This window comes from Desulfatiferula olefinivorans (assembly GCF_054657895.1).
In genome coordinates, this window is the sequence record NZ_BAAHXV010000035.1 from 1 (window position 1) to 45,025 (window position 45,025).

At 59.5% G+C, this 45,025-nt stretch carries 39 protein-coding genes; 15 read left to right on the forward strand and 24 right to left on the reverse strand.

The window, feature by feature from the left end:
• Positions 1-225: 225 nt before the first annotated feature.
• From ACYQ11_RS18145 to ACYQ11_RS18170, 6 genes are all read right to left on the reverse strand, one after another.
• Complete coding sequence (locus ACYQ11_RS18145) at positions 226-936, reverse strand: ABC transporter ATP-binding protein (protein ID WP_459925232.1); 711 nt, start codon at positions 934-936, stop codon at positions 226-228.
• Complete coding sequence (locus ACYQ11_RS18150) at positions 933-1,727, reverse strand: ABC transporter ATP-binding protein (protein ID WP_459925233.1); 795 nt, start codon at positions 1,725-1,727, stop codon at positions 933-935. Before ACYQ11_RS18150 ends, ACYQ11_RS18145 begins: the two co-directional genes overlap by 4 nt.
• Positions 1,724-2,692, reverse strand: a complete 969-nt coding sequence (locus tag ACYQ11_RS18155) for a branched-chain amino acid ABC transporter permease (RefSeq protein ID WP_459925234.1) — start codon at positions 2,690-2,692, stop codon at positions 1,724-1,726. Before ACYQ11_RS18155 ends, ACYQ11_RS18150 begins: the two co-directional genes overlap by 4 nt.
• A complete protein-coding gene (locus ACYQ11_RS18160; protein WP_459925235.1) occupies positions 2,689-3,594 on the reverse strand; it encodes a branched-chain amino acid ABC transporter permease in 906 nt (301 codons plus the stop codon). Before ACYQ11_RS18160 ends, ACYQ11_RS18155 begins: the two co-directional genes overlap by 4 nt.
• Positions 3,595-3,673: 79 nt before the next feature.
• The gene (locus ACYQ11_RS18165) at positions 3,674-4,792 is read right to left on the reverse strand and encodes a branched-chain amino acid ABC transporter substrate-binding protein (protein WP_459925236.1); all 1,119 of its coding nucleotides are present in this window, start codon (positions 4,790-4,792) and stop codon (positions 3,674-3,676) included.
• Positions 4,793-4,901: 109 nt separating this feature from the next.
• Positions 4,902-5,411: a GNAT family N-acetyltransferase gene (locus tag ACYQ11_RS18170; protein WP_459925237.1), complete on the reverse strand. Its 510-nt coding sequence runs from the start codon at positions 5,409-5,411 to the stop codon at positions 4,902-4,904.
• A 312-nt stretch (positions 5,412-5,723) separates the two neighbouring features.
• Between ACYQ11_RS18170 and ACYQ11_RS18175 the strand changes: the two genes are divergently transcribed.
• From ACYQ11_RS18175 to ACYQ11_RS18185, 3 genes are read left to right on the forward strand one after another with little or no spacing between them, the layout of a single operon-like run.
• Complete coding sequence (locus ACYQ11_RS18175; protein WP_459925238.1) at positions 5,724-6,539, forward strand: MipA/OmpV family protein; 816 nt, start codon at positions 5,724-5,726, stop codon at positions 6,537-6,539.
• Positions 6,540-6,569: 30 nt separating this feature from the next.
• A complete protein-coding gene (locus ACYQ11_RS18180; RefSeq protein WP_459925239.1) occupies positions 6,570-7,196 on the forward strand; it encodes a TetR/AcrR family transcriptional regulator in 627 nt (208 codons plus the stop codon).
• Positions 7,197-7,221: 25 nt separating this feature from the next.
• Positions 7,222-8,124, forward strand: coding sequence for a CPBP family intramembrane glutamic endopeptidase (locus ACYQ11_RS18185; RefSeq protein ID WP_459925240.1), 903 nt, complete (start codon positions 7,222-7,224; stop codon positions 8,122-8,124).
• A gap of 242 nt (positions 8,125-8,366) precedes the next feature.
• On the opposite strand, the gene ACYQ11_RS18190 is transcribed toward ACYQ11_RS18185, so the two are convergent.
• From ACYQ11_RS18190 to ACYQ11_RS18225, 8 genes are all read right to left on the reverse strand, one after another.
• Positions 8,367-9,317 (reverse strand): hypothetical protein, encoded by a 951-nt coding sequence (locus ACYQ11_RS18190; protein ID WP_459925241.1) that lies wholly within the window; start codon positions 9,315-9,317, stop codon positions 8,367-8,369.
• A gap of 185 nt (positions 9,318-9,502) precedes the next feature.
• Positions 9,503-11,854 (reverse strand): hypothetical protein, encoded by a 2,352-nt coding sequence (locus tag ACYQ11_RS18195; RefSeq protein WP_459925242.1) that lies wholly within the window; start codon positions 11,852-11,854, stop codon positions 9,503-9,505.
• An 11-nt stretch (positions 11,855-11,865) separates the two neighbouring features.
• Positions 11,866-12,717 carry a hypothetical protein gene (locus tag ACYQ11_RS18200; protein WP_459925243.1) on the reverse strand — a complete coding sequence of 284 codons (852 nt, stop codon included), beginning with the start codon at positions 12,715-12,717 and terminating at the stop codon, positions 11,866-11,868.
• A gap of 529 nt (positions 12,718-13,246) precedes the next feature.
• Positions 13,247-13,693: an HIT family protein gene (locus ACYQ11_RS18205; protein WP_459925244.1), complete on the reverse strand. Its 447-nt coding sequence runs from the start codon at positions 13,691-13,693 to the stop codon at positions 13,247-13,249.
• Positions 13,690-15,840: a caspase family protein gene (locus ACYQ11_RS18210; RefSeq protein WP_459925245.1), complete on the reverse strand. Its 2,151-nt coding sequence runs from the start codon at positions 15,838-15,840 to the stop codon at positions 13,690-13,692. The genes ACYQ11_RS18205 and ACYQ11_RS18210 overlap by 4 nt, the downstream gene beginning before the upstream one ends.
• A 6-nt stretch (positions 15,841-15,846) precedes the next feature.
• The gene (ppnP, locus tag ACYQ11_RS18215; RefSeq protein WP_459925246.1) at positions 15,847-16,182 is read right to left on the reverse strand and encodes a pyrimidine/purine nucleoside phosphorylase; all 336 of its coding nucleotides are present in this window, start codon (positions 16,180-16,182) and stop codon (positions 15,847-15,849) included.
• Between the two features lie 154 nt (positions 16,183-16,336).
• Entirely contained in the window at positions 16,337-17,455 is a 1,119-nt protein-coding gene (locus tag ACYQ11_RS18220; protein ID WP_459925247.1) for a PorV/PorQ family protein, read from the reverse strand.
• A 25-nt stretch (positions 17,456-17,480) separates the two neighbouring features.
• Complete coding sequence (locus ACYQ11_RS18225; protein WP_459925248.1) at positions 17,481-18,296, reverse strand: outer membrane protein assembly factor BamD; 816 nt, start codon at positions 18,294-18,296, stop codon at positions 17,481-17,483.
• A 355-nt stretch (positions 18,297-18,651) separates the two neighbouring features.
• On the opposite strand from ACYQ11_RS18225, the gene ACYQ11_RS18230 reads away from it, so the two are divergent.
• Both ACYQ11_RS18230 and ACYQ11_RS18235 read left to right on the forward strand, forming a co-directional pair.
• Positions 18,652-19,488 carry a hypothetical protein gene (locus ACYQ11_RS18230; protein WP_459925249.1) on the forward strand — a complete coding sequence of 279 codons (837 nt, stop codon included), beginning with the start codon at positions 18,652-18,654 and terminating at the stop codon, positions 19,486-19,488.
• A 119-nt stretch (positions 19,489-19,607) separates the two neighbouring features.
• Positions 19,608-22,922, forward strand: a complete 3,315-nt coding sequence (locus ACYQ11_RS18235; protein ID WP_459925250.1) for a Cache 3/Cache 2 fusion domain-containing protein — start codon at positions 19,608-19,610, stop codon at positions 22,920-22,922.
• Positions 22,923-22,936: 14 nt separating this feature from the next.
• On the opposite strand, the gene ACYQ11_RS18240 is transcribed toward ACYQ11_RS18235, so the two are convergent.
• The 4 genes from ACYQ11_RS18240 to ACYQ11_RS18255 form a co-directional block, all read right to left on the reverse strand.
• Positions 22,937-23,218, reverse strand: a complete 282-nt coding sequence (locus tag ACYQ11_RS18240) for a PilZ domain-containing protein (RefSeq protein ID WP_459925251.1) — start codon at positions 23,216-23,218, stop codon at positions 22,937-22,939.
• 207 nt (positions 23,219-23,425) lie between these two features.
• Positions 23,426-23,992 carry a response regulator gene (locus ACYQ11_RS18245; RefSeq protein ID WP_459925252.1) on the reverse strand — a complete coding sequence of 189 codons (567 nt, stop codon included), beginning with the start codon at positions 23,990-23,992 and terminating at the stop codon, positions 23,426-23,428.
• 228 nt (positions 23,993-24,220) lie between these two features.
• Complete coding sequence (locus tag ACYQ11_RS18250) at positions 24,221-25,366, reverse strand: clostripain-related cysteine peptidase (protein ID WP_459925253.1); 1,146 nt, start codon at positions 25,364-25,366, stop codon at positions 24,221-24,223.
• Positions 25,366-26,481, reverse strand: a complete 1,116-nt coding sequence (locus tag ACYQ11_RS18255) for a hypothetical protein (protein WP_459925254.1) — start codon at positions 26,479-26,481, stop codon at positions 25,366-25,368. Before ACYQ11_RS18255 ends, ACYQ11_RS18250 begins: the two co-directional genes overlap by 1 nt.
• A 637-nt stretch (positions 26,482-27,118) precedes the next feature.
• On the opposite strand from ACYQ11_RS18255, the gene ACYQ11_RS18260 reads away from it, so the two are divergent.
• The 5 genes from ACYQ11_RS18260 to ACYQ11_RS18280 are packed head-to-tail and all read left to right on the forward strand — an operon-like array spanning position 27,119 to position 31,073.
• Entirely contained in the window at positions 27,119-27,859 is a 741-nt protein-coding gene (locus ACYQ11_RS18260; RefSeq protein WP_459925255.1) for a (Fe-S)-binding protein, read from the forward strand.
• A complete protein-coding gene (locus ACYQ11_RS18265) occupies positions 27,849-29,288 on the forward strand; it encodes an LUD domain-containing protein (protein WP_459925256.1) in 1,440 nt (479 codons plus the stop codon). The genes ACYQ11_RS18260 and ACYQ11_RS18265 overlap by 11 nt, the downstream gene beginning before the upstream one ends.
• A 53-nt stretch (positions 29,289-29,341) precedes the next feature.
• A complete protein-coding gene (locus ACYQ11_RS18270; protein ID WP_459925257.1) occupies positions 29,342-29,968 on the forward strand; it encodes a LutC/YkgG family protein in 627 nt (208 codons plus the stop codon).
• Positions 29,965-30,621 (forward strand): class I SAM-dependent methyltransferase, encoded by a 657-nt coding sequence (locus ACYQ11_RS18275; protein ID WP_459925258.1) that lies wholly within the window; start codon positions 29,965-29,967, stop codon positions 30,619-30,621. Before ACYQ11_RS18270 ends, ACYQ11_RS18275 begins: the two co-directional genes overlap by 4 nt.
• The gene (locus ACYQ11_RS18280) at positions 30,618-31,073 is read left to right on the forward strand and encodes a DMT family transporter (RefSeq protein WP_459925259.1); all 456 of its coding nucleotides are present in this window, start codon (positions 30,618-30,620) and stop codon (positions 31,071-31,073) included. The genes ACYQ11_RS18275 and ACYQ11_RS18280 overlap by 4 nt, the downstream gene beginning before the upstream one ends.
• Before the next feature lie 14 nt (positions 31,074-31,087).
• Here the strand turns inward: ACYQ11_RS18280 and purN are convergent, their stop codons facing one another.
• Positions 31,088-31,852, reverse strand: coding sequence for a phosphoribosylglycinamide formyltransferase (purN, locus tag ACYQ11_RS18285; RefSeq protein WP_459925260.1), 765 nt, complete (start codon positions 31,850-31,852; stop codon positions 31,088-31,090).
• Positions 31,853-32,578: 726 nt separating this feature from the next.
• Between purN and trxA the strand changes: the two genes are divergently transcribed.
• From trxA to rpmB, 4 genes are all read left to right on the forward strand, one after another.
• Entirely contained in the window at positions 32,579-32,905 is a 327-nt protein-coding gene (gene trxA / locus ACYQ11_RS18290; protein ID WP_459925261.1) for a thioredoxin, read from the forward strand.
• Positions 32,906-32,917: 12 nt separating this feature from the next.
• Entirely contained in the window at positions 32,918-33,844 is a 927-nt protein-coding gene (gene trxB / locus ACYQ11_RS18295) for a thioredoxin-disulfide reductase (protein WP_459925262.1), read from the forward strand.
• Positions 33,841-34,536, forward strand: a complete 696-nt coding sequence (locus ACYQ11_RS18300) for an outer membrane protein assembly factor BamD (protein ID WP_459925263.1) — start codon at positions 33,841-33,843, stop codon at positions 34,534-34,536. Before trxB ends, ACYQ11_RS18300 begins: the two co-directional genes overlap by 4 nt.
• Before the next feature lie 94 nt (positions 34,537-34,630).
• The gene (rpmB, locus tag ACYQ11_RS18305; protein ID WP_459925264.1) at positions 34,631-34,822 is read left to right on the forward strand and encodes a 50S ribosomal protein L28; all 192 of its coding nucleotides are present in this window, start codon (positions 34,631-34,633) and stop codon (positions 34,820-34,822) included.
• A 156-nt stretch (positions 34,823-34,978) separates the two neighbouring features.
• On the opposite strand, the gene ACYQ11_RS18310 is transcribed toward rpmB, so the two are convergent.
• The 3 genes from ACYQ11_RS18310 to ispG form a co-directional block, all read right to left on the reverse strand.
• Positions 34,979-37,120: a RelA/SpoT family protein gene (locus ACYQ11_RS18310; protein WP_459925265.1), complete on the reverse strand. Its 2,142-nt coding sequence runs from the start codon at positions 37,118-37,120 to the stop codon at positions 34,979-34,981.
• Between the two features lie 92 nt (positions 37,121-37,212).
• Positions 37,213-38,748, reverse strand: a complete 1,536-nt coding sequence (proS, locus tag ACYQ11_RS18315; protein ID WP_459925266.1) for a proline--tRNA ligase — start codon at positions 38,746-38,748, stop codon at positions 37,213-37,215.
• Between the two features lie 12 nt (positions 38,749-38,760).
• Entirely contained in the window at positions 38,761-39,834 is a 1,074-nt protein-coding gene (gene ispG / locus ACYQ11_RS18320) for a flavodoxin-dependent (E)-4-hydroxy-3-methylbut-2-enyl-diphosphate synthase (RefSeq protein WP_459925267.1), read from the reverse strand.
• A 157-nt stretch (positions 39,835-39,991) separates the two neighbouring features.
• Between ispG and ACYQ11_RS18325 the strand changes: the two genes are divergently transcribed.
• Positions 39,992-40,414, forward strand: coding sequence for a hypothetical protein (locus ACYQ11_RS18325; protein ID WP_459925268.1), 423 nt, complete (start codon positions 39,992-39,994; stop codon positions 40,412-40,414).
• Positions 40,415-40,474: 60 nt separating this feature from the next.
• Here the strand turns inward: ACYQ11_RS18325 and ACYQ11_RS18330 are convergent, their stop codons facing one another.
• Both ACYQ11_RS18330 and ACYQ11_RS18335 read right to left on the reverse strand, forming a co-directional pair.
• Positions 40,475-41,749: a right-handed parallel beta-helix repeat-containing protein gene (locus ACYQ11_RS18330; protein WP_459925269.1), complete on the reverse strand. Its 1,275-nt coding sequence runs from the start codon at positions 41,747-41,749 to the stop codon at positions 40,475-40,477.
• 192 nt (positions 41,750-41,941) lie between these two features.
• A partial coding sequence (locus tag ACYQ11_RS18335) for a choice-of-anchor U domain-containing protein (protein ID WP_459925270.1) occupies positions 41,942-45,025 on the reverse strand: 3,084 nt, incomplete at its 5' end.

The following is a 45,025-nucleotide window of genomic DNA, read 5'->3' on the forward strand; positions in this document are numbered from 1 at the left end:
GAAGAACACGAAGGATCACGAAGAAAAGCCCACTATTTACGTACTTCTTCGTGCTCTTCGCGCCCTTCAGTGAGCAACGCGAACGGGTGGTTTAACAATTGAAAAATCACCTCCAACTTGAGGGAAGTGCATAACCAGAAAAAGGAATTTCATGCATTGGCAGAATAGGGAACGTGGAGACTTCATCTGAAACACGGCTTCGGATCACACCCGATCGCTATCGCCTCACCCGCCCAGATAGGCGTTGCGGACGTGGGGGTTGGTGAGGAGGGCGGAGGCGCTGTCTTCGAGGACGATGCGTCCGACTTCCATGACGTAGCCCCTGTGGGAAAGCTTGAGGGCGGCCCGGGCGTTCTGCTCGACGAGGATCACCGTGACGCCGGTCTCGTTGATGGCCCGGATCGTGTCGAAAATCGTGCGGATGATCAGGGGGGCCAGGCCCAGACTGGGTTCGTCGAGCAAAAGGATCTCCGGCCGGCTCATCAGGGCCCGGCCGATGGCCAGCATCTGCTGCTCGCCGCCGGAAAGGGTGCCCGCCAGCTGGCCGCTGCGCTGTTTGAGAATGGGAAAGAGCCGGTAAATCCAGGCCAGGGTCTCGGCGTTCCGGTCCCTGTCCGTGACGGTATAGGCGCCGAGTTTCAGGTTTTCGAGGACGGTCAGGGTGCCGAAGACCCGGCGGCCTTCGGGAACCTGGGAAATGCCCCGGGCCACGATGGTGTGGGCCGGTTTTTTGTGGATCGGCTCGCCCTTGTGCAGAATGCTCCCGCCGGAAATGGGCGCAAGGCCGCTGACGGCCATGAGGGTCGAGGATTTACCCGCACCGTTGGCGCCCAGAACGCAGACGATTTCCCCCTTGGCCACCTGAAGGTCGATGCCGTGCAGGGCCTCCACGTTGCCGTAGGCCAGATGAACCTTCTCGAGTGCCAGCACCGTCATGGCGAGTCTCCTTCCATTCCGTCCGGATCATCCTCGTCCGCACCCAAATAGGCCGCGATGACCCGGGGATTTTTCCGGATGTCCTCGGGCAGACCCTCGGCAATCTTTGTGCCGTATTCGAGGACGATCAGCCGTTCGCAGACGCGCATCACGAGGTTCATGTCGTGTTCGATGAGCAGCACCGTGATTCCCCGCTCCCTGATCTTGCGGATCAGGTCCACCAGCTCGGCGGTTTCCTGATCGTTCATGCCGCCTGCGGGTTCGTCGAGAATCACAAGCTGCGGCCGGGTGGCCAGCGCCCGAGCGATTTCAAGAAGCCGCTGTCTGCCGTAGGACAGACTGCCTGCCGCTTGTCCCGCCTGGTCGGCCAGACCGACAAAAGAAAGTTCGGACAGGGCCGCAGACAGGGCCTGTTTTTCTTCCCGTCTCTGGGAGGGCAGGCGCAACATGGCGGCCAGGATACCGGCCCGCATCCGACAGTGGCAGCCGGCCAGCACGTTCTCCACGGCGGACAGGGCCGGAAAAAGCCGGATGGACTGAAAGGTCCGGGCAATGCCCAGGGTGACGATGCGGTGGGGTGCAAGACCGGTGACGGGCGCTCCGTTGAAGGTAACCGCGCCTTTATCCGGGGTGTAGTTGCCGGTGATCAGGTTGAACACCGTGGTCTTGCCCGCCCCGTTGGGGCCGATGAGGCCGACGATGGAACCCGGCTCAACCGAAAAGGACACGCGGTTCACGGCCATCAGACCGCCGAAGCTCTTGGTCACCCGATCGAGGGTCAGAAGACTCATGCCGCCTCCTTGTCAGGCGGCGGCACCGCGTCGCCGGCCAGATCGTAGACCACGGGCTTGGGCGGCAGAAGGCCCTCGTTCCGGAAGATCATCATCAGGACCATGGCCGCGCCGAAGAACAGCATGCGGGCGCTTGACAGATCCCGGAAGATTTCCGGAAGGCCGACGATCAGAAAGGCCCCGAGGATGACGCCGGCTATATTGCCCGATCCGCCCAGAATCACGATGGAAAACAAAATCACCGATTCCCAGAAATTGAAGGATTCCGGGGCGATGATGGTCATTTTGGCGGCGAACACCGTACCGGCCATGCCCGCCCACACGGCGCCGAGCACAAAGGCGGCAAGTTTGTAAGCCCCGGTGTTGATGCCGCTGCCTTCGGCGGCCACCTCGTCGGCCTTGATGAATTTCAGGGCCCGACCGAAACGGGAACGCTCGATGCGAACGAACAGAAAAACCGTCACCGCCAGAAAAAACCAGATCAGGAAGAAAAAATCGCTGGGTCGCCGGATCACGTAGCCGAACAGGGTGGGGCGGCTGATGCCGAAAATGCCGTTGGATCCGCCGGTCAGGCCGAAGATGTCGTTGACCAGGGTGATGCGGACGATTTCCACCACCCCGATGGTGACGATCAGGAGGTAGTCCCCCCGGAGTCGGATGATGGGCCGGGCCACGATCAAAGCGAAAAGCCCGGCAAAAAGGCCGCTGACCGGCATCAGCCAGAGCACGGGAATCCCGTAGCGGGTGTTGAGGATGGCGGTGGTGTAGGCCCCCACGGCGTAGAAGGCCGCATGGCCCATATGGAACAGCCCGGCATAGCCGAGTATCAGGTTCAGGCTCAGAGCCAGAATGGCGTAAAGGCCGATGTTGTTGAGTACATCGACCCAGTAGGCGTCGAGAAAAAAAGGTGACACCGCCATGACCGCCGCCGCCGCGGCGAGGGCTATGTTGCGTCTGCCGGTCATAGTTTTTCCGCCACCCGTTCACCCAGAAGCCCGGTGGGTCGAACCAGAAGAATCAGGATCAGCACGGCGAAGGCGATGGCGTCTTTCCAGGAGGTCGGAAGGTAGGCCGCGCCCATGGCTTCGACCACCCCCAGCAGAAGGCCGCCGACCATGGCGCCGGGAATGTTGCCGATCCCGCCCAGAATGGCCGCGGTAAAGGCCTTGAGTCCATAAATCCAGCCCATGGTGAAATTGATCTGACCGTAGTAGAGCCCCACCATCAGCCCGGCGGCCCCGCCCAGGGCCGGACCGATCAGAAAGACCAGCATGATCACCCGGTCCACGTTGATGCCCATCATCCGGGCCGCCCCCTGGTCGATGGCCGCCGCCCGGATGGCCGTGCCGGTTTTCGAGCGCTGGATGAACAGATAAAGCGCAATCATCAGCACCAGTGAGGTGACAAGCACGATAATCCGCACCACGGGAATATTGATGCCCAGGATGCTGACGGCCTCGGTGGGCAGAAGGTTGTGGGGATAGACCCGGGTCCGGGCGCCGTAGATCAGCATGATGCCGTTCTGCATGAAGATCGAGGCCCCCAGGGCCGAGACCACCGCCGACAGACGCGGCGAATGGCGCAGGGGTTTGTAGGCGACCCGCTCGAGGACCACACCCACCACGGCCACCAGCCCCACGACCAGAAGAGCCAGCACGGCGATCCCCCCCACCGGGCCGATTTTATCGACCAACCCGAAGGCGGCCAGAAGGGTCAGCCCCAGGTAGGCGCCGATGGTAAACAGGTCCCCGTGGGCGAAGTTGATCAGCTTGAGCACCCCGTAGACCATGGTGTAGCCCAGGGCGATAAGGGCGTAGATGCTGCCCACGGTCAGGCCGTTCGTCAGTTGTTGAAAAAAAAGTTCCATGGCGTCATGTCGGGCTTATAAAGATAAATCGGCCCCGGCTTTCGAATGCGTTTCGAAGGGCCCGGGCCGGCGCTTTCGATCAGGGCTGGAGAACGAAACGCCCTTCGGCGTCCACGATGTACATGCGGTACACGTCCCCGATGCGGTCGCCCTTGGCGTTGAAGGCGATCTTGCCGGTCAGGCCCTCCACGTCCTTGAGTTTCGTGTGCATGTAGTCGGCCAGGACATCCGGATCCGTGGACCCGGTGGCGGCGATGGCGGCGGTGATGACCTTGAAGCCGTCCCCGGCCAGCACGGACCAGATCGATCCGGGAATACGCTGATATTTGGCGGTAAAGGCGGCCATGAACGCCTTGGCGGCGGGATCCGTCAGATCCTGGGGCAGGGGCGGGCTGATGCAGGTGAATCCTTTGGCCGCGTCCTTCCCGGCGATTTTCACCAGATCCTGATTGTTGGTGGCGTCACCGCCCACAAAGGGCACGTCCCAGCCCATTTCTTTTTTCTGACGCAGCAGAAGTCCGGCCTCACCGTAGTAGCCGGTAAAAAACACCACCTCGGGGGCGGTGGCTTTCATTTTCGTCAGAATGGCGGTGTAGTCGTTTTCCTTGGGCGTCAGGGCGTCGAAAAACACGATGTCGGCGCCGGCGTTTTTCAGATGGGCCAGGGTTTCGTCGGCCAGACCTTTGGCGTAGCTGGTGTTGTCATGAAGAATGGCGATTTTCTTGTAGCCGAGTTTGACGAGGGTTTTGAAGGCCACCTCGCCCTGACTGTCGTCCCGGGGGCAGGTGCGGAAGAAGTATTTCAGGCCCTTTTCGGAGAGCCGCACGCTGGTCGATCCGTTGGCGATCTGGATGATCTTCGACTCGTCGTAGATCATCTGGGTCACCTCGGTATTGGCCGAACCGTAGGTGCCGATGGAGGCGATGACCCCCTGGGTGGACAGGCGCTGGGCCGCCATGGAGGCGTTTCTGGCGTCGCTGCCGTCATCGCCCACGAGGATCTCGATCTGTTTTCCGAGAAGCCCGCCCTTGGCGTTCATCTCATCGGCCAGCAGGGTGACGATGTCCTTCATGTCCTGCCCTTCGCTGGCGTAGGAGCCGGTCAGAGGCCCCATGACCCCGATTTTAATGGTTTTGGCGGCCAGAGCCGGCGCGGCGATCAGACACAGTGCCAGGACACACAAAAGTTGTTTTTTCATTGGTTCCCCCCACGTAACGTTGATGTCATGTCCGAAAATAAGGAGAGGTACCAGACAAACGCCTCGCTGTCAACCTTCCAGCGTCGTATTTTACCATTTTTCCTGATGGTTATGAGGATTGGTCGCCCGGTTTCCCAAGGGCCTTGAACATCACCAGCGCATCCACAAACCCTGCACTCGGACTATGAAAGGCCCCGGGCAGAATGCCGACCACCCGGTAGTCCATTTTCTTCCACAAATCCACGGCCCCCGTATTGGTGGACACCACCAGATTGAACTGCATGGCCCGGAACCCCATGGCCGAGGCCGTCTGCTGGGAATGGGCGCACAGCGCCGTCGCCACCCCCTGCCGCCGGGCACGGTCGGCCGTGATGTAGCCGCAGTTGCAGACATGACTGCCCGGCCCGGGCTGGTTGGGCTTGATGTAGTAAGTCCCCATAATCGACCGGTCGTCCCCCACGGCCACAAAGGTCTCTCGCGGCAGGTCCACCCAGAGCCGCTTCGCCTCCGCTTCAGTGATTAAAGGATCACAGGCGTAGGTTTCCCCGGCCCGAAACACCCCCTCGATCATGGGCCAGAGTCCCGCCCAGTCCCCCTCTCGATACGGCCTGATCATCATGACGGCAGCCTCCTTTAAAGGTCAAATAACCAATTCGGTCGTGATGTGTACCATGAAAAAACCCGCGGGGAAAGCGTGACGGTTTCGCAAGTCCTGATCTCGACCCTTTCCCGAAATTTTTTCGGTTTGAACCCCATTTTTTTATTGACCGACCGTCGGTCGGTAATGTAATATCCCTTCCGTCGGATGAAAAAAACCGGCGCACAGAACGCCTGGTTCATCCGGACCAGAAAATGATTTTAAAAAAGTGAGGTACGACCCATGAACGAACGATTGAAACGGATCAGGAATGATCGAATGCTGAGGAGGGCGATGGTCGCCCTTACCCTTATGATGATTCTGCCCTTCGCCCCGTCCCGGGCCGTCGGACAGACGGAACACTGGGAAAGCTGTCTGGGTGGCGGGGTCTATGTCTCTCCGGTCTATCCGGGATCGGATACCACCTATGCCGTCGCCATGCCCTATGCCAGGGTCGGCTATACCCGGAATCGGATCTCCTACGCCGCTTCCCTGCTCGACGGGCTTGGCATAACCTATACCAATGAAGACAACGGTCTCATCACCGCCGTTTCGATGAACACCGGCGATGAACGGGACAGCCGGACCTACACGGTCCTGGGCGGAACACGTCGCCACAGTGAAAAGGTCCGCCGACTGCTCGACGGGACACCGACCGTCTCGACCGGCCTCCGGACAGAAATCATGCTCGGCCTGGTCAGCCGATTCGGTGTGGTCGGATGGTCACTCGACTATCACCCCACCCGTCAGAGTGGAGACGATCATCGTCTTTACCATGGATTTCTTTCATCATTTCGCTATAGTATTCCCGTTAATCTGACCCGGAAACTGACAATGACGGGAAGTCTTTCCCTTGATCTGATGGATCGAAGGTACGCCGAGGCCTGGTATTCGATCAGGGTGCCGACCCGCAGCCTGGACCGGTTCAACGCACGGGAAGGTCTTAAAGATATTCAACTGGTTGTACAGGTGGACTACATGGTTACCGGGCACATCGGGGCAACGTTTCTTGCAGGCGGCACACGCTATCTGAACGATGCACAGGACAGCCCCTACACCACATCGTCATACACTGTCACGTCGTGCCTGTATGGTTTTTACAGGTTCTGATGCGATTCATCATGATCAAGGAGAGCCGTTATGCCCCGAATCGTCAAGAAAGCCGAAGACAGAAAAAAAGAGATCGTCAAAGCCGCCCGGCAACTGTTTCTGGAAAAGGGCCAGAAAAACCTCACCATGCAGGGACTGATGACCGAACTGAACATCGCCAAGGGGACCATTTACCATCATTTTTCATCGAAAGAGGAAATTCTCGAAGCCATCGTTGAAGACCTTGTCGATGAAGAGCTCGAAAAAAAACAAGCCCTTTTGTCCAGTCCTCAGGTCCGGGGCCTCGATGCCCTTGAAAAATTAAAACGTCTGGTCACCGACGATACGCTGGCCGAGGACAATGAGGCCATCCTTGAAGCCCTTCACCACCATGAAAACGCCCATATGCATGCAAAGCAGCTGGGACGCTATCTGATCAAGCTCGCCCCCGTGTTCGCCTCCGTGATCGAAGAGGGCTGCAAGCAGGGGCTTTTTTCCACCCCCTGCCCCCTGGAGTGTGCCGAGTTGATGCTCGCGGGGGTCCAGTTTCTCACGGATCAGGGGTTCTACCCCTGGGAGGCCTCAGACCTCGAGCGGCGGATGAACGCCTTTCCATCCCTGCTAGAGTCCCTGCTGAACGCACCCTGCGGGGCCTTTGATTTTTTAAAGGAACGATAAACAACCCATTAAGGGAGACCCTGACATGACCCTCGATAAATACAGACATCCATTTGTTTTTTATGGACTTTCAACCGCCATTCCCTGGCTGTTCTGGATGACGGCCGCCTACCTGAGCCACCTCGAACCCGGCCCGGGATCCACCGGAACGTTGATACTCGGGAACGACCTGCGTGTGGTTTTCATGTCAGGATTCATGATCATCGGGCTTGCCGCCCCCATGGTCATCGCCGTTGTCATGATGGTCGTCGATAAGGATCTGAAGCGGGATCTTTTCCTAAGACTCAACGGATTTCATGCCGTCAAACCCTTTTATCTGTGCCTGACCTGTCTTCTCATGCCGGCAAGCATCCTCGCTGCCCAGGCCGTCTCACTTCTTTTCGGACACAGCGTCAGCCAGTTCGGTTTTTCACGCTGTTTCTCTTTTTCAGCCGGTCTGTTTCCGGCATGGTTCCTGATTTTTCTCGCACCGGTTCTTGAAGAGCTGGCCTGGCATACCTACGGCACGGACTGCCTTCGCCGAAGATTCAATCTGTTCACCACGTCCATCATCTTTGCGGTGTTCTGGGCGCTTTGGCATGCCCCCCTTTCGTTTATCAAGGACTATTACCACAGCAACCTCACCGAAACCGGCTGGCTCTATTCCCTGAATTTTTCCGTGAGCCTGATCCCCTATGTCCTGTTGATGAACTGGCTGTATTACAAGACCAATCGGAACATTCTGGTCGCCATTGTCTTTCACATCACGGCGGGCCTTTTCAATGAAATTTTCCAGACCCATCCCGACAGCAAGGTCATTCAAACGGTTTTGCTTCTGGCCTTGTCCCTGTACCTGATCCACAGGGATCGGGCGTTCTTTTTCACTTCCGGAGACAATCCGGCCACAGGAGCATCCGTGCGTCGGGACCAGATCATCGCTGCGCAATAAATATTGATGGCTTCGTAAAAAGTCCGATTTCTTCGTTGCGCTTCATCCCTCGTCACTGCGGCGTACCCTAAGTACGCATCATTCCTCGGGATTCGCGACGCCTTGAACTCGAACTTTTTTCTTTGCCGTCCTTTGATGACTTTTTACGAGTTCATCACTATTAGGTCCACGGCAAAAAAAAACCAGGACCGGGGTCACCCCGGTCCTGGTTGATCGGATGGGTTGCGGCGTCAAAAGACGGATCAGAAGGGTTTGGAGGCGCTGAAACCGAAGGAGACGCTGCGCTCCGGATCATCGGCGGGATCGGTACCCTTGTCGGTGTTCCAGGACTGGGAGAGCGGGATGGTGGCCGACACGGTCATCTCCACGTTGTATTTCTTGTACAGCCAGGAGAAACCGGGAATCAGATCCAGACTGTTGATGCCGGCGTGGTAGGAGGTCGACCCGATGCTGCCCAGATCCGCTTCGTCTTCGGCCCTGGATTTGTAAAGCAGAAGGCCGCCGGCTTTCATGGTGTCGTTGATGATGTAGTCCGCTCCGGCTGAAATCAGGTATTCATCGCCGTAAGCAACTTCGTCCTGTCCCTGTTCGTAGTCGCCGTTGTAGGCATAGCCGAGCCCTGCTTTCAAAATCACGGCGTCCATGTACCAGGTTCCGTTGAAATAAACGCCCACGTCGGTGGAACCGGTGCCCAGGGGCACGTCTGCATCTTCGAATTCACCGGTGGGGGCCTTGATGATCAGCTTGGAATCCATCAGGAACCGGGGAAAGCGGATCAGGTAGTTGGTGGTCAGGGAGATATCACCGAGGCCGCTGTCGCTGACCGTTCCCACTTCGCGCCGTGTGTAAGGCAGGATCAGCTTGAAGTTCAGCATTTCCTTGTTGCCGGTCAAAGACAGAGGAAACCCGTAGGAAAGCGGAATGTTGTAGGTCTGGACGTTATCGGTAAAAATCGCTTCGATGCTCAGGGCCTTGACCGGCGTTTCCGAAACCTGGCCGTCCATGGTGACGATGGCGGTGGATGGAGCGGTGGTGGCTCCGGTGGACACACGGTTGTCTTCCCAGACGTTGTCCTGATCGGTGGTGTCGCCCATCATGTGGCCTTCGTAAAAGGTTTCGAAAATATCAGCCGCCAGAGCCGAACCTGCGGCCGTCAGCAGCACCATTAAGGCCAAGCATACAATTTTTCTCATGATACCTCCTTGTTCAAACAGAGCCTTTCGGCCATTTCATTATCCGTGTCGTTTTCGTAAGACGATGATGGGCACGCTGCGCTTTGCCCATCCTGCGGTGGTTTGCATGCAGGGTGGTCAATGCGACGCGTGCCCGAACGGTAACGGACCCCGGCGGGTGCCGGGGTCCGTTGGGGTTCTCTCGTTTAATCCACGGTAAAGCCCACCACCGTGGGATCATCCACGATGGTGTCGCCGTCCTGGGTCACGGCGTCGATGATATCGAGGCCTTCGTCGATGATGCCGTTCTGGTTCACGTCGACGATCACGTAGTAGCGTCCCGCCGTCATCGGTGCCGGCCAGATGTTCATCATACCCGCTCCGTTGTAGCAGGAGGGCTGGACGGTCAGGGTCGAATGGCGTCCGGTGACGTCGATGGCGTCCGTGAGGGCCCCCGCCGCCTGACCGTAGTCCGCCAGGTCGAAGGTGGCGGCGTTGACGATGTAGACATCCACGGAACGGCCGTAATAGAGACCGTCCTGGGGATTCTCCGCCGGGTACCCGAACCAGGTGAAGTAGGGATTGAACACGGCCTTGACCCCGTAGCCGGCGCCGTAGGGATTGGTATCAAGCCCGTTGGCGGTAAAATTGTCACGGTAGTCGCAGTACTGGGAATACAAGGTCCAGTGCTGGGCCCAGGTGTTGCCGAAGGAACCGCCCGAGGCGATGTTCACATAGCTGACCCGCGGATAGGCGTTGGTGATGGTGTTGAGAATCACGATGGTCAGCTTGTCGTCGGTACCGTCGAAAATCCCGTCGCCGTCGTTATCGACCACCAGGTAATAGGTGTTGTTGTCGTATTTCGGGTTGATGACCTTGTGGGCGCCGTTCAGGTCCCAGATTTCCGATGTGACGGTACCGGCGGGATCGCCGGTGACATCGGCCACGGAGAACATGGCGCGGGCCGCCAGGGCATCATTGACGGCAAGGGCGCCGCCCTGGACGGTGTTCAATACATAAACATCAAAGGATTCCGGCGCGTTTTCCGCCTTCAGGTAGACCACGGTGTTGCCGGGATCGTTGCTTTCGTTGAAATACGGGGTTTCCGTGTTACCGGCCGAATCGGAACAGGTGGCGTAGTCGCCGGAAGGCACATCGAGGACCGTCACGGCGTTCTCGATGAAGTAGTCGGTGCCTTCGGTGAAGACGCCGTCATTGTCCAGATCCACCACCAGGTCGAGGGCCACGTTGGCAACAAGGGTTCCGGCGGGCGGATAATGCGTATCTACAACGCCCCGCGTCGTGAGAAGAGCCCGATCTTCAATGTAGGGCAGGAACCTGAGCTGTGCGTCGGGAATCGTTGCGGGCACGGTCGGGACCACACCGACATCTTCAGCGCCCAAACGGACATCGGCCGGAATCGCGGCTCCGTCCGCACCGGAAAAGGAATCGACCAGATAAATCGTCACACTGGCCGTGGGTACGTTGTCGATGCTGACGGTCAAATCCTGGGCGGCGACAGCGCCGCTTTCCGGGATGGCGTTGACGATGTTGCCGGCCGCGTCCTTGATGGTCACGAACATGTCGTTGGCCGGGGTGTTCTGGACGATGAAGCTGGGCAGGCCGTTACTTTCCACGCCGTCGACGAAGTAGTCGGAAACGCCGTCGCTGTCGGTGTCCACGCCGGCGTCAAACACGCCGTTACGATTCACGTCCATGACGATGGTGTAGGCCATGGTATCTTCATCGGGGTTGATGAGGGTGGGGGCCACGTTCAGGTCCCAGAGCAGAGTGGCGCCAACGGCTCCGGCATTCACGGCCGCCGTGACCGGTTCGAACGCTTTCTGATCGGACAGGGCCAGAGCGTCTCCATCCTGAAAAATACCGCCGGTGAAGTGAAGCACATAAAAATCCACCTGGGTCACCGGAGCGCCGTCAGCCATGGTGGGTACCCGGTCCGCTTTCACATACACCTTGGTTTTCGGGTCAACCGCGCCGGCCGCGTCGAGGGTGCCCGTTTCACGGAAGGCGTTTTCAGGGTAGTAATTCACGTCGTCTTCGGTGTAGCAGGCATAAAAGACCGGTTTGGGATTGTTATCGGTGGCCGCCTTACCGTAGACAAGGAACATGTCTTGGGTGAAATCGGTGGAATCGCCGCCGTCATACAGGCTTTTCACGTTGACCTTGAAACCGACCGGCGTCAAATCGCCGTAACTGTCGACGACCAGGTTGCCCGAGGCATCGCCTTTAACGCCCACATCGTACCAGAGGGCCACGGGACCGATAACGCCGTCGGCATCGGTCTGGGCTTCGATCGTCGATATGGTTTCATTGTCGGCGTCCAGGGCCTTGATCTGATAATAGCTGTGGGCCCGCATGCCCGCCACCTTGACGTAGAGGGTGTCCATGGGTGAGAACTGCCGGGTGGCTTCCATTTCCGAGTTATAGGTACTCAGGATCAGATCGCCGGGGATGGGCCGGGTGTCGCAGGCGGCCAGGGAGAAGATCGCCAGGGCGGCCGCAAACCATGTGATCAATGCGTTTTGTTTTATCTTCACGGGTCACCTCTCTAGTTGTCTTTTTTGGAAAACATCGTGCCAAGGGGGAGTTCAACTGCCGCGTAGGCCCGAAGGTCCGTGGAGTCGTTGGAGAAGCCGGGGTCGCCGGTGCTCACGTCTTCCTGAACCACGTTGTATCCGGCCAGGCCCAGGCTGAACCAGCCGAGTTTCACCTTGGCGCCCACGTTGACCACGTAGTCGTCCTGGTCCTTGCCGATGCCCTGGGCCTCGGCCATCAGGTAGATCATGTCGAACAGCACCAGGTCGGCACCGCAACTGAAGAACAGGTCGCTGGTTTCACCCTCGTTATAAATGGATTCGGCCACGCCCGTGGCGGAGAGCACGGCTTTTTCCGTGAACAGGGGCACCCTTATGGTCACGGCCAGGTAGGGATTGAACAGGATGTCTTCCTCGTCGTCGAATTCATTGTTATCGAGGGAGATCGCGTTGAGACCCAGGGCCGCCTGGGGAATCAGGCTGTCGGTCATGTGGAAGACCCGGGCCTTGAAGCTGAAGGTGTCCATGGCCAGATCGGTCTTGTCCAGGTCGTCCCAGATATACTGGCGCCTTGTGTATCCGAACTCCACGTCATCGGAGGTGCCGATCATAACCGTGGCCGAGGTAAGAAACAGCCGGTCGTCGTTGATGGTGCCCGCGTCTTGGGCACTGCCCGCCGCGTAGATATTCCATTTTCCGGCGGGAATCGCCTTGGGGATGGTGATGACCCCGTTTTCGCCCCATTTGTAATCGGGGGTGATGCATCGTTTGAACAAGGCAAATTCCGACTGCTTGGACGCCGCCGAGGCCGTCTGGCACATCCAGAACAGCACGATCGCGGTTAACGCCGTTTTTTTCCAATTCATCAAGGCACCTCCTGTTAAATGTGCAAGATTCGTGATTCCTACGGGCAAAACGCAGGGACGGCCTGACAGCAGAGGCTCGTCCCCGCGGTCGTGACGGTTACAGTCTGTTGATCGTGTGAATGGTTTTCCTGGTTCTGTGCGATGCCGGCGGGGCTGCGGCCGACTTTAAACCCTCGTCGGCACGGATCGGATGTTCCGAAAACAGTGTCTGATCGGTCGTGGTCGCGCCGTCCCCCATCGTCACTCCCCCTCTCCTCGTCGGGTTATGGTTTGGTCAACCCGGCATAAATCACTGCGATAATACCAAAGAGAATCCATGAAAATCAAGGCTTATGACCGTTTGGACCCCGGCGCCCCGGGGGAGTCCAGGAAACTCTTTCCCTAATCACCTGGAATCATATGCTATTTATAAAGGCCGTCCGACGCCGGTGCGTCCGGGAAAAACCGGTCGGGAGCAGGTCCTCGCCTGAACCGTGCGGTTTCGGCGTGTTAATCCCCTGCTCAAGCCCTGTTAAGCGGCCTTTGACGGTCAGAACGGCAGGCCGGTCCAGGGTGAGGGCTGGAGTCGATCCGGGGACAGGCCCTCCGTGATCCGCCGGATCACACGGTCCCGCCCGGACGGGTCGTAGGGCTCGGTTTGTCCCGACCCCCAGACCACCCCGGGCCAGCAAGGATCGGTCGTCGAGCGGCCGATCACATGGATATGCAGCTGGGACACCACGTTGCCGATGGCCGCCACATTGAGTTTGTCCACGGGAAAGGCGGATTTGAGCAGACGGGAGATCCGGTTGATGTCGGCCACAAGAAGGGTCAGCACGACCTCGTCCAGTTCATACAATTCGGTCTTTTCGGTTTCCGGGACCAGAATCAGCCAGGGAAACAGGCGGTTGTTCATCAAAAGCAGATGGCCGGCCGAAAGCCGGCCCAACACGAAGCAGTCGGCCCGGAGACGGGGGTCAAGGCTGATATCGGTCATGGGGCCTCCGTCACGTCGAGATCGTCAAAGGCCACCTGCTGGCGGTTTTCCACGAACAGACCCACACGCAGGGCATGGTGGGGCAAAGGCAAAAAGACCTGTCCCACCCGGGTATCGTTGACGAAAAAATCACACCGTGATCCCCGGACCCGGACGAGGAGGTCGTTTCGGGTTTCACCGTTTCCGGGAGTCACGTGGCCGAAGGTCCAGGCCATGGGTTCGGGATCGACCGTCTGATTGTTCGCGTGGGCGCTCACATAGCTCCAGCCGTTGGCGCTGATGCCGAAATTGTATCGGTTCGGAGGGTCGGTACCCAGGGCCAGCCCGTAGGCGTAATTGTTGACGCCTTTTTTCCAGGTGGTGGTCACCCGGACATCAAAGCTGTCGGGAAGATCGAGGGGCAGGTCTGCAAATTCCACGGAATTCAGGGTATTTTTCGTTTCCATCAGGTAGACGCCGTCGCTCAGGGCTGTGTTGTAAAATTCTCCGTCCGGCCAGAGTTTCCAGCGACTCTCGTCAATGGAAAAGGCCTCGTGAAAAAGGGTTCGGCGGCCGCCTGCGGGCACGGTGACGGTCAGATCGTCGAACCGGATCATTTGCATGTTTTCCACGAAAAACCCCAGGCGAAGGCGCTGAGGGTCAACGGGAAGGGTCACGGACCCGATCCGGTTGCCGTTGACCTCGTAGGTGCAGGATTTTCCACGGACCTTGATTTTCAGGAGGTTGGCCGTCCGGCCGTCTCCGATCCGCGCCGTGCCTTCGGCCCAGGCAAGGGGAATCGGCTCAATCACCGTGTTGTCGGTGTATCCGGTGACGTTGGTCCAGCCGTTGCCGCTGACGGCGAAATTCAGACGGTTTTCGGGATCCGAACCCAGGGCCAGGCCGAAGGGCCGGTTGTCGACACCGTCCAGCCATGTGGCACGGACCTCGACGTCGAACCTCTCGGGCAGGGAAAGGGGATGTCCCATGAACTCCACCGAATTGAGAGCGTTTTTTGTCTGCATGAAAAAGCCGCCGTCCCGGATGGCCGTGGTGTAGTGCTGCCCGTTGGGCCAGAGCGTCCAGCCGTGGGTATTGGCATCGAAGGTGTCGGACAAGAGACGGGTGTCGGATGTTTTTTCCGGGGGTGGGGCTACCCGCTCGGGCACGGTTTCCGAGCGGGCGGAGGTCAGCTGTCGAATCCTGACGGCGGCGATGGAGCTGAACCGCCCCTTGGGATACAACGCCAGATAGTCCTTGAAATCCTGAGCCGCGTTGGATTGCTTGATGGCCAGCCAGAACTCCTCCTCCGCGTCGAGGCGGACTCCGGGGTAGGAGGCCTGATCGATACCGGTGTTGCTCTCCTGTTTGTCGGACGTGGGCCGGACAAAGAAAAAATCGCCGGTGATCGACGAGGACACCCAGGGGACCTGCATCCGTTTTGTTTCCGTCTGAACTCCCCGGCCCACCTGTTTCATCATCTGGCTGAGTTCCAGGTGTCCGTAACGGTCCAGGGCGTCGAGCAGGTGTTTGGTGAACACCCCGTTGCGACCGTCCCCGTCCATGGCCGTCTGCCCCGGAGCGGTGGCATAGGAAATCATGCTGCCCGCAGGGGCGTCCATCTGGGCCAGCCCCCGGTCGGCACTGCGGAAGCTCCGGGCGAAGGGATTGTTGCGGCAGGCATCGAGCAGCACAATGTTCAGGCGGTTTTCCGCACTCTGCATTTTTCTGAGCACCATGCCCGCATCCACGGCGTAATCCTGGACTTCATCCTCGTGCCGGATGTCGGCCCCCACGGGGATCAGGTAGTTCCGTCCCTGGACCTGCATGCCGTGACCGGCAAAATAAAACAGACCCACGCCCCCCTTTTTCAGTCGGCTCCCGAAATCACGGATGGCCCGGCGCATGCTTCTCTGGTCGGCATCGATGAGCCGGATGACTTCAAACCCCATGGCCTCAAGCTTTTTCGCCATGTCCGCGGCATCGTTCACCGGGTTTTTGAGGGGGCTTGCGGCGTAATTCCCGTTACCGATGACCAGGGCCACCCGCTGCTCGGAAAAGGCCGCTTCCCGGGAGACCGTGATGGCCCGGTCGGCACGGCTTTCAGCGATGAAGGTAAAAAAGACCGACAGGACCACAACAAGAACGGCGGTGATGCGTACGTTCATGATCGATTACCCTTTGGCGGGGCCGGCTGTGTCGATGTAGGAACAGCAATAATCGGTGACCTCGTGAACCTTCATACTGAAAGACGCACGGGCCGGAACCTCGAAGGTCTGTCCCGCCGTTACAGGTGTAAAGGTGTCGCTGCCGGGCAGAAGGACGTCCAGCCGGCCGCTCTGAATGTCCATGATTTCCTTTTGTTCCGTGTTGAAGGTGTAGTCGCCCGGAAGCATGATGCCCAGGGTCTTGCGTGATCCGGCGGGAAAAAAAACGGTCCGGCTGGTCACGGCCCCGTTTGCGTAGATATTGGCGTGTTTGACGATACTGACGTGGTCGAACCGGCTCATGGTCGTAGTCCTTTCATTCATCGGGCGTAAAGGTGAAACCGGCCCGGGAGAAAGGTCTTTCCTCCGGGCCGAAGGCATCGTGATGCCGATGATATAATTGACCCCGACAAAAATGGCAAGGGTCTGACGGGTCGGGATTCCGATGAACCGGATTCTACCAGAGCCATCCCATGGAAATCTGGGCCACGTAGCGCCGGTCTTCCTTCTGGCCGCCGACCACGCCCTGTTCTTCGCCGTAGGTGGCCAGGTCGAGTTTGATGATCTCGAAATCCAGGGTGGCGCCGGCGGTGAAATAGCCCTGGTTCAGACCGGCCCGGGCGCTGAGGATATAGGGCAGGGCCACTTCCACACCCATATGGAGTTTCTTTTCGTTGGAGTCGTCGCCGGCCGCGTTGTCCGTGACGTCATGGATGTCCAGGGCCTCGGTGATGGTCAGACCCAGAACCTTCTGGGTCAGGGCCACACCGGCGTTGATCTGGGTTTTGCTGTCCACCGCGTCCCCGAATTCCATGTCGGGCACGTTCTGGGCCACCAGGGCCAGGTTGAGCCCGGTGACTTTCAGGGCGTCGGTGGTGTACAAAAGGCCCAGGTCCGCCGACACGGAACTGCCGTCCACGGTGTCGTCTTCCATGATGTCCTCGAAGTTGTCATCGGCGATGATTTCCGGGGTGTAGACCTCGTCCAGGGAGTTCCGGGTAATGGCCTTGACCGTGGCGCCGAGTTTCAGGCCCTTGACCCAGGGCAGGTCCATGCCCGCCCCCGCCATCAGACCGTAGTCCACGATGGCCTGGATGTGGGCTTCGGGCCAGACGGGGTTTCGGACCTGCATGTTGCTGGTGGCCTGGCCGATGGCGCTGACCATCACCCCGGCACTGCCCAGCCGGAAGCCGGTGTAGATGTCGGCGGCCACCTTGAGGTGGTTGTTTTCGCCGACATATTTGCGAAGCAGGTCGGCCACGGCGGCACTGTCGTCGGAGTCGATGTCATTGAAATCGTTGTACAGATCCACGCTGTTTTCCGAGGCTTCGATGTGGGGGTTCAAAATCCCCAGGCCGAAGCCCTTGAGCCGGGACAGACCCGCCGGGTTGTAGAAGATGGCGTTCTGGTCGTCGGCCACGGCGGTGAAAGCCCCGCCCATGCCCAGAGGCCGGGCGCCCCGGTGAAAGCCCTGATACTCGGCGGCCGGCGCCGATCCGGCCCAGGCCGTGAGTATGAAAACAAGTACAAGACCCACACGGGGGACGTTGATTTTTTTTGTCTTGAGCATCATCATCGATCGGTCTCCTTGCATGGGTGGGTTACATGTTTTCCAGGTAGGTGTTGAGTTCCAGCGCCGTGATCTGACCGTCCCGGTTGGCGTCCAGTTCACTCAGGAATTCCTCGAAATCGTCTTTCATGTCGTTGGTGTCGGCGAACGCGTCGATGGCTGTTGCGATAAACAGAAGATCAGCCTCGATGCGGTCGATTTCCTCCTGGGTGGGGTTGACCGGCCGAAAATCATCCCGATTGTCCCGGACCCACTGCTCGGTCATGGTCACGGGAAGTCCGCCCAGTTCGCGGCAGATCATCCGGGCCAGATTCAGTACCGTCCGGGTGATGCCCAGGAGGCCCAGCTGCATTTTCTGGTCGTTGGTCAGGTAGGGAATGTCGTCGATGGACTTGGTGGCGGCGTCCTTGCGCAGGGCGGCGATATCCAGGAACAGCTCGATGGCCTCGTCGGCGTCTAACAGTTTCTCCTCGATTTCGGTTTCGGTCAGTACGCCGTCATCCCCGGCGATGACCCGGCCCACCATGTCGATGCTGCCTTCGTCGCCCTGTTCATCCAGGTCTTCCAGGGTTGTGATGATGTTGAAGGTGTCGATGCCGATGCCCCCGGCGACGGCATTGCTTTTGTACTGCATCACTTCTTCGGTCTGGGGCAGGGAATCCAGGATGGATCGGGCCAGGGCGTAATTGCCGTCGTCCAAGGCCATGCGGGCCTCTTCGAGCCGGGCGTCGTAGGAATCGCCGTCATCGCAGCCGGTGAGGGCCAGGCCGGTCAGTCCCATGATCAGAACGACCATCAGGTTAACCATGAGGGTTCGTGTTTTCATGCACATGACGTTCGCTTTCATAAGTCATCTCTCTTTGTTTGGGTTGTTTTTGGTTTGGGTGGATCACACCGAAAAGGCCCCTGCTGCGGGCCTTCCGGTAAATCGTTCTCCTTGATCGGTCACGGGGTGGATTCAACAAACAGACAATGCCGTAATAATAACAGAAATCATCGGATAACTGAATACTTTCCATGAAAAAAAAGGCCGTCGCACGGATCGGATTTGAAAAAACCATACGATGATGACATCGGTCCGACCCGGACACGGGTTTAGCGAAAAATGGGGCGCTGAATGAAAAAAGCTGGAATCCGGTTGAAATAAAAGGGTATAAATCGTCAGTCGCATCATGATCCCCACCGATAGAAAGGAGACGGCCATGACCTATGAGGAGCGAAAAAAACAGGAAACCATTCAGCGCTACCGGCTGGCCCGGTGGCCGGTGTTGATCAGCACCCTGTACTGGATCGTCTACATCGTCGGAGCCCAGCTGGGATACGAGGCGCGGTTTCCCCTGGGGCCGGAGATCATTCGTCTGGAGAACCGGGAGAAGGCCGAATTTCTGGAGCCGTCGGTTCCCCCCGCCGTTTCCGCGTCCACACCCATTTACGATCCCCGGAAGCAAAAACGATTTCCCATCGAGGAACAGCCGCGAACCTTCGCCTTTGCCGTCAGCCTTTCCGGTCCCTGGGCCCTGGGCCTCGATCCTGATTTCGCCCTGTCGGTCAACCCCAGGGTGGAACTGCTGGACGCGGACGGGCGCCTGCTGGCCAACAACAGCGCCTCGCCGTATTACTGGAAACCGTTTCCCGGCGCCCGGCACTACCGTTCGGAATCGGACGAGGATCGGCGAAAACAAAACAGCCACGGCGCCGGTCTGACACACGATCTTGACGCAGGCACGACCTACCTGCTCCGGGTCAGCCCCGAAGCCAATCAGGACTATTATCATTCCGCCTATTCCGGCGACGGCATGAAACGGGAACGGAACACCTATGATCTGATTATCCGTCCCTACCGACCGGCGGACCCCTACCCCCTGATTCCATTGGTGCTGCTCATCGGCGTTCCCATCGTCTATTTCTTTTTTCTGTTCCGCCTGAGCTTTCGCCTGGCCAAAGAAGAAGGCCAAACAGCGGCGGGCCTCAAGACGGGCGAACGGTTTTCGGATTTCAAAACGCGGGTGGAGCAGGCGCGGAAACAAAACAAACCCTGAGCCGTCTTTTTAATCGATGGCAACCGGGCCCGGGACGTGGTATAAAAAACAATCTTCACGATTAAGGTCAACCGCCGCCTCATCAACCGAACCCAGGCATGTTTCGACAAGGAGAATCCATGGTCCCTGAGCCTGTCACGACGGACCTCCATGGGTCGCAAAGGCCGCCTTTTCTCAGTCGTCTGGACGTCAAAATCGCCCTGATGGGGGCGCTCTGCGTGTTTCTGACGGCCCTGGCCCTGGTGCTTCTGGCCGTGCGGCAGAGCGGTCATTACAACGCCCTGGCCCAGCGAGAGGTCGACCAGCTGATCACGGCGGATCTCGATCATATCACCCAGGGGGTTTACAACCTGGTCCGCACCGAAAACGAGGCGGTTCAGCTCCAGGTCGACTACAATCTCAACGTGGCGCGCCATCTGCTGGCCGGACTTGGACCGGTGGTCCTTACCGATGAGCTGGTGGACTGGACCGTGATCAACCAGTTTACCCGGGCGTCCCAAACCGTCCGGCTTCCCCGGTTTTCCATCGGCGCGGTCCTTGTCGGGCAGAACGCCGATCCGGACACCCCCTCGCTTCTGGTCGATCAGGTGACCCGGCTTGTCGGTGAAACGGCCACCTTGTTTCAGCGCCTCAACGAGGCGGGGGACATGCTGCGGGTGGCCACCACGGTAAGGACCGAGAGGGGCGACCGGGCCATCGGCACCTATGTCCCCGCCGTCGATCCCGACGGAGCTCCCAACCCGGTGATTTCCGCCGTCCTTCGCGGCGAGACCTATCACGGCCGGGCCTATGTGGTCAACGCCTGGCACCTGACGGCCTACGCACCGGTGTACGACCCGTCAAAACGCCTGGTGGGCATGATTTACGTGGGGGTCAAACAATCGGTCGTCGAATCCCGGATCCGTCATGCCATTCTTCAGACCCAGGTCGGCAAAACCGGTTACGTTTATGTTCTCGGCGGTGCGGGCAAAGACCGGGGCCGCTACATTATCTCCGACAAGGGCCTGCGCGACGGCGAGGATATCTGGCTGAACCAGGACAGTGACGGGCATTTCGTCATTCAGGATATCATCGCCCGGGCCACGGCCCTTTCTCCGGGGCAGATGACCACCGTCCGGTACCGCTGGCAGAATCCGGGGGAAACCGAACCCCGCTGGAAAATTGCACGGATCGCCTACTACCCGCCCTGGGACTGGGTCATCGGAACCAGCGTCTACGAGGATGAACTGACCACCTACAGCGATCTGCTGCGGGAAGGGCGGCAACGGATGATCCGGTTCATGGGGATTGCCGGGGTGATGATCACCCTTTTGGTCGGTCTGATCGGCATCGCCATTATCTGGTCGATCACCCGGTCGGTGAGGCAGATGACCGTGGCGGCGGAAAAAATCATTGGCGGCGATCTGAGCCAGACGGTTTCGGTGGCGTCCCGGGATGAAATCGGCGTTCTGGCCCGAACCTTCAACCTGATGACCGGCAAGCTCAACCAGTCCATGGAACGTCTCCGGCGAAGCGAGGAAAAATACCGGGGCATGATCGAAAACGCCTTTGAGGGTCTGTTCCAGAACACCTTAGACGGACGGATCATCAGCGCCAATCCGGCCATGGCCGCCATTCTTGGCTACGATTCCCCCGATCAGCTGATCGCCACGGTCACCGATATCAAAACCCAGCTTTACGTGAATCCGTCCGATCGCGATCTTCTGGTCGAGACCGCCCTTGACCGGGGCAGGGCCGCCATGTTCGACGTTCCCCTTTACCGCAGGGACGGAGCGCAGATCTGGGCGTCGATCAACGCCCGGATGGTCTATGACAAAACGGGGGCTCCGTATTGTCTCGAAGGGTTTCTCACCGACATCACCGACCGGAAACGGGCGGAAGAGGCCCTGGCCGAGTCGCGGAACTATCTGGACGAAATCATCAACGCCGTGGCCGATCCCCTGTTTGTCAAAGACAGCGACCATCGGTGGGTCTTGGTCAACGACGCCCTGTGCTCGTTTATGGGGTACGACCGGGAAGCCATTCTCGGAAAAGGCGATCATGACTATTTCCCCAAAGCCGAGGCCGATGTTTTCCTGGCCAAGGACCAGCGGGTTCTGGAGACCGGCGAGGCGAACATCAACGAGGAAACCCTGACCGACGCCCGGGGAGAGGTCCATACCATCGTGACCAAAAAAACCCTGTACGTCGACAAAGCCGGGCGGCGGTTTATCGTGGGAATCATCCGGGACATTACCGATCAGAAACGGGCCCAGGAGGAACGCAAGCAGTTGGAATCCCGTCTGACCCAGGCTCAGAAAATGGAGGCCGTGGGCACCCTGGCCGGAGGGATCGCCCACGATTTCAACAATATCCTTTCAGCCATTATCGGATTCACCGAGCTGGCCCTGCTCGAAACCGATCCCGGTGAGAAGGTGACCGACAAACTCCGGCAGGTGCTTACAGCCGGAAACCGGGCCCGGGAGCTGGTCCGTCAGATCCTGACCTTCAGCCGCATGACCGAAACGGCTTACGCGCCCCTGTCCCTGAGAATCGCCGTCAAGGAGTTTCTCAAGATGCTCCGGTCGGTCATTCCGTCGACGGTGGCCATCGAATCCCGCCTTTCCGTTTCAGGGCTGGTGATGTCCGATCCCACCCAGATTCATCAGATTCTGATGAATCTCTGCACCAACGCCGTTCACGCCATGGACGACCGGGGCGGAACCCTGACCGTTTCCCTTGACGACATCGTGATCGATCGGCCGGAAACATCGCCTGATCCGAGTCTTCAACCCGGCGCCTATGTGGTGGTGGGTATAAGTGATACCGGGCGGGGGATTCCCGGATCGCTGATGGACAAGATTTTTGAACCCTTTTTCACCACCAAGGAGCGGGGCCGGGGCACCGGGCTGGGGCTTTCTGTCATTCACGGCATCGTGAAAAATCATCGCGGCGCCGTTACCTGCCGAAGCGTGGAGGGTGAAGGCAGTACCTTTTCCGTTTATCTGCCCAGACTCGAAGCAGCACAGGTGGAACAGCCTGCCCCCTCACCCCCTCGCCTGCTTGCGGGACATGAGCGGATTCTTTTCATCGACGACGAGGTCATTCTGGTGAATCTGGTGCAGGACATGCTGACCGGCATCGGCTACGACGTGGTGGCCCTGGCAAGCAGTTCCGAGGCCCTTGCGCTTTTTCGCCGTGATCCGTCGGCCTTCGATCTGGTCATCACCGACATGACCATGCCCGGCCTGACCGGCGACCGCCTGGCCGCGGAGATGCTGGCCCTGCGTTCCGATCTGCCCGTGATTCTCTGCACGGGGTATCATGAACATATGACCGGCGCCCGGGCGCGGTCCCTGGGTATCCGGGAGTTCATCATGAAACCCGTGGACATGAAAACCCTGACCGAGGCCATCCGCAGGGTGCTGGACACCCCCCCGACCCTATCGGATTGATGTGTTCCGGTTTTTCAGACCTCGCACTGCAGGCCGATGCCGAAGGCCTCGCTTTCCCGGTCGGACAGACGGGCGCACCAGCAGACCCGGTAGGTGTTCGCCGATCGGTAATGCTCGGTTTTGACGCAGACCGTGGATCCCGGCCGTAAATATTCCGGTGAGGTGACATACAGCCCCTCGTCGGAAAAATTCTGCATCCGGGCCCGGTGGAATCGGGCTGCACCCTCGCCGGAAAACAGCACGGGCGTGTCGAAATCCGTTCGTTCGTGCTCCCTGAGTTCTGTGAAATCCTTCATAAGACGACCTCCTTTCCCGAAACGGGATAACGGGAATGACATGACGGCCCGCCGGGGCGGGCCGGGATTGTGCGCCGGCGATCCCGGCCGGGGGCGTCCGCGGGAGAAAGAGACGAAGACAACGGTTCAGGCATCAGGGAGAGAAGAACATCAGCATCAACACATCTTAACGATGGGTTCCATGGATCCGGCCGTGGGGACGTCCGGTTACAGGCCCAGAATCCGGGCCACTTCCTGTTTGAACCGGGGCAAAGGCAGGGGCTTGCTGAAACACAGATCGGCCCCGTTTTCCAGCATCCGGTCAAATCGGTCCTGATCCAGAAAGGCAGACAGGACGAACACTTTGGTGTGTCGGGTTTCAGGGCGGATCTTGATCTGACGGCAGACCTCATCCCCTTTGATTCCGGGCATCATGATATCGAGAATCACCAGATCGGGCTTGAATCCGGGAATTTTCAGGCCGGCGTCGAATCCGTCCATGGCCGAATCCACCTCATAGCCGTGGGGATCTTCTTTCAGCCCCATCACCAGGGTTTCCACGATAATCGGATCGTCGTCGACCACCAGAATTCGTTTGGGCAACGGGCCCTGCCGTCCGGGCAGGGGAATGCCCTGTCGGGCCATGAAGGCTTCCAGGTCGTTCCGTGCGATCCGACGATGTCCCCCGACGGTCTTGTAGCAGGCGATGTGTCCTGCGTCGATCCAGTTGATGATGGTTCTCGGTGTCACCCGGCAGTACCGAGCGGCGGTATGGACTGTAAAGATATCGTTCATGGCAGGGGTCCGCCCGGGGTTATAAGAATTTTAGCTATTATACTAATTTTATTTTTGAGGGCTGTCAAGGGACAAGATTGATGATCTCGTAAAAAGTAAGTTTTTGGACGGCTTCGTAACATGTTCGACATCAAGGCTTGCGAATCCGTAAGGAAGGAGGCTTACTTAGGGTACGCCGCAGTGACGAGGGATGACGCGTAAGGCAGATATCGGACTTCTAAGGAAGCGTCATGGAGAGGGGGTCAGGCGGGACTCGATGAGTGTCAGCAGGCGGCCCCCGGAGTCGCGGGTAACATCGAGCGCACGGTACGCGTCCCGCAGGGGGGCGTGCCGGGCTTCACTGGTCGGCCAATAGACCGACAGGCCCGAAAAGCGGGGATGGGTGCTGAAGACCTTCAAAACAAAGGCGCCTTGACTCAGGCGCTCCTGTTTCAATGCCGAAACGGCGGCCAAGACCCCGCCCAGATCGACCATCTGACGCGCCGTCCCTCCCCAGTCCGGCAGACGGAAAGCCTCGGCGTCAAAGGATGTCAGAGCCGTATTGACCGGATCCTCCTGCAGTTGTTCACCCAGTTCGAAGACAAAGGCCTCGAGGAAGGGGCCGGTTTGGATCAGGGATACGGCCCCGCTCAATCGGCTTTCCTTGAGGGCGCCGGATGACGCGGCATGGATCAGGTCCGCCATCTGCCGGGGCGTTCGGGGGGGCGTCTCGCCCAGGCGTTTCAGCAGAATCCGGTAATCCTGTGCCCGGGAGGGCAGCATTCCCTGACTGACCACCAGGTAATCGGCGCTGTGTCTCAACTGATACACCGATTCCAAATCGCCCATCAGGCAGAGATCCAGGCCGAGCACGTCGGCTTTCAAGCCCCTGAGGCTTTCAGCTATTTCAGTGGCGTTATACCCCGAAGGGTCCTGATCGCCGGGCTCAAGGGGCGCCCACCCTTGACCGTGCCCCACGATGATAAAGGCCGTACGTGTCGCTCCGTAACGATGATGAACCAGATCGAAAAAGGCACGCATCCGCCCGGTGCGGCTCCCGTCCGTATTGAGATTGCCCGGGGGTTCGCCCCGGGAGAGGGTGTCCGTGAATGAACCGTTGATGTCAAACACCCTGGGCCCCGTCCATCCCCCGGGCATGGGCACCCGGGGCGACGGGCCGCGATCCAGGCAGACCACCACCCGTCCGTCCGGAAACGCCGGTCGGCCCTCGATGAGTTCGATAAAATTTCTCTGCTGTTCGAGCAGGAGGGTGTCGGATCCGTCGAGGTAAACGGCCAGGGTCCAGTCCGGAAGCCGCCCGTCTCCGGAAAAAAGAACGATGGCCGCCAGAACGGCGGCCATGGTCAGAATCTTTGGGGATATACCCGGTTTCATCAGGGCGCGAAACCCAGGTCGCTTGCGGCCTCGGGATAACCGAAGGACTGGGCCGCGGCAAGAGAGGCATGCAGGCAGTCGGCGCCGCCGAAGGAAATGCAGCCGGCCGCCGAGGCGGTTTCGCCGCCAAGATTGACCGCCGTGGCCGCCTTGGGATAACCGTTTCCGTTGAACGTGTTGTCTTTCATCTGGCCGAAGGTCAGGACCACATAGGTGGTGTCGGCGCTGTCGTCGGTGATGCCGGTGCCGTTGTTGGCGTAAGTCGCGCTGTCGGCCATATCGGTGCCGCGGACCGCGATGACGCCGTCGTCGGAGGCGATGGTTCCGCCGCCCCAGAACGCCCAGCCCTGGGCCGCATCGGTTTTCAGCCGGAACCGGAAGGTCTGGGCCTCTGTGTTGCCTACGAAATTCAGGCAGACCCGGTGTTCAGCGTCCGCATGGGCCGATCCTTCAGCCGGCAGTGCGCCGCCCTTGATACCGGCCACCCAGACCTCCAGATCGTGGGTGTTCGTGTCGCGGACCACATAAAGGTTGCCCCGCTCATTTTCGGCCGTGATCTGATAGCGGTAGGCCATTTTTTCAATGCCGTCGTCGCCGGCCGGTTTGTAATAAAAATAGGCCAGATACTCGGAGTCCATGTCGTCCATGTAACCGGTCATGGCCATGTAATTTTCGAAATCGTCGACGGCGGCTCCTCCGAAAACGGGCGGCAGGGTGACCGGCTCACTGACCTGGGCGTACTCCACGGTCCATTCGCCGTCGGTGACGGTGCCTTCACCCTCGAGGGCGGTGGCGGGCAGCGACGCCGCGATATTGGCCAGAACGGAATCGATCATCAGCACCGTGGCGTAGATGCTTTCATTGCCGCTGTTGGCGTCGAAGTGTTTTTTAAGAACACCGTACTGCACATGGCCGCTCCAGCCGTTGTCGCCGTTTTCCCAGTCCGTGACGGCCAGGGTGCTCAAATCCGGGGCGCAGCGGCGCATGTCGTCCCCAACGGAATCGAAGCTCAGGCTCTGGGGAGCCGGGGCCGGGGCGTCGTCATCGTCGGAGCAACCGACGAAAACGGCGAGACTCAGAGCCAGGGCAACAATGAAAGGGTAACGGGTTTTCATGGTCTTCCTCCTTGGTTGTCAGGGTATTCGCCCGGTGGCCCCTCTGTCGGACGGGGCCGGGCATGCAAACCGGCGTCCCGTAACGGGTGCCGGGTGATCACGGTTTACCGGCGGTCATCCGCTGGTGGTTGCTTTTGTTGGAGTCACGGCCAGACCCGGGTGAGTGTGACGGACGAAGTCGTTTTTCAGTGTGATGCGATTGCTTTCAAAATCTGAGAGACGGTCTGTGTGACCAAGGGTTCGCCCATTTTAGGATGATTTGCGGGAAAAGTCAATCGCCTGAACCGTGCGTCACAGGGCCATCGCATGTCTGATCTTAAAACACATGGGTCTGTTCCTGCGGAACGGATCATGCCGTTCACGTTTACGGTCACGAGCACGTTCACGATGGTTGCCGGCAACACGTGAACGCAACCGTCAGATGGGTCAACCGGCGCGGGATGAGGCGGTCGATCCGGTCTCGGCCTGCCGTGCTCGTGCTCGTGAACGAATAGCACATGCGATGGTCCTGCCGTCCCTCAGACTCTTGCGCGCCCTTGCGTGCGCAAAGGGTCCGTGGTAGGTTGACGGGCAACACCAACCCTTTATCGTTCCGCTTGAAACCGCGTCACCGGTTCCGGCGGAATCAGGAGTCGATATGACCTGTGTATCGCTGTTTATCCCCTGCGCCGTGAACCTCCTGCTGCCCGAGGTCGGCGAGGCGGTTCGGACGGTGCTCCATCGTCTGGATCTTTCCACCGTCTATCACAAGGCCCAGACCTGCTGCGGCCAGATGGTGATCAATCAGGGATTCCGTGATCAGGCCCGGGGCTTTGCCCGGCATTTCATCGAGGTGTTCGAGGGCGATCAGGCGGTGGTCTGCCCCTCCGGATCCTGCGTGAACACGGTGCGCCACCAGTACCCGGCCCTGTTCAACGACGATGCCCGCTGGAAGCAGCGTGCGCAGGATCTGGGGGAAAGGGTCTTCGAACTGAGCGAATTTATAGTCGAAAAACTGGGCCGGACCGATGTCGGAGCCCGGTTCGACGGTACGGTGGCCTACCACGAATCCTGTCACATTCACCGGGCCCTGGGGATCACGGATGCGCCCCGGGCGCTGATCCGGGCCGCCCTCGGCACCCGCCTGGTTCCCATGAACCAGGCGGACCAGTGCTGCGGGTTCGGCGGCGACTTTTCCCTGGACTATCCGGACATCTCGGCGGCCATGGTCCAAAGCAAGGTCCGTCATTATCTGGACAGCGGCGCCGATGTGCTGGTCACCGGCGAACCGGGCTGTCTGCTCAACATCCGGGGCTTTCTGTCCCGGCATCATCCGGACAAACCGGCCCTTCACCTGGCCGAATTCCTGGCCGGAGGGGGAGGTCGCGATGGACATTAAGACCACATCGTTCCGGGACGTGGCCCGCCACAGCCTTGCCGACCCAACGTCCCGGACCTTTCTCGATTTTTTTCTTCCGGTGCTGTCCATGGTCCGGGATATCGGTATGGCGAGTTTTTCCGATCCCCTAGCCGCGGTGGCCGCATCCCGGGCCATCCGGGAAAACGCCGTGGCCCGTCTGGGCGAGCTGCTTGAAACGTTCGAGGCCAAGGCCGTGGAAAACGGCACGACGGTCTACTGGGCTGCCGATGCCGATGACGCCAACCGCTACATCCTCGATCTGATCCGCTCAAACAACGCGGCCTACGTGACCAAGGGCAAGTCCATGATCAGCGAGGAAATCGGCCTGAACACGGCCCTGTCCCGGGCCGGTATTCCCGTGTTCGAAACCGATCTGGGCGAATTCATCATCCAGCTTCTTGAAAAGCCGCCCTTTCACATCATCGGCCCGGCCATCAACATTCCGCCCGAGGCGATCAGGGACGCCTTCATGGCCCGGGCCGGCATGGAGACGGCCACCGTCGATCCCGTGGCCCTGGGGCAGGCGGCCCGGCGTTTTTTAAGGGACAAGTTCCGGCACATGACCCTGGGCATCACCGGGGTCAACATGGCCGTGGCCGAAACCGGCAGCATCATCAACGTGGAAAACGAAGGCAACATACGGTTCAATAAATCCGCGCCGGACATCCAGGTGTCGGTGATGAGCCTGGAAAAGATCGTCCCCTCGATGAGCGAGGCCCTTCACATGCTTCGCATGCTCTGCCGTCACGGCACCGGGCAAAAGCTGTCCGCTTACGTGACCGTGGATTCGGGGCCGAAAAAAGAAGACGAAATCGACGGACCCCGGGAGCTGCACCTGATCATTCTGGATAACGGCCGCAGCCGGATCTACGAAAACCCCCGCACCCGAAAGGTGCTTCAGTGCATCCGCTGCGGGGCCTGCATCAATGTCTGTCCGGTGTTCCGCCAGATCGGCGGCTATCCTTACGGCTGGGCCTACACCGGCCCCATCGGCACCCTTTTGAACCCTTTGTTTCTCGGGCTTGAAAAGACCAGCGACCTGTTCGGGGCCTGCACCCTGTGCGGGGCCTGCAAGGCGGTCTGTCCGGCGGGCATCGATCATCCGGCGATGATTCGCTACTACAGGGAGCGGAACCGGGCCGGGGACCGGAGCCTTTCCGGCGAGGGGGGCCGTCCGGTGGAACGCTTGGCGGCCCTCGGGGCCTCGGCGGCGGCCGGCCGGCCGGGACTCTTTCACGCGGCCACCCGGGCGGGGCGCGGTCTGATACGACGGCTTGGACCCCGGGGCCGCCGTCTGAGGGCCTGGACGCGGTATCGGAACCTGCCGGTTTTGCCCGAAAGTTCGTTTCGGGACAGGACGGGCCCCCGGCGATCACGATCACACGACCCACGAAAGGCAGGCCGATGAGCTCCCAGACCCGACACACCGTGTTAAAACGACTGAATGCCGAAGCAGGACCCATGTCAACGATTCCGGCCCTGCCGCCTTTGGCCCATGAGGCCATGGACAAACAGGCCCTGATCCAGGCCTTTGTCCAGAACCTGACCCTGCTGGGGGCCGAGCCCCATGGGGTCCGGGATCTCGGGGAGGGCCTCGCCCTGTTGGCCGGCATCCTTGACGAAGCGGGAATCCGCCGTCTGTGGGTGAATGAGGATCCCGTGTTTGACGACACGGACCTGATCGCCTGGGCCGATGCCCGGGGTCTTGCCCTGGTCCGGGCCAGGGATTTCGACACCCGGGAAGCTTACACCGAGGCGGCGTTCGACGAAACCGCGGCGGGATTCACCACCGTCGATCATGCCGTTGCCGAATCCGGCACCCTGGTCATCGCCCATGATCGCCGTCACAGCCGCCTGATCTCTCTGGCCCCGGCCATCCACATCGCCCTGGTGCGGACCGGGCAGGTCGTTCCGGTTTACGAACGCCTGCTCGACGGACGAGACGCCCGCCCGTCCCAGCTCACCCTGATCACCGGACCGAGCATGACCGCCGATATCCAGGCCACCCCCTTCAAGGGCATGCACGGTCCCAAACGGCTGATCGTACTTTTGATCGACAGCCCTGAGGCGGAGGACGTTCGACCATGACCTTTGCGCCCCTTGATGACGATACCGTCGCACGCATCAACCGGCTCCAGGCCGAGTATTTCAGCGAGGTCAAGCAGGTATTCGATCCACCCTATCCCGACGGGGTGCCCGAGCGCCTGGAGCGCATCGTCGCGGCCGCCGGCATTGGGGAAGGCGAGACGGTGGCGGACATCGGATCGGGTACGGGGGTTCTGATCCCCCTGATCCGGCCGTTCAATCCCGCCGCGATCATTGCCAACGATCTGTCCGACGCGATGCTGGCGGTAATCCGGCAGCGGTATCCCGAGGTCCGGACGGTGCCGGGAAGCATCCGAAGCGTGACGTTGCCCGATTCGAGCGTGGATGTGTTTTTGATCAACGCCTGCTACCCCAACCTGGTGGACAAGGACCGGTGTTTTCGAAACATCGCCCGCATGCTCCGGCCCGGGGGCCGGGTGATCATCAGCCATCCCATGGGCCGGGCCTTCACCGATTTTCTGAAAACACACATGCCCTTTCCCGTGGACGAGTTTCCCGCCTCGAAAGAGGAGGCCCGGCAGTGGTTCGAGCCTTACGGGTTTGACGTGGGATCGTGGCTGGACGAGGAAAAACTCTTTCTGCTCCGGCTGGACAAACGGGCCGGAGATGAGACGCCAAAGGAGACGCTTTCATGAACATGCTTCATTCATTGGGATTCATGGCCCTGGCCATGGTGGCCGGCGCCTTTTTCCCCACCCAGGCGGGCATCAACCATCGCCTGACCGGCTGGACCCGATCCCCGGTCATCGCCTCGACCATCTCCTTCGCCGTGGGGACTTTGGTTCTTGTTGTCTGCGTGGCGGTGTCTCGGATTCCCATGCCGGATATGGCCCGCATCGGGGACCATCCCTGGTGGATCTGGATCGGCGGGGCCCTGGGGGCCTTTTCCGTGTATTCGATGGTGTTTCTGGCCCCAAGGCTGGGGGCGGCCTCCATGCTGGCCTGTATTCTGGCCGGTCAGATGACGGCGGCCCTTGTCCTCGATCATTTCGGCGTTCTGGGCTATGCCCAGCAGGGCATCAGCATGCAACGGCTGATGGGGATCGTCCTGATTTGTATCGGGGTATTTCTGATCCGGGTGGTGTGAGGGTCGGCGGACCCTCAGGGCGTTTTGATGTGAACCACGGCTTTCCCGCCGGAAACCCTGAGACTCAAGCGGTCTTCGGCATACAGCCGGATGCATTCGGGATAAAGCTGCCACTCCTTCTCAAGTCCCTTTTTCTTCACGTCGTCCAGGGTGTCGGAGGGGGCGATGGCAAAGGCCCTCTGGCCGATGATGGGGCCGGTGTCCTCCCCGTAATCGATGAAATGGACGGTGCAGCCGCCGACTTTGCAGCCGTGGCGGAAGGTGTCGCCGTAGCCGTCCACCCCGGGGAAGGACGGCAGAAGGGCCGGATGGATATTCATGATCCGGGGCAGGGATCGGCTGCCGTTGATCTGATCGATGAAAAAGGGCGTGAGGGTCCGCATGAACCCGGCGAGAATCAGCAGGTCGAATTCGTAGGCGGCCATCTGGGCCAGCAGATCGGATTCGGCCAGGATGCGGGCCGTGAGGAAGCGGCGGACCCGGTCGCTGTCCGGCTTGCCATGAAACAACGCCTGTTTGGCAAGAACGGCATCAAGGTCGATGCCGGGGGGCAGGGGGGCGGCCGCGTTTTCACGAACCTCTCGGATAATTTGGCCATAAGGGGTGACAAAGGTCGGGATGCCCGCTGCCTGCGCCCGGAGAAGTCCCCCCGCCCCGGGGTTGTCCGACCCGACGAATACCACCCGCCCCGGAATCGCCCCCGACGCGCAGGCGTCCATCACCGCCTTAAGGTTGGACCCTCCCCCGGAAATCAGTGCCCCGATCCTGATGCTCGCCATGTGCCGTTCTCCTTTGCTGTCCGGATTCATGTTACCCGTTCCTAAACCATCCGCCGGTGATTTGCAAGCCGGAAACCGTCCCTGGGGCCGCCGTCGCAGGGTAATCGCATATATGATTTTAAAACACACCGCCTCTTCCTGCGGGACGGATCATGCCGTTCACGTTTACGATCACGAGCACGAGCACGTTCACGATGGTTGCCGGCAACAGGTGAACGCAACCGTCAGAGGGTTCAACCGGCGTGGGATGAAACGATCGATTCGGTCTCGGCCTGCCGTGCTCGTGCTCGTGAACCTGCACGTGAACGAACAGTCTATGCGATTGCTCTTTTCATCGCATGTTTCATATCCTTGAATAAAAACTAAAAACGGCCTTCGCGTGAATCTCAGTGGATTGATCACAGATCCATCCTGTCGACGTAAACACGTCATCCGTGCCGGCAGGAAATACACCGTTTGAACACACGACACCCGCCTTTGTGTCTCCGTGAGAAATCACATACCCCTTCGGAGACGCCGGTTTAATCGCTCTCACAGAGGCACAAAGTCACAGAGAAAAGCCGGACATGCCTTTGCATGTCACACGGTGCCGCTCATCGACATCCGGATCATGACCGTGGAACATGCGATCGCCCTGGTCACCGCCGAGACCTTCCTTGACAAGCGGCGGTCGGGGTTCTATATTTGTTGGACTTTTTCTTCAACGCTAACGAAAGGATCAAAATCATGGCTGAAGGCATTCTGGATATCGGCGACGACACATTCGATGCGGAAGTATTGCAGAGCGATCTGCCTGTAATGGTGGATTTCTGGGCGCCCTGGTGCGGCCCCTGTCGCGCCATCGGACCCATTGTCGAGGAACTGGCGGCCCAATATGCGGGAAAGGTGAAGTTCACCAAATGCAACGTGGACGACAATCCCCTGACGCCCGGTAAATTTTCCGTTCGGGCCATCCCCACCCTTCTGTTCGTCAAGGGCGGCGAAGTCATCGAGACCATCACGGGCATGACCGCCAAGGCCCGTCTGGACGAAGCCCTTAACAAACTTCTTTAGGACAACGAAACGATGAGCGCAGTGGATTACGATCTGGTTATCATCGGGGGCGGACCGGCCGGTCTGACCGCCGGGCTGTATGCCTCCCGGGCACGGCTCAATGTGCTTCTGATCGAAAAAATTACCCCCGGCGGCCAGGTGCTGATCACCGACCTGATCGAAAATTACCCCGGGTTTCCCGAGGGGCTGAGCGGCCCCGATCTCACCGAAAAACTGGTGGCCCAGGTTAAGCAGTTCGGCCTGCCCATCGAGTCCGCCGAGGTCCGTGCCCTGGACGTGAGCGGTCCGGTCAAAAAAGTGATTCTCGAAGACCGCGAGGTCAAAACCCATGCCGTTATCATTGCCTCCGGCGCCTCCCCCCGCACCCTCAATGTGGGCGAGGAGAAATTCCGGGGCCGGGGACTGTCCTACTGCGCCACCTGCGACGGCCCCTTTTTCCGCGACAAGGACGTGGTGGCCGTGGGCGGCGGCGACACGGCCGTCCAGGAAAGCATCTTTCTGACCAAATTCGCCCGCAAGGTCTACCTGGTTCATCGTCGGGACCAGCTTCGGGCCGCCAAGATCCTTCAGGAACGGGCATTTGCCAACGACAAGATCGAATTCGTCTGGGATTCGGCGGTCACGGGCCTCGACGGATTTTTCGGTGTGGAGAACGTCCATGTGAAAAACCTGAAAACCGGGGACACCCGAACCATCAAGGCCGACGGCTGTTTCATCTGGATCGGCATCGTCCCGAACGGCGATTTTATCGGAGATACCCTTGAGCGCGATGAATGGGGCTTCGTGATCACCGACGCCCGCATGCAGACCTCGGTGCCCGGTGTGTTCGCCGCCGGAGACATCCGCAACACCCCCCTGCGCCAGATCGCCACGGCGGTGGGGGACGCCGCCATTGCGGCCTATTCGGCCGAACATTACATCGAGACCGTGACATCATGAAAAAAATCATCGTACTGATCCTGCTGGTGCCGGTTTTGGCGTCCTTCGGCTGCGCAAGCAAGAACAAGCGGGAAAAGCTGGCCCCGGAGCTGGCCGCCGAAGCCATGGCGTCCTTTGATAAAGAGCGTTACCAGAATGCCATCGAGACCTTCAACCAGCTGCGGGACTGGTATCCCTTCGACAAGCTGGCGACCCTGGCCGAATTCAAGATCGCCGAAGCCCATTTCAGGATGGAGGAGTATGAGGAGGCCATCGCGGCCTACACGGAATTTGAAAAACTCCACCCCCGGAATGAAGCCGTTCCCTACGTGCTTCACCAGATCGCCCTGTGTTACTACAACCGGATTGACTCGGTGGATCGGGACCAGAACAACGCCAAAGCGGCCATCGCGGCCCTGGACCGGCTGGTCCGTCAGTTTCCCGACTCCCCCTTTGCCCGGGATGCCGAAGAAAAACGGCTGGCCTGCCTGAAGAGCATTGCGGGACACGAGATTTATGTCGGACGGTTCTATTACAAGTCCAAATACTACAAAAGCGCCATTTCCCGCTTCAAAACCGTTCTCAGTCAGTATCCCGGCCTGGGTTTTGACGAGGAGGCCCGGGAGCTTTTGGAGAAAAGCGAACAGAAGCTGGCGGCACTTGAAAAGAGCGGCGAATCGGTCACCCGGGACATCATTATCGTTCCCGAATAGACCCGGTTCTAAAAAGTCTTTACAAGGCCGGGTCGATGGTTTATATAGACATGTTTTATTTTTAAGGTGACGTTTATTTCAAGGAGAATCGGTCATGTCAAAGATGTGCGAAATATGTGGAAAAAAACCCATGGTGGGCAATAACGTCAGCCATGCGCATAACGTGAACAAACGGAGATTCAATCCCAACCTGCAGAGCGTCCGCACCCTTCAGAACGGCCAGACCAAACGAATGACCGTGTGCGCCAACTGCATCAAATCCGGTTTCGTGGTCAAAGCGCCCTGATCCGGTTTCGCCTGCGAAGGCACCCCGCGACGGACGTCCGATCTGAAAATCAAAATCAGAACAAAACGTATACCCGCGTTTTGATCTGATTTTGATTTTTTTTATGCTTCTGCCCCCGCCTTACGCCGCCACGGCATCTTGCTTTAACCATTTGTATTAGTTCGCAATCCTCAATACCGACAGAACAAATTTCAATTTTTTCAATGAGGAGATCACCTGGCGCAGGTGGTCCTTGTCCTTGACGGAAATGGTGAACTGGCTGTCGTACAGCTGGTCGTCCCGCCGCCGTGTGCTGGCCGACATGATGTTGGCTCCGTTTTTACTGATGTTGGCGGTGATTTCGGCCAGAAGACCCAGCTGATCATGGGAGCGCACGAGAATTTCCACCGGAAAGGTGTCCTTCTGGTTGGTGTCCCAGACCACCGGAACGCTGCGTTCCGGGTTCATGTTCAGGGCGTTGGGGCACCCGGTCCGGTGGATGGTGACGCCCTGACCCTGGGTGATGTAGCCCACGATGGGGTCTCCGGGGACGGGCTGGCAGCATTTGCCGAACTTGATCAGGACATCGTCGATGTCCCGGACGATGACGCCGTCGGAGGCTTTTTTCTTTTTGGTGCGACCGATCAGGCGGTTGATGATGGATTCGTCTTTTTCCTTTTCCGGCCCCTTGATCTTGTTGATGATCTGGTTGGGCGTCAGTTTGCCGTAGCCCACGCTTGCGGTCAGTTCATCGACGGTTTTGAGTCCGAAGGCCCGGGCGGCCTCTTCCATTTCCGGGCTGGTGTAAAGCTTGCTGAAATTCAGGTTGTGCCGCCGGAACGTTTTTTCGCACATTTCCTTGCCGAGGGACAGACTCCGCTCATGCTCCTGGGATTTGATCCAGTGCTTGATCCGGGATCGCGCCTTGACGGTTTTGACATGGTTCAACCAGTCCTGGCTGGGGGTGTGCCCCTTGGTGATCACCACCTCCACCGTGTCGCCGGTTTTCAGCTCGTAGGTCAGGGGCACCAGTTTGCCGTTGACCTTGGCCCCGGTGCACTGGTTGCCGATTTCCGTGTGGACGGCGTAGGCGAAATCGATGGGAGTGGCACCCTTGGGCAGGGATTTGACATCCCCCCTGGGGGTAAACACATAGACCTCGTCGGGAAACAGGTCGATGCGGACATTCTCCATGAACTCTTCGGGGCTGTTGGCGTTGGCCTGGTTTTCCACCAGGTTCTGGATCCACGCGTAAGTATCTCCGGCGTTCTGGTCGTAGGATTTGCCTTCCTTGTACGACCAGTGCGCCGCAATGCCGGATTTGGCCACCTTGTCCATTTCCCGGGTGCGGATCTGGATTTCGATACGCTCCCCCTCGGGGCCGATGACCGTGGTATGGAGGCTCTGGTACCGGTTGGGCTTGGGTACCCCGATGTAGTCCTTGAATTTTTTGGGGATGGGCTGCCAGGTGTTGTGCATGACGCCTAAGGCGGCATAGCATTCGGGAATGGTGTCCAGAATAATCCGGAAGGCGATGATGTCGTAGACCTCCTCGAAGGTCAGACCCTGTTTGACCATTTTGTTGTAGATGCTGTAAAACTGCTTGTACCGACCGAGAACCTCGCCGTTGAGGCCCGCCTCGCCGATTTTTTCCCGGATGGTGCTTCTGATCCGCTCGACGGCTTTTTCCCGTTCGTCCTGATCCTTGGCCACCAGGGAGCGGATCTGTTCGTAGTCTTCGGGCTGGAGGTACTTGAAGGCCGTATCCTCCAGTTCCTTTTTGATCCAGTAGATGCCCAGGCGGGAGGCGATGGGCACGTAAATGTCGAAGGTTTCCTGGGCGATGTCGATCTTTTTCTGTTCTTTTTTGTGGAAATGCAGGGTCCGCATGTTGTGAACGCGGTCGGCCAGCTTGATCAGCACCACCCGGATGTCGTCGGCCATGGCCAGGATCATCTTGCGGATGCTTTCGGCCTGGCGTTCTTCGGAACGCTGGAAGGTCAGCTTGCTCAGCTTGGTGACCCCGGAGACGATGTGCTGGATACCCGGGCCGAACATGGCCCTGATTTCCTCGTCGGTGGCGTGGGTGTCCTCGATCACGTCGTGGAGCAGGCCGGCGGCGATGCTTTCCACGTCAAGTTTCAGCTCGGTAAGGATGCCCGCCACCTCCAGGGGGTGGGTCAGGTAAGGCTCGCCGGACAGGCGGATCTGTCCGTCATGAACCCGGGCCGAGTAGATATAGGCCCTCTCCACCACATCCAGATCCGCATCGGGATTGTATTCGAGAATCCTGTCAAGAATATCGTTGATTCGAATCATCGGCGTGTTCCTGAATCCCTGGGCTGTCCATTGTCCATGATACAAACGCCGCCATTATACCATGAATCCCTTCGGGCGGCTAAGCATTTTGATCAATAGGATTTCGCGAACACCACCCGGCGGGTACTCGGCCTGCCGCAGTACACGCAGGCCCCGTCCTCGCGGGCCGCATCGATGGGGATGCAGCGAATGGTGACGGACAGATCGTTCTTGACGGTCTTTTCACAGTCCGCAGACCCGCACCAGTGGCTCATGGCGAATCCCCCGTGGATTTCGGGTTTGTCGGCATTTTCCGGTGTGAAAAAGGCGTAAAAATCTTCCCGGGTGTCGATGGGGCGGGTATGGGTTTCCCGGTAGGCCAGGGCCCGGCTGAACAGGTTGGCCTGGATCTCGTCGAGGATGCCGGTGATGCCGCTGATGAAGTCCTCCCGTTTGAGGGAGGTTTTTTCTTTGGGGGACAGATCCCGCCGGGCCACGAACACCGCGTTCTGCTCGATGTCCCGGGGGCCGATCTCCACCCGAAGGGGAATACCTTTTTTGATCCACTCCCAGCCCCGGGCCCCGCCGATGTCCCTTTTGTCGACTTCCACCGTGATGGGGCTGCCGTGATAGACGACCGTCCGCAGATCCCGGGCCAGGGCCTCGGTGAAAGCCGTGACCTTCTCCTGATCCTCGGGCTTGCGGGTGATGGGCAGCAGCACCACATGGGCCGGGGCCACCCGGGGCGGCATGATGACCCCGTCGTCGTCGCCGTGGGTCATGATCACACCGCCGATCATGCGGGTGGACACGCCCCAGGAGGTGGTCCAGGCATACTCCTCGTTTTCCGTGGCCGACTGAAAGCGGATGTTGGATCCCTTGGCGAAATTCTGACCGAGAAAATGGGAGGTGCCCGCCTGAAGGGCCTTGCGGTCCTGCATCATGGCCTCGATACACAGGGTGTCCACGGCGCCGGGGAACCTCTCCGACGGGGACTTTTCACCTTTGATCACGGGCATGGCCAGACATTCTTCGACAAAGCGGGCGTACACGTCGAGCATCATGCGGGTCCGGTCTTCGGCCTCCTCCCGGGCGGCATGGGCCGTGTGGCCTTCCTGCCAGAGAAATTCGCTGGTGCGCAAAAAGGTCCGGGTGCGCATTTCCCAGCGGACCACGTTGGCCCACTGGTTGATCAGGACGGGCAGGTCCCGGTAACTGGTGATCCAGCGGGAGAAGGACTCCCCGATGATGGTCTCCGAGGTCGGGCGGACCACCAGGGGTTCGGCCAGGGGGCCGGCCGGGACCAGGCCGCCGTTGGGGCCGGCCTCCAGTTTGTGATGGGTCACCACCGCGCATTCCTTGGCGAAGCCCTCCACGTGTTCGGCCTCCTTTTCCATGAAACTCAAGGGGATAAACAGAGGGAAATAGGCGTTCCTGACCCCGGTTTCCTTGAACATGCCGTCCAGAATCCGGGAGATGTTTTCCCAGAGAGCGTAACCCCAGGGCTTGATGACCATGCAACCCCGGACCGGGGAATTCTCGGCCATGTCCGAGGCCTTGATCACCTGCTGGTACCACTGGGGGTAATCCTGTTCGCGCGTGGGGTCGATGGCCGTTTTCATCTGGGGCGTCTTTGCCTGTTTTGTCATGGGTTTCCCTTTCTATGAATTTTTTTCGAAGGTTTCGATTTCCTTGAGCAGTTCCGTGACCAGATCCGCTTCCGCACACTTGCGGAGCACCCGGCCCTTGGAGAAAAGTATGCCGACCCCCTTGCCGCCGGCAATGCCCAGGTCCGCGTCCCGTGCCTCACCCGGGCCGTTGACCACGCAGCCCATGATGGCGATCTTGAGCGGGACCCGGCTGGTTTTCAGCGCCTCTTCCACCTGCTCCACGATGGAAAAAAGATCGATGCTGGTTCGTCCGCAGGTGGGGCAGGAAATGATTTCCGGTCCCCGCCTGCGAAGATTCAGGGCCGAAAGAATTTCATAGGCCACCCGGACCTCGTCCACCGGGTCCCGGGTCAGGGACACGCGGATGGTGTCGCCGATGCCTTCGGCCAGCAGCATGCCGATGCCCAGGGAGGATTTCACCACCCCGGGAAACAGCGATCCCGCTTCGGTGACCCCCACGTGCAGGGGATAATCCACCCGCTCGCTCATCAGCCGGTAGGCGGCAAGGGTCCGGTACACGTCCGAGGCCTTGAGGGAGATCTTGATATCGTGGAAATCAAGATCCGTGAGCAGCCCGATGTGGCGCAGGCCGCTTTCGACCATGGCTTCCGGGGTGACGCCGTGGTATTTATCCAGGATATCCTGCTCCAGGGACCCGGCATTGACGCCGATACGGATGGGCAGGCCGTGGTCTTTGGCACAGGCCGCCACCGCCTGAATTTTTTCCCCTCCCCCGATGTTGCCGGGATTGATCCGGAGGCCGTCTGCCCCGGATTCGGCGGCCAGAATGGCCAGTTTGTAATCGAAATGGATGTCGGCGATCAGCGGAATGTGAATGCCTTTTTTGATGGCGCCGATGGCCCGGGCCGCCTCTTCGCCGGGCACGGCCACCCGGATGATGTCGCAGCCCACCGCTTCAAGGGCGTTGATCTGACGCACGGTGGCCGCCACGTCCTCGGTGCGGGTGTTGGTCATCGACTGCACCGCGACGGGGGCCCCGCCGCCCACGGGCACCGGCCCCACATGGATCTGTCGGGTTTTCTTTCTGTATTGAGCAAAGGGCATCGGGTGTCACTCGTTTCCGGCGTCTGGAGCCGCTTCTATCAATTTTCCCTGGAAAAATTTTTGCCAAACCGCAAAGGACGTGACAGAATATCAGACCGGTATCTATTGTTCAAGGTGAAATCATTCATCAAACTCAGGGATAAGGAAAGCAGCGACCATGTCACGTCTCACCAAAATAAGACCTGCGGATTTCAGGCCCGACGAAACACTCTGTACCCTGCTCACCAAGCGGCTTCCCGACGGGGAGATGCCCTGCGCCACGGGCTTTGCCCTGGCCCGGGAACTGGGTATCACCACACAGGAGCTGGGGCACTACGCCGATCACCTGAACCTTCGCCTGGTCAGATGCCAGATCGGCCTCTTCGGTCAGGGCAAGGGCAAGGCCAAGCTCATCCACACCCTGGACCGAGTCGATAGGGCCCTCCGCGAGGCCGTCGACGCCGCGTCCGGGGACGGTGTCATAACCTGCGAGCAGGTCTTCGAGATTGCACGAACCCTCAAGCTCAGTCAGGTGGCCGTGGGCAGCGCCTGCGAGACCCTGGGCATCAAGATCCGGCAGTGCCGCTTCGGGGCGTTCTAAGAGAGAGATCGTCAATGGTTGTCACGCCGAAAATCCGGATCGGTCCGGCGGCCGGCGGGTTTATTGGAAGGCACCGGGGCGTTGGGTGTTCAGGCAGCCGATGAAACATCCGTCATCGGAGTCGCCGCCGTCATCCGTGCCGTCCCGGGGCACGGTCCCGGCGAAGGCGCCGATGGTGACGGGCGGGGTCCGGGTTCGGCCGCGCTGGTCGGTGGTGATTTTGTCGGCGTCATCGGCCGTCGGGGCCGTCCAGTCGGCGAGCCTGTGAAAGGTGGTGTCGGTTGCCTCGAGATAAAAGCCGTCCGCCGGGTTGTAATAGGCAAAGGCGCCGTTCCCGTCCGCCGGGGAGCCGCTGATCACGGCCATGGTCCGGGTCGGACCGCCGTGGTCGGAAAGGGGACCCAGGTCTCCGTCGGTGTAGGCCGTGGACCGGGTGGGAGCGAGTGACGTTCCATGCAGGACTCCGGCACCTTCGAGGCTCCCGTACCAGGAGTAGTAGGCGTGAACCATACAGCCGGTATCGATGAAGATGTCCTTGCCCCTGCCCGAGGCGCTGTTGTTCACGATAAGGGTGTTCAGAAGATAAAAAACGGTGTTGCTGAACACGTAGATTCCGCCGCCGCTTTCTCCGCTAATGTCATTGGCGCTGATGGTGGTATTGATGAGAAAAACGGTCGCGTTGGTCGTCCCGATTCCTCCCGAAAGCTCCGCCGTGTTGCCGCTGATGGTGGTATTCACAAGGGTGGCGGTTTCCCCGAAGACGTATATCCCGCCGCCGTAAAATGACGCCGTGTTGCCGGAAAGGGTGGTATTCCGGATCGTGACGGTTCCCCCATTGATATACAGCCCTCCTCCACTTTCCGATCGGTTGCCCCGGATCGAGCAGCGGTTCAGATTCAGGGTGGCTATTGGCCCGGTGAAATAGATTCCTCCGCCCTGATCCTGAGTATAGCCGCCCGTGATGACAAGATCGTTGACGGTGACGGTTTTACCTATTCCGGGAGCGATGATGAACACCCGTGACCCTCCGCCGGCATCCACGATCACGGAATCGCCCGTGGCCTGATCGATCCCCTCCAGAGTCAGAGCCCTGGTGATTTCCACGGGGCCGGAGTTAAGGACGATGGGGTCGGAGCCAAGGGTGAAGGCAATGGTGTCGCCGTCTGACGCATCGATCACGGTCTGACGCAGCGACCCCGGACCGGCGTCGCTGCCGTTGGTGACCGTAAGGAGGGCGGCCCGGGCCGGAAGGGAAAAAAACAGGCTGAGCAGGGCCGGAAGCAAGCAGGTCGAAAAACATGCCAAACCAAAAAACGACGGCTTCAACTGACGCATGGCGATTTCCCCCGTAATATAATGGTGTTGGTGTGACTATCTCGATCAACACCCACCATACCCGGAATGACGGATGAAAGGAAAGCGATAAACTCACCTGAATACGTCAGATGAAAATGAGCCGATATTTCAAAATGATTTAAGGCCCGGAAAAATTTTGGTTCCACGCGGATGAATTCAACGTTTTTCGTTCTACCGCAGGTGAAATCGATAGGCCAGTTCCATAAAAAAACCGGACAGATCCAGAGAATCGCTGCTTCGGGACGGTTCAGCGCCCGGCAGCATGCCGTCCCGGTCAAGGACGTAATACCGGTATCCCAGGCGCAGTTCCACGTCCTTGTATTGTGCGCCAACAGCGACATCGCCGCCGAAGGACGATTCGAAACCGAATGAGGGATAATCCAGATCATCGTTCAGCGACGCATAGCCCAGGTTCGCGTGAATCAGGGGCCGCAGCGAGCCTGTGTCACCCCATGAATAAACGGTTCCTGCGGAAAAGATGTAACTTTTGGGATTTCCGGATCCGCCCTCCCCGGGCTGATCGATATCTCCGCTGTACAGGTCCCAGTGGAAACCAAGCTCGACAGCCAGATGCTTCGACAGACGGCGACCCAGGCGAAGCACAGGACAGATCGAACGGTCTACCGTCATCGAATGACGACTGCTCAGATATTCCGCGCTGATTCGTTCGTCAACATGGACGATACCCGCACCCGCCGACAGATAATAATCACGTTGAGGAGCTTCTTCGGCGGCACGGCCAAGGCCCGCGTGATCCGGACTGAGCAGAAACACCGCCGCCGCGAGGGCTATCACCAGGGGGGATCGCACCCGCCTCAGTATCACGCCCAGCGTGATCAGTATGAGGGTGATCAAAGGGGTACCCAGGAAAGGCCCGGGTCCCAGACTACCGATGAAGCACCCGTCTCCCGGACCGTAGTCCTCATGCCGGCCGTCCACCGGCGAAATCAGTACCGGCCCGCCGATGTCGATGATCAAGCCGTCTTCAGTCAGCACATCGTCACCGGTTTCAGCGTCCACGAAATGGAGGGTAATCACCCGGCCGTTGATTTCCGCGCCGACCCGACCGTCATAGTTGAAGTCGTACCAATGGTCTTCAGGATTGTCGGGTGTTCGTCCATACTTCAGGTAGCTCTCGGCCCGGACGCCCTCCGGAAGATAAAGCGTCAATTGGACCGCACTTCCCGGAGCAATGTCCCGAACGGTGAAATCAAGCAGGCCTATGGGCAGGGTCCGGTCACGGGGCATGTCGTCGGGAGAAGGGTTGTCCGTGGCCTGAACATGGGTCAGTCGGGTTCCGACGGGGGATTCGAAGGTCACATATCGCTCATTGCCTGACGTCGGCAGGGACGCGACATGATCCTGCAATCGATCGAGAATACCGTCGTTGTTGCCGTCGCCGTTATTGGCGGCACCGCTTTCGATGCCGTCCTCCATGCCGTCGTTGTCTGAATCGGAATCCCGGAAGTCCGATATTCCGTCGTTATCGGTGTCGGCGTTGCCTTCATCAACATCATCGACGCCGTCATCGTCGCTGTCCGTATCCTGAATGTCCGGGATACCGTCGTCGTCGGTATCTGTTTCACCGTCGCCTTCATCACTGTCGATAATCCCGTCGCCGTCGCTGTCCAGGGTCAGGGTGGTGAAGCTTACCTCCGTGCCGTAAACGGCTCCGGCGTTGTTGACGGCATAGGCCCGGACATAATAAGCGGTCAGCGGTTCGAGTCCGGTAACGGCACCGGTAAAGGGTCCCGTGGCGACGGCGGTTCCGTCGTCGGTATGGTTGTCGGCCAGGGTAGGGTTCGGGGTCGTGGACCAGCAGAACCCGTGTACCGTGGGATCGGGAATACCCAAATGGGTGATGGTTCCGTGCCCATTGGCCGATGTCGGTCCGATATCTGTGACGGCCTGGGTGGTCACCGTGGGAGGCACATCGAACAGCCAATCGGAGTTGTTGCCGGAATCCAGGCAGTTCAGGGTCTGGACATCGATGACGCTCGCGTTGGCATTCGTCGAATCACGCACATCCAAAAAGGCCAATGCGCGTGTGCTCTGGGGATCGATGGTCCAGGGGGCGTCGGTAACAGAGCTGCGCAGGAACAAACGTTGGCCTGCAGCGCCCTGGAGAGTCAAGGTCCCTTCGATCGTGGTCGTGCTGCCTGCGGTAAAGATCAGGGTGTCGGCAACGCTCACGGTCTTGGTCAGATGATGAAAGATCGTGTCGCCGCTGAGACTCTGGCCGGTTCCGTCGAAAATCACCGCGTGGTGGTTGTGCAACAGAATCCCCCGGTTGTCCCAGTGCCCGAGGACCGTCATGTCACCGGTCAGTTCCACCAGGGCGCCGGCCTCAATCGTCACATCGTTGGCCTGGGCCGAACCGATGAAGACGCCGTCGATCAGGGTGAGAGCCCCCGTGATGGTCAGAGCGCTGACCGTCGACGCGTCAACCCCGTCCGTGGGATGGGCGTTGGCGATGGTCAGGTCAAAAAAGGACGTGTCGCCGAGAATGATCTGACCTTGGTCGCCGGTGAACGAAACGTCGCCTTCACGGGCGACAAAGGATCCGTCATTGGTCCAGTTTCCGGAAACATCCAGGGTATGATTTGATACGCTCACATCAAGAACGGCCTGGACACCGATGTCGAGATCACCGGCAATCGTAATCGGCCCGGTGAGGGTTTTGGTGCCGGCTCCCGCGATATCCAAGTGGTAATAATCGCCTTCCGGGACATTCTGGTCTCCACCGGTGAAAAGAACCCGACTGCCTGCTGATCCGACCAATGCGCCTGTGCCGATCAGTTCACCTGTGACGGTCAGATCGGTGCCGTCTCCGTCGTCGACAGTCAAAAGTACACCCGGCTGGATGGAAAGGACTGCACCTTCGGCAATGGTGGTCTGGTCGATGGTTCTATCCGCATCCATATTCACATCGGCGTTGACGAAGATGCCCAGGGAATTTCCCCCGTCGGGCGCGACGGGGGCAGGGGTGGTGTAATTGTCGGGATTGTCTCCGCCGATGGTGTTCGTGAACCAGATTCCCGCATCCGTCCAATCGCCGTTCGTTTTGGCCATGTAATGCGGTATGGCGGTCCATTCGGCGTAGAGGGTCAAAGCCGCATTGCCGGTGTAGGTGCCGCCCGACTCGTAGTGGGTGCCGGTTCCGTCTGTCGCCGTGTTCCAGCCCGCGAAGGTGTGGCCCGTTCGGGCGAGGCTGCCGGTATTGGCGGCCAACGTCAGGCTGACGTTGTAGGTCTT

Excerpts from the sequence above, each read along its gene's own strand:
- ACYQ11_RS18145 (WP_459925232.1), bottom strand. The coding sequence starts at position 936 with ATGACGGTGCTGGCACTCGAGAAGGTTCATCTGGCCTACGGCAACGTG.
- ACYQ11_RS18150 (WP_459925233.1), bottom strand. The coding sequence starts at position 1,727 with ATGAGTCTTCTGACCCTCGATCGGGTGACCAAGAGCTTCGGCGGTCTG.
- ACYQ11_RS18155 (WP_459925234.1), bottom strand. The coding sequence starts at position 2,692 with ATGACCGGCAGACGCAACATAGCCCTCGCCGCGGCGGCGGCGGTCATG.
- ACYQ11_RS18160 (WP_459925235.1), bottom strand. The coding sequence starts at position 3,594 with ATGGAACTTTTTTTTCAACAACTGACGAACGGCCTGACCGTGGGCAGC.
- ACYQ11_RS18165 (WP_459925236.1), bottom strand. The coding sequence starts at position 4,792 with ATGAAAAAACAACTTTTGTGTGTCCTGGCACTGTGTCTGATCGCCGCG.
- ACYQ11_RS18170 (WP_459925237.1), bottom strand. The coding sequence starts at position 5,411 with ATGATGATCAGGCCGTATCGAGAGGGGGACTGGGCGGGACTCTGGCCC.
- ACYQ11_RS18175 (WP_459925238.1), top strand. The coding sequence starts at position 5,724 with ATGGTCGCCCTTACCCTTATGATGATTCTGCCCTTCGCCCCGTCCCGG.
- ACYQ11_RS18180 (WP_459925239.1), top strand. The coding sequence starts at position 6,570 with ATGCCCCGAATCGTCAAGAAAGCCGAAGACAGAAAAAAAGAGATCGTC.
- ACYQ11_RS18185 (WP_459925240.1), top strand. The coding sequence starts at position 7,222 with ATGACCCTCGATAAATACAGACATCCATTTGTTTTTTATGGACTTTCA.
- ACYQ11_RS18190 (WP_459925241.1), bottom strand. The coding sequence starts at position 9,317 with ATGAGAAAAATTGTATGCTTGGCCTTAATGGTGCTGCTGACGGCCGCA.
- ACYQ11_RS18200 (WP_459925243.1), bottom strand. The coding sequence starts at position 12,717 with ATGAATTGGAAAAAAACGGCGTTAACCGCGATCGTGCTGTTCTGGATG.
- ACYQ11_RS18205 (WP_459925244.1), bottom strand. The coding sequence starts at position 13,693 with ATGACCGATATCAGCCTTGACCCCCGTCTCCGGGCCGACTGCTTCGTG.
- ACYQ11_RS18210 (WP_459925245.1), bottom strand. The coding sequence starts at position 15,840 with ATGAACGTACGCATCACCGCCGTTCTTGTTGTGGTCCTGTCGGTCTTT.
- ppnP (WP_459925246.1), bottom strand. The coding sequence starts at position 16,182 with ATGAGCCGGTTCGACCACGTCAGTATCGTCAAACACGCCAATATCTAC.
- ACYQ11_RS18220 (WP_459925247.1), bottom strand. The coding sequence starts at position 17,455 with ATGATGATGCTCAAGACAAAAAAAATCAACGTCCCCCGTGTGGGTCTT.
- ACYQ11_RS18225 (WP_459925248.1), bottom strand. The coding sequence starts at position 18,296 with ATGAAAGCGAACGTCATGTGCATGAAAACACGAACCCTCATGGTTAAC.
- ACYQ11_RS18230 (WP_459925249.1), top strand. The coding sequence starts at position 18,652 with ATGACCTATGAGGAGCGAAAAAAACAGGAAACCATTCAGCGCTACCGG.
- ACYQ11_RS18235 (WP_459925250.1), top strand. The coding sequence starts at position 19,608 with ATGGTCCCTGAGCCTGTCACGACGGACCTCCATGGGTCGCAAAGGCCG.
- ACYQ11_RS18240 (WP_459925251.1), bottom strand. The coding sequence starts at position 23,218 with ATGAAGGATTTCACAGAACTCAGGGAGCACGAACGAACGGATTTCGAC.
- ACYQ11_RS18245 (WP_459925252.1), bottom strand. The coding sequence starts at position 23,992 with ATGAACGATATCTTTACAGTCCATACCGCCGCTCGGTACTGCCGGGTG.
- ACYQ11_RS18250 (WP_459925253.1), bottom strand. The coding sequence starts at position 25,366 with ATGAAACCGGGTATATCCCCAAAGATTCTGACCATGGCCGCCGTTCTG.
- ACYQ11_RS18255 (WP_459925254.1), bottom strand. The coding sequence starts at position 26,481 with ATGAAAACCCGTTACCCTTTCATTGTTGCCCTGGCTCTGAGTCTCGCC.
- ACYQ11_RS18260 (WP_459925255.1), top strand. The coding sequence starts at position 27,119 with ATGACCTGTGTATCGCTGTTTATCCCCTGCGCCGTGAACCTCCTGCTG.
- ACYQ11_RS18265 (WP_459925256.1), top strand. The coding sequence starts at position 27,849 with ATGGACATTAAGACCACATCGTTCCGGGACGTGGCCCGCCACAGCCTT.
- ACYQ11_RS18270 (WP_459925257.1), top strand. The coding sequence starts at position 29,342 with ATGTCAACGATTCCGGCCCTGCCGCCTTTGGCCCATGAGGCCATGGAC.
- ACYQ11_RS18275 (WP_459925258.1), top strand. The coding sequence starts at position 29,965 with ATGACCTTTGCGCCCCTTGATGACGATACCGTCGCACGCATCAACCGG.
- ACYQ11_RS18280 (WP_459925259.1), top strand. The coding sequence starts at position 30,618 with ATGAACATGCTTCATTCATTGGGATTCATGGCCCTGGCCATGGTGGCC.
- purN (WP_459925260.1), bottom strand. The coding sequence starts at position 31,852 with ATGGCGAGCATCAGGATCGGGGCACTGATTTCCGGGGGAGGGTCCAAC.
- trxA (WP_459925261.1), top strand. The coding sequence starts at position 32,579 with ATGGCTGAAGGCATTCTGGATATCGGCGACGACACATTCGATGCGGAA.
- trxB (WP_459925262.1), top strand. The coding sequence starts at position 32,918 with ATGAGCGCAGTGGATTACGATCTGGTTATCATCGGGGGCGGACCGGCC.
- ACYQ11_RS18300 (WP_459925263.1), top strand. The coding sequence starts at position 33,841 with ATGAAAAAAATCATCGTACTGATCCTGCTGGTGCCGGTTTTGGCGTCC.
- rpmB (WP_459925264.1), top strand. The coding sequence starts at position 34,631 with ATGTCAAAGATGTGCGAAATATGTGGAAAAAAACCCATGGTGGGCAAT.
- ACYQ11_RS18310 (WP_459925265.1), bottom strand. The coding sequence starts at position 37,120 with ATGATTCGAATCAACGATATTCTTGACAGGATTCTCGAATACAATCCC.
- proS (WP_459925266.1), bottom strand. The coding sequence starts at position 38,748 with ATGACAAAACAGGCAAAGACGCCCCAGATGAAAACGGCCATCGACCCC.
- ispG (WP_459925267.1), bottom strand. The coding sequence starts at position 39,834 with ATGCCCTTTGCTCAATACAGAAAGAAAACCCGACAGATCCATGTGGGG.
- ACYQ11_RS18325 (WP_459925268.1), top strand. The coding sequence starts at position 39,992 with ATGTCACGTCTCACCAAAATAAGACCTGCGGATTTCAGGCCCGACGAA.
- ACYQ11_RS18330 (WP_459925269.1), bottom strand. The coding sequence starts at position 41,749 with ATGCGTCAGTTGAAGCCGTCGTTTTTTGGTTTGGCATGTTTTTCGACC.